The sequence below is a fragment of the Listeria aquatica FSL S10-1188 genome, from assembly GCF_000525795.1.
GTDB lineage: Bacteria > Bacillota > Bacilli > Lactobacillales > Listeriaceae > Listeria > Listeria aquatica.
On record NZ_AOCG01000001.1, the window covers coordinates 57,672 to 115,342 of the forward strand.

Genomic DNA, 57,671 nt, shown 5'->3' on the forward strand with positions numbered 1-57,671 from the left:
ATGAGAAAGTTTTCTTATGTAAGAGGTTTGCTGCTCACAATTTTAGTTATATTAAGCGTGGTTTTAAGCTATCTAATTTGGAAAGCACAACCTAATTATGAGTCTATTGATGTGAAAGAAGTCAAAAATACGGCGATCGATAAGCAAAAAACGGCTTCGCAAGTCTTTAAACCGATTCTTGCTCAAGTAAACCAAGGCGGTTTGCATTATCAAACTAATACAATGGAATTTGTGAACCAACTCGCTACACAAGGACGCAGTTTTACTTTTTCCGAAATTGTCTCCTCAGGTAAAAAAAGCAGTCAAGAATATGATCGCTTGATTCATCAAAATGGGACAGTGGAATTAGTTTATCCGAATAACATTCCGTTCGCGGTTTTCTCGCAGATTTATGAACTTACAGGAAAAGAGCTTGAGGCTGCTTCGTTTAACCGGATTGTTTTTGACACCAATACGACAGAGGCAGGGCTTTATACGGTTTACTTCACGAATGATCGGCTAGATACGGTTTATCAAAGCTCGCTTCCACAAAAAGATATTGCGATTGTGAGAAACTTGGTTGATAATGCCAATGAAGCAGATGGTCTTACGAAAGTGGACGAAGTAAGCACGAGCAAGCATACGCTTTTCCTTTCTAAAAAAGCGACAACGCTAAAGAGCAAGAAATACATTATCGATACGATGGACATCAGCTCGTTTACAAAAGCACTATTTCCTGATGCAAGTTCGGTTAAAAATGAGGATAATTCTTATACGGATGGTTCCAGCAAAATCGTGTTAGATACTGATAATAAAGTGCTTGAATATATCAATCCTGCACAGGAGAATGCGAATCCGGCTGTGCAAAGTGAAATGAAACGAGCGAGTATGATTCAGGATAGTTTTAACTTCATTAATGAGCACTCTGGTTGGACAGATGAGTATTATTTCACGGGTTATAATTTGGCGACAGGAAGTACTAAGTTTAGTATGTTCGTTGATAATCTTCAAGTCTTAAGTGACAATGGTATGTCAGAAATGATAGTGACTGAAGACAAGAGGCCGTTTATAAATATAGTCGACCATTTTTCAAGCTGGATTATACAATTCCGCGCGAAAGTGAAAATGTAACACTTCCTTCTTCTAATGACGTTTTTGAGAAGCTTCAAAGAGAAGGTATTGATATGGATGGCTTGCAAATGATTACACTGGGTTACAAGATGAACTGGTCAGAAGATAAAGGGTTAAAACGCATTGTTGAGCTAAAACCGACATGGATTTATAAATATCACGGGAAATGGATTGCCGCTGACATGAAGGAGAGTGATTAAAAATGGATTGGAGAAAAACAGAAATCATTTTTATTATCGCTTTCCTGCTACTTGATATTTTTCTTGGTGTAATGTTTTTGAACAAGCAGGCTACAAATGATCCAGATAAACTTGGAAATGATACGCTGCAAGACCATTTGAAGACAGATAATATCACTTATCCAGAGCTTTCTTCAAAGGAAGTGTACGGTGAAGTTTTTACGGCTGATAAAGTAACTATTAATGAAAAAGACGTTTCAAATTTAAAAAACCCAAACGATTTCACTTACTAATAATTCCACAGAAATTGTTTCAACGCTCCAAAACCCTGTAAAAACTAGCGGAAAAAAAGAAACGGAAGAATTTAAGAAATTTTTGGAGGAAGATGTCTATAAAGGCAGTTCCTATGAGTTTTGGAAATATGATGAGGGAAAGCAAGAATTAGTCTACAATCAAGTGGTTAAAGATGACATGGTGCTGTTTGATACGGCGGGGCAGCTCGTTTTTAAATTAAACAATGACAATGAAATCGTTTCTTACAGGCAAACGCTTCTTGGAAAGCAAGATGATTTGCAAGAAAAGAAAAAGGTGCTTTCTTCGGTGGATGCACTTGAAGCCGTTTATCAACATGGTGATCTCAAAACGGATAGTAAAATCAAACAAGTTGTGTTTGGCTATTATACGACAGTTCAGCTTTCAAGCGGGGATGTCTATTTCCCTATCTGGTGTTTTGAAGTTGAACATAAAGGTGTGACGAGTTATTTTCTTGTGAATGCGAAAGATGAGCAAGTCATTAATTTAGATGAGACGAAGCAACAAGTTTTAAGAATTTAAAAAGGGAAAACCGCTTTTCAAACTCGAAAAGCGGTTTTCTCTTTTAAATAAAGTAGGTTTGGGTTTTCTTTTTTCATGATTAAGGTTAAAATAGGAAGCGGATAGGAAATGTGCTCGGGAGGTAGAAAAATCATGATGAAAAGCCAAATTTTGACAGAAAAAGAGACCGAGCAAATTCGGTTTAGTATACTTGCGAGCGGCAGTACGGGGAATGCAACTCTAGTTGAAACAGTGGATCAGAAGATTTTGATTGACTGTGGCTTGAGTGGGAAAAAAATGGCAGAATTATTTAGCCAAGTAGGTCGTTCGATTGAAGATTTAGATGCTATTTTGATTACACATGAACATTCAGATCATATTAAGGGACTTGGTGTTTTAGCGCGAAAATATAAATTGCCAATCTATGCGAATCAAAAAACATGGCAAGCAATGAATGGCATGATTGGAGAAGTGGCGCTTGATCAGAAGTTTGAATTTGGTATGGAAACGGTCAAGAGCTTTGGTAGTTTACAAGTGGAATCCTTCGGGGTTTCCCATGATGCTGCTGAGCCCATGTTTTACATATTCCATAATGGGAATAAGAAGTTTGTAATGATTACGGATACAGGCTATGTGAGCGACCGGATGAAGGGTCATATTGCGAATGCTGATGCGTATTTGTTTGAAAGTAATCACGATGTTGAGATGCTCCGGATGGGGCGCTATCCTTGGAATGTGAAACGTCGGATTCTTGGAGATGAAGGCCATGTTTCAAATGAAGATGCTGGAATCGCAATGAGTGAAGTGATTGGCGACCGGACGAAACGGATTTATTTGGGACATTTAAGCAAAGATAATAACATGAAGGATCTTGCGCGAATGAGTGTTGGGCAAACATTGAGGCAAGAAGGTATTATTGTTGGAGAAACGCTTGATTTATTTGATACTGACCCGGAACAGCCGACAAATCTTTTTACCATTTAAAAAAAAGGCGACTTCTGGTCGCCTCTTTTTTTTAAATCAAAGAATTTTCATGGTATTTTTTAAAATTAATTTCATGAATTTTTCATATTTGTCATGTAGGATAGAATTATCAAGAGTTGAAACTGTGCAGGAAGGAATGAAATGGTTTGGAAGAAGAGAAAAAAGAATTTGAAAATGCAAATCACCCGCAAGAACCTTTGGATGGAAGTGAAAGAGAAGAGAAAGCTAATGAAGTAAGTGAGACAAGTCAGTCTGAATTTGTTTCACCTGAAGCGGAGCGCTCTTCGGAGTTTGAACAAAGTCGTCAAGCAACACCTGAAACAGGGAGCGTCTCTTATCAAAATGCAGAGCGAAGTAGCGAAAACGAGGCTAGTTCAAATGGTGAAAGTGGAACTCCCCCTATTCCCCCAATCCCGCCAACACGTTCAGGCGGAGGAAGTGGTGACGGAAACGAGCCACCTAAGAAACCGCGTGGTAAGGCACTTTTAGGTTATTTCTTAACGGGAATTTTAGGTGTGATTGTAGGTGCAATCATTGTTTTTTTTCACTGTTTCGGGGTTAGGCAACGATAATTCGAGTTCGACATCGAGTTCTTTAGGAAATACGAGCTCAACGAAGAACAACACGGTGGAAAAAGTTTCTTACAAAAACTCAACGGATATTACAAAGGCTGTGAGCAAAGTTCAAGATGCTGTCGTCAGTGTCTTGAATTACCAAGCATCGTCCAACTCGCTTGAAAGTGGGATTGGTGGCTTTGGAAGCGATGGAAGTAGCGGCGGAGATTCAAATGGTTCAGGGTCTTCATCTGAGGAAGAAGCTTCTTCTGGCTCTGGTGTGATTTACAAAAAGGCAAATGGTAAAGCCTATGTTGTAACAAACAACCATGTGGTTGATGGCGCAAATAAATTAGAAGTAACTTTTTCAAATGGGAAAAAATCGACAGCTAAATTAATCGGAACAGATGAATGGAATGATTTGGCTGTTCTTGAAATTTCGGATAAAAATGTAACGAGTGTTGCTAAATTTGGTGACTCTGATGCATTAACTGTTGGGGAAAATGTCATTGCGATTGGTAGCCCGCTTGGAACAGAGTTTTCTGGTTCTGTTACGCAAGGGATCGTTTCGGGATTAAACCGGACCGTGCCTGTTGATATTAATGGTGATGGACAGGAAGACTGGGAAGCAGAAGTTATTCAAACCGATGCAGCGATTAACCCAGGAAACAGCGGGGGAGCGCTCATCAATCTTGAAGGACAAGTCATTGGCATTAATTCGATGAAGATTTCGACGGAAAATGTAGAAGGGATCGGTTTTGCCCTTCCAAGTAATTCTGTGGAACCAATTATTTCGCAACTCGAAGAAAAAGGTGAAGTGACAAGACCAGCACTTGGTGTGACACTTCGCGATGTGGATACAATTCCTGATCAACAACAAAAGAGTGTGCTCAAGTTGCCAAGTAATATTAACTACGGGGCAATGGTTCAACAAGTCACTTCGAATTCAGCAGCTTCAAAAGCTGGACTTAAACAATATGATGTGATCGTAGATATTAATGGCCAAAAAATTACGAATACGGTTGAACTTCGAAAAGTGTTATATAATTCAAACCTCCAAATTGGTGATAAAGTAACGATCAAGTATTATCGGGATGGAAAGGCGAAGACGACTTCGTTAACGCTTGAAGAAGCAAAAACAACCCAACAATAAAACCTGAAAACAGCTCCTCAAAACGAGGAGCTGTTTTTTCGTGCAAAAGAAAATTTTTCTGTGGATAAAATGTGGATAGTAAAAATTAATCGACGTGTATCTTGCTAGGAACAGATATTCGGGCACAAAATGTAGATTGAGATTGTGGATATGTGGATGAATTCTGTGGATAAGGTGTGCGTAAACTGTGAAGAAGTGAAAATACTGAAAAATATGTCGGATAAAGGAGCGAGTTTAGACCTTTGAGGATGAAATGTGGATTTCAATAGGTCCTTCATCCTGATTGTGAATGGTCTAGTTGAAAACTAGCTTTTATCCACAATTTCATTGGGATTGGACTTTGAGAAAAAACTAAAAGTAAGTCTAAAACGGCTGTGCAAAGCGGTTTTTGTAGATGTGGAAGAATAGCTTCAACCTGTGGATAAGTTGTGGATAAAGAATTTGGATGGAAATAGATATGGGGGAGAACAAATTTTCTTACACTAAATATGGCTGACCCTGTGGATATGTGTATAAATTTTGTGGATAACCACTGTGGGTAAGTGGCAAATGGATGTGGAAAACAAAAGTGTACTCATTTATTTGGCAATTTGGGTATTTCTACCCTGAAAAACCATTTTTGATACGAATTTGTGGATTATGATATCCATTTTTATGCCAAATTAGTGTATGATAAGGGAAATAGGAATTTTGGGAGTGGAAAGATGCGAATTCAGATCATTTGTGTAGGAAAATTAAAGGAAAAGTATTTAGTCCAAGGGACCGCAGAATACCTAAAGCGACTTGGCTCGTACGCGAAGGTTATCATAGAAGAAGTTCCTGATGAAAAAGCTCCTGAGGTTTTGAGCGAGGCGGAAATGGTTCAGGTGAAAGAGCGCGAGGGCGAGCGGATTCTCGGGAAAATTTCGGCGGACACGCACGTGGTGGCGCTTGCGATTGATGGAAAAGAAAAGTCGAGTGAGCAATTTGCGGCAGGAATCGACGGATTGATGACTTATGGAAAAAGCAAAATCGCTTTCGTGATTGGAGGCTCTCTTGGCCTAAGTGATGCGGTTTTAACTCGCACGGACGAAAAAATCTCATTTGGCCGGATGACGCTACCTCACCAGTTGATGCGACTTGTGTTACTCGAGCAAGTGTACCGCGCGTTTCGGATTATGCGCGGAGAACCTTATCATAAGTAACATGAATTGATTTTTCACCTTGATATCCGGTAGTGAACGAAGGGAATAAAAATAAAAGCAAAGACCTAGGAATTTGCCAGAATTAATTGGCTATTCTTAGGTCTATCCTTTTGTAGATTTTTCACATATAATTAAAATTATTTTATAATAGCGTGATTCATCTGAAAAATTATAGCAAAATATTGATAATACCGATTAGAGTTTGTTTTATACCAGCAACTGCTAGACCAACCCAAGCGATAAAGCCTTGTAGAAGTCCCAATTTTTCACCTCCTCAAAAAGTGTATAAAATTTGTTTTATTACGCGTTTAGATCAGCAAATTGTTTTAGATACGCTAAAACGGTTTGTAGCATTTGTAACCAAAGCATCAACGCTCACCTCCTTACAAATACCAGTTTACAGTGTAACTGGAAGGGATACTGTAGAATAAAAATGAACAATGTTGGTTATTTTAATTCAAAATCCCCAAAAAAAATTATTGACTTTTAGCTTGTTTTATAATAGAAGCCCAAATCCCTTGAAATATAGTGTTTTAGCCAGATTTTAATAATAAAATCGGACTAAAATACAATTTTTGTACTGGTAAAAGAGACCTTTATAAAATCCACCAAAAAAGAGTAAAAGCGAGTATTTTTTATTTATCTCAGATACTTAGAAACAGCTTCGCTTTCTATACTGTATAATCCAGCAATGAACTAAAAATGGTGGAAATAGTAGGGAGTTTATGATGCCTCCATTCGGATGAGAACATTAAGGCTGAAATTTTTTTAAATGTATATGAGAAAAGATCCATGCTTTTATATAGCATGGATCTTTGATTAGGATTTCTGTTTTTCTAGTTGAATTAAAGCGTCTACAATGAATCTACGAAATTTTTGATAATCTAAATAATCTAAACTGTAAAGGCCCTCACGTGTTTCCTTTTTTGTAGCCATAAATGTCGTATAAGTTTCATCAAGTTGAAGGATTTGATAAGCTTCTTCTACGACTGAGTGAGCACCAGCTTTTTTCAATTTAGCTAAAAGTTCAAAGTCGATAATCCCCATTTCTAGCTGTTTCAGTCGTAAAGAAACTTCGATTTTTCCATTTTTAGAAGGATAGGTTAAGCTAAAATCTCCAGTTGGGAACCCTTTTGTTTCATAGCGGATATCTTGTCTTGGTTCAATGGTCCAAGCTGTGTAAGCCCATCTTAGAAACCCAGATAAATCAAATAATGAATTTAGGGTGCCTAAGATACGTGCTTCGAGCAAATGATTTTTAAATAGAGTATTTGGTTTGTCGGGAATGTTGCAAACATACCAAAGAATCCTCTTATCAGGATACTGTTTTGCTATTTCGGGATGCGACACTGTGCACGGGAAAGACATGGCCAGAACTTTAGTTTTTTCTACATATTCTTTAATGACATCGTCTTGATCAACAGCCATTTTAAGTTGAATATTAGGTTCAATGGAAAATAAAATATCTAATACTTCACGAAATTGTTTTGCTTTAACGGGGTCTGAAATTTTAGGTTCATCTGTTGCTAAATAAAGTTTCTCAAATTGTCCAGTTTTCTTGAAGTATTCAAAAATGAGTTGAAGATACTTGATATATTCTTCCCTGTTTCGAACATATAAATACGTTTGAGTGGCTTCATCATAATAACGTACTGAAATTCTTTCTGGATAATCAGTAATAGAAATACTTGGGAAACCATCCATTTCCCAAACGCCTAATAAACCATATAAGGAAATATCTGCATCGATATTATAATGGGCGCATAAATCGATATAGCGTTGCATCGTTGTAAAATCGCAAATAAATTCTCCGTTTTCCTGCTTGATTAAATGGAGCATTGAATATTCATAAAAACTTGTACCATCCTTTGAACCAATATGTGTTCCCCATCCACACCAAGGACAGTCACTCGCAACAATCATAACTGATTTTTGTCCAAGTTGAGCTAAGGAAGCAACTACTTCTTCTAAGCGGTTAAAATGGTCATCACTCCATAATGGAACTTGGTACTGTCTTGCAACATTGGAAGAGTGTTGCCATAAGTCGAGAAAAAGAGTGTAATCTTGCGGCTTAGGAAGGGCATATGGCAAGATTTCAATTGGAATAGACTTATTTTCAATGAGTACCTCATCTTGGAAAGCTGTTTTCACATAGATTTCTGCTGTAAGTGTCACTTCCTTTTTGGAAAATGTTTGTGGGATTTCAACATCTATCCAGAGAACACCAGGAAGATTTTCCGAAAATGTAATATACGGATCATTTGCCAAACGATCTGCCTGCAGCACTCTGTTATCATCCGGTAAATAAGTCTCTAGGTAGCCTGTTACTTTAAGTTCTTCACAAGAAAGTGCAACTCGATAAATTGGTAAGGTCAAGTCTGGAAGAAGCAAGCTTTCTCTTGAATGGGTGAGGACACCTCTTTCTTCCTGAAAAAAGAGTTGAACTGCTACTTTTTCATTTCTACAACCAAGTGCATGTGTGAGTGCTGGAGGAACTTGTTGATTTCCTTCTTTCGATTTGTAAGCATTATGCGTGAATGTGATTTTCACTTTCTTCCTCCTCTTTTTGGCTCGTTATTTTTTCGTTCGAGCTCTAACTCTTTTTTATCAGCAATCCGAACAAATGGAAGCCATATCAGCGTTACAAGTACTGTAATAATGATATAAATAAGTAAGTAACTTATCCCGCCTGAAAGAGCAAATTTTACAAAGCCAGGTGTTGTCCAGGGGATATTTTCAACAGTCGGGTTATAGTGAATGGGAAGAATAGTCGTGATAAGCCCCCATGAAACAAAACCAGAAATTAGAGGGCTTAAGACCATTGGGAAAAAGTAAAGCGGATTTAAAATGATTGGTAACCCGAACACAAGTGGTTCAGTGATATTAAACACTGTAGGAAGTGCCCCTAATTTGAACATTTCTCGATAACGCTTGGATTTGGAGGTCATTAAGCAAATAATAAGCCCCATCGTATTCCCAGCAGCACCGCATACGCTATAAATCATAAAAGCTGTCCCGTAAGGCAGTGGATCTCCAGATGTAAAAGCTTGGATATTTGTCGTTATCATCGTTAAAGTAACAGCCGAAAGCGGGCCTGAAAGAACCGCATTGTGAATGCCAAAAAACCATAGAAAACTTAGTAGGACTTGTATCATTATCATGGTAAGAGGGTTAGCCATAACGCTGTTGATTGGTGCGCTGATTACACTTGTGATGAAATTGAAAACATCATGGAATCCGGTAAAAGAAAAAGCAATTCTAACTGCACAAACAAGGGCGAAAATGATTGTTACGATAAAAGTTGGTGCTAATGAATCGGCAACCATTGGCGGGACGGATTCGGGTAACTTAATCGTGAATTTCCGTTTGGATAGCGAACTGTAAAGTTTTGTAATTAAAAGTGCTACAAGCATACCGATAAAAATTCCTTGTCCACCTAAATAATCAAATTTTACAGCTCCTATTTGATTAGAAACCCATTCTCCATTTTCTTTAACGAAGGTTGTGATAGTCTGCGGAATTAAGATGAAATAGGAAGCTAAAGAAATCAATCCGGCATTTTGAGAATTGCAACCTAAACGTTTAGCATAGGCAAAGGCGATGTTGTAGACTGCTAAGAGCGCCATGATACCAATGGAGGCATTGGCGACAGCACTCAGAGAATCAGCAATTTTTTATTTTTTGTAGCCAGTCAAGCCATCCTTGGATGGGGAAATTGGCTAAAATTAAAATAAAAGCTGAGCCAATTGTTGCTGGACTTGTACGAATAAATCCTTCTGTTAGGGCACCTAAAACGTTATTTTCTTGCATTTTAGATGATAGCGGTAACAATTTATTAGACAAAAAGCTTTCAAATCGATTCATAACGGTCTCCTTTTTTGTTTCTTGTCATAAATAAAGCGCTTTATTTATTTGCATTATATAATTTAAACTGATATTTTTATATAAAAAAAGAACACTTTTTATAAGGAAGGTGATCCGGTTTGAAAAATGAACCTTTATTATTAACGATTGATTCGCTGGCGAACGATCTTGGAATTTCATTTTCTGCCACTAAAGAAAATGAAGGAACACAAAAGCTAGCTACGAATACAATTTATTACTCAAGAAAAAATACGCATGTTTTTGCAGAATTCAAGTTGGATCTTAATGAGTTAAATGAAGTTTATTTACTAAAATTTGGACCTTTTCTGTTACCTGAAACGAATGTTTCATTTGAACATCTAAATGAATTAATTACTTCGTTCAAACATACAATCCAACATCTATTTTTCTTGCTTCATCGCAGGAAGGAAACAAAAATCTGTGAAGAGCATTTGTTTTTTTGAAAAAAAAGAACACGATTGAAGCCTATGTCATTCCAGAAGAAATCGGCGAATTTTATAAATTAGAACTGCTCTTTTTCTGTCATATTAAAGATAATAATCAAAAAGGTGCGCACATTGTTCTTACAAATATGACAAAGTACTTTTTTCAGGATTTTTCGTTGCAAGAACTAAAAGCTTATTATATTTCAATGGTTACGTTACTGGCGCGTGTTGAGATGGAACAAGGGCAACCTGTTCATCTAGTATTTGAAAAACAACGACATTATTTTGGTTTTTCTGATAGTATTTTTGACGTAAACTCAGCAGTGGATTTAATGTGGAAAGCCATACTTTCTTTTTTCCACTGTTTCCATGCATATCCAAAAAATAAATACTCAATGTTGGTCTCTTCTATGCTAAATTATATTGAAGAACACCTTCACGAGCCTATTACACTTAAAAAAATGAGTGTTTTTTTAGGGCAGCATGAAAAATATTTGGGTCGTAAATTTCTTAAAGAAACAAATTATACCGTGAAAAAAATATGTGTTGCTTAAAAAAATTCAAGAGGCAAAAAAAAGAATTGTTGTTTTCGAATCATACACTAGAAGAGACCGCTATGAATTTAGGATTTGCATCACAAAGTCATTTCACACAAACTTTCAAAGAATATACGGGATTGACCCCAAGAAAATACATAAATTCGAGGGCTTTTTATTTATATTAAGCTTGTAATAATGCTTATGGGATAAAAGCTTTTATTTAAGGCATAATCAGTTAGGGCACTTATTAGAATGAGCTTGAATTGGTCTGGATAAAGCTGCCCAATATGAATATATTTCACATTTTGTTCATTAAAGAACGGAAAGTATTTATTTTTATCATAAAAAGCACGTTCACAGAAGTGTTAACTTTATTATAAAATTATTTGTACAAAGGAGGGGGGACAAGGTTTTTTAGAGTTTCAAACATATTTGGCAGTTGAACAAGTTTTTAATGCTTGTATAAATAAAAATTCTATTTTTTTTGAAAATAGAATTCAAAAAAATTATTCTTTCTTTTCTGATAAAATGTTGTTGCTTAAAAGAGGTACTTTCTAGCTTCAGAAGAAAGTCTATCTTTGACAAATGATTTTTCATTGATGGTTTTATTTATATGTAGGCAAGAAACAGTCAACTTCAAAAATCATATTTGAAGCTGTAGAAGATGATTCTTTGCTCAAATTTGACACAGAAGTTAGATAAAGAAAAGTATTTACAGGTATTCTCTACTAATTGAAATGGAAACAACGGAAGATTTAAATCGCCTTGCATTTTTAGCAATCTTATCAGTTTTTAAATAACAAAAAGTATCTCTTTATATAAGTTGAGAAACATGTTGAGTAGGATAGGAGGTGAGGCGTGCAAATAAGTATGTAGAGAAGGATTATTGAGATGAAAAAACAATCCATAGAATAAGGATTCTTATACCAACAATAATAAAAAGAGGAGTGTACCTTTTTACAGTGGAAATTAAAAAAAGGAAATTATTAAAAAGAACGATGACTGGGTTTGTGGCATTTAATGTGTTAGCGACTACAGTCATTACTGGATTACCTATTCATAGCATGGCGGCTGAAGCAACCCAAAAACAAAATACGACTTCACAACCAGAAACTCAAGATAACAGTTCAAAAGCAGCAAGAAATATAAAAGCTGCAACTTCATTTTCAAATGTAAAGTTTAAATTAAATGTAGTAGATGTGAACACTGGAAAACCTGTAGAGGGCTATGTTGTTCGCTTTTTGAGAGACGGAACTAGTGGAACTATATACGAGTTTCCAGCAAGTGATGCAAATGGATTAACTGAGAGCAGCATAGCAGCAATAACGGACCTGTTAAATGAGGGGAAATCTATCTCTTTATATGTGAAATGGGGTCCTTCTGGTGAGAGTGTTACTCCAAATATCGTGACTATGGTTAACCCATCCGATGTAAAGAATAATGAGGTAACCGTGACAGTTCCCTTAGGAAGTCCTGTACAAAAAGCTGATTTAGGAAATCAACAATGGCTGATTGATATGGCCGAGTATTATACTGGGAAAACAGTGGGAACTACTATGTCATTTCCTGACTTAGCCAAAATTACAACTTTACAAAGCTATACAGGTTTTGAAATGAAGGACGCCACTCCAGTGCTCCCTGCTGGAATCAAATATTTTGCAGGCTTACAAAGATTGGATCTTAGTAAACTTGGTCTAACAGGAAACATCCCTACAGAAGTAAGTAGTTTAAGTAAGCTCACTTATTTAAATTTAAATGACAATTCTTGGATCGGAACGCTTCCAAGCTCTCTAGGAAACTTAACAAATTTGGAACAATTACGTATCGAAAATACACCTCTAACAGGGAGCATTCCAAAAGAGTTGGGCAATCTATCGAAGCTCACACAATTGAGATTAGCCAATAACCAATTATCTGGCAGTATTCCAGAAGAATTAGGCAATCTATCAAACTTAACGATGCTATTTGCTGCAATGAACAAATTGTCCGGCTCTATCCCAACAGAGTTGAGCCATCTAACAAAATTGACCAATATTCGGGTAGACCAAAACCAACTCGTTGGTCAACTTCCCGAATCCATCTTTGCCCTTAACGCGCTAACAGAAGCGAATTTTTCGGGTAATGAAATCACGCTCAATCAAGAAGGAAGTAAAGCTTTCGCAAATGGACTAGTTCCAAATTATAAAAATACTTTTGTCAATGAGCGCACACTTGTGGCAACAAATTCTCTAGTAGCCATTCCAGCTACAACGGTATTTCCATTTAAAGATTTTGGACTAAAGGCTGATATAAATGGCACAAAGAGTGATCTTTTTGCCGGACATATGTACCGCATTTATCGTAATAGTGATAATAAACAGGTCTATTATGGAATCTGGAACAATGCCTCGTCTTTTGAACAAACTACTGCAAAAGAAACATACCGTATCGTTTTGGATGATGCATTAGCTAATCCGAACAATGTGGCGCAAGTAACAGTCGGTGCAGCTAAAAATCAAATCGTGACTTTTGAAGATCTTGGAAAACAATATTGGTTGAAAGATTTAGCTGAACATTATACAGGGAAAATGGTTGATGAAAATATGACTTTCGGAGACTTAGAAAGCATCACAGCACTTCAAAGCTATCCAGGTTTTGAAGTGAAGGATGAAAATCCTATTCTTCCTGCTGGAATCAAATATTTTACAGGCTTACAAAAACTAGACCTTAGTAAATTGGGTTTAACAGGAAATATTCCTACAGAAGTAAGTCGTTTAAGTAAGCTCACTTATTTAAATTTAAATGACAATTCTTGGAGCGGAACGCTTCCAAGCTTCCTAGGAAACTTAACAAATTTGGAACAATTACGTATCGAGAATACGCCTCTAACAGGGAGTATTCCAAAAGAATTGGGGAATCTATCGAAGCTCACGCAATTGAGATTAGCTAACAATCAATTATCAGGCAGTATTCCAACGGAATTAGGCAATTTATCGAACCTAACGATGTTATTTGCCGCAATGAACCAATTATCTGGAACAGTCCCAACAGAATTAGGTAATCTAACCAAATTGACCAATATTCGGTTAGATCAAAACCAACTGGTTGGCCAACTTCCTGAATCCCTCTTTGCCCTTAACGCGTTAACAGAAGCGAATTTTTCGAGTAACGAAATCACGCTCAACCAAGAAGGAAACAAAGCTTTCGCAAATGGACTTACTCCTAATGTAGGGAAGACTTATGTAACAGGGCGACAATTAACAGCTGTGGATACTCTAACGCTAGAAGGAACAACGGTCCATCCCTTCCAAGATTTCAATCTACAAACGGATATAAGTGGAACAAAGAGTCCTCTATTTGATGGGCACACGTATCAAATTTACAGAACTACGGATAACAAATTGGTTTATTCTGGTCCGTGGGAGGAGAACGCTAGTTTTGAACAAGCAGGGACTTCTGAAGGGTACCGGGTTGTGCTAGATGGTGCTTCTGAAAATCCTCATAATGTGGCTACACTCACAGTGGCTCAAAAACAAGCCGTCAAAGGAAATATTCAAGTGGTTGTAAAAGATGAAGCAGGGCAGGTCGTTCCAGGTGTAACCGTGGGCTGGAAAGACCTTACAACGAACTTTACAGGAAATGGACATGTGACAGATGCGAATGGAGCTACGAATCAAACGGGCATGAGTTTTGAACATCAGTATCAATATGCCATCTCTTCTGTACCTGAAGGCTATGTGAGTACGGGGGGCACAGTCCAAGTCACACCAAGTGGTCAAGCAGGTGATACCTATGTCGTGAACCTAACGGTCTTACGCGATGTGACCATCCAACCTATGACAGAAATGGATAATACGGTGACAGGGACTGCAGCTGTAGGGGCGAAACTTCGCTACTTCGTAAATGGTCAAGCGGTCAATGTGGGGAATGCGAACGCTGACGGCACTTATAGTAAAGTCGTGGGTCTTTATCCTGCAGGAACCGTGATCGGGGTTCAAATGCAAAATCCGAAAACAGGAAAATATTTTGACTTGAAAACCATCACCGTTACCCCTGTTGAAACGAAATTAACGATCCAACCATTAACAACGGCTGATACAGCTGTAACCGGAACCGCACCGGCAGGTGTGAAACTTCGCTTCTTGATTGATGGCCAAGCAGTCAATGTCGGCTATGCGAATGCCGATGGCACTTACAGTAAAGTGATTGGGCAACAAAAAGCAGGAACGGTTGTTGGCGTTCAAATGTTTGATCCAACGATTGGCAACTATTCAGACGTAGTCAGCACAACGGTCGAACAAACAGCTGCTTCTGTTGAAGTAGCCGCAATGACGACAACGGATACAGCTATCAGCGGAACTGCCCCAGCTCATGCTAAACTACGGATTATTGTGAATGGTCAAGCAGTCAACGTTGCATATGCAGATGCTTCTGGTCAGTTTACCAAAGTGATTGGAAAGCAAGCCGAAGGAACTGTCGTGGGTGTTGAACGCTTTAATCCGACAACGGGCAGCTATGAAAAAGCCGTTACAACGACCGTGACGCTAGGAAATGCAGTCAGCGAACCCGCTAAGATAGATTTAAGTTCAGCCGCAAGCGGAAAAATTTCGGGGACGGTTCCAAATACGATTACACAAGTTCGCGTTTGGATCAATGGAGCACCTCAAACCATGGTAGGCGTGAAGGACGGCGCATTCACATGGACCTATTCCAAACTAAAAGCAGGAGATATTGTCAAGGTTGATTATAAAGATGCCACTGGACAATGGATAGCTGCAGAACAAACTGTAACGAATTAAATGAATAAGTTATAAAAACGATGAAAAAATTTCATCGATGCCGCCTCTTCTAACATTATAGGAAAGGCGGCTTTTTTATTGGGATATGATATAAAAATTCTATCGAAGTATTAAAAAAGGAGACTCACATGGGGAAAGTTTATTTTAGGCTATTTTAAATTACAAAAAGTAGTTGGAAGTTAAAAAGATAATAAAATAGAAAAATTTATATGGAAAATGTAAAATTACTTTTATAACAGGAATTTATTGGATTTAAGAGAGTAATTTTGGTGCGTAAACAAAAAACTAGACATAGAATTATACGATTCATGTCTAGTTCGGCAGGAAGATCTTGCAAGATATTAAGTTAAGTTGTTAAATGGTAATATGAGAATCTTTGTTGATTTTGCTAAGTGTTTTAGCTACCTCAACTCCAAGTGCATAGGCTAATAGAGGTGGTATGGCATCTCCAATTTGTTCATATTTATCCTGTTCAATATCACCATGGAATTTCACATACGGACCGCTAAATGTATACCAATCGGGAAAGGACTGGAGTCTAGCAGCTTCACGAGGAGTTAGTCCTCTATCTTCATATGGGTGAACCATCTCATCTAAAACATGTGAAGTGACTGTAAAGCTTGGCTTATTAGGATCTAGACGTCTGTTTCTGGCCGCATACATTTTTTTTGGGGAAATACTTTTCGATTAGATCTTTTTTTGTTTTCTCTAATCAATCTATCTGCTGCGTGCTTCATTCCTTCTCCCTTTTGAATTAGGCTCATACGCTTAATCATTGTTTCTCTATGGTTTACAGCTTTATGAAAAGTTATTTTCAATGGATCATATTTAACGCTTTCAGGAGCTTCAAATCCATTTTTTACTCCATGGAGTGTAGTTATAAAATCTATTTGTTTTTCTGTTAGGCTAGAATAATCAGGATGATAGTCTAGCTCATCATTACCTTCACCAGATTTAATTTTGGGCAAGTCTGCTAAAGCATCATTAACAGTGACAAAGTCAAATTTTTTCTTTGCTGCCGTGAGTTCTCTTAGGATAAGAGAATTTTGCTGCAAATTTATTATTTATTCCCACAAGAAAAATTCTTTCACGAGCTTGAGGAACACCGTATTCATGGGCTTTGAGAAGTACTGTTTCTTTATCTCTACTAGCTAAATGAAAGGAAGGAGAGTCACCACTAACATATTCAAATTCATCGCAGATATCTTGAAACATCTTTCCAGGTACTCCGTTATTTTTTTTTTGAAAAAAAGTCCTTTAACATTTTCGAAAACAAACATTTTGGAATCGATAGCTCTTGCAATTCTTGTAACATTAAGGAAAAGTGTATTTCTATCATCTTCCTCTGCCCTTTTTCCTGCTTGAGAGAAACTTTCGCAAGGAGCACCTCCAGTAACTACATCAACAGAATTTACAGAGAAGCGCTCTCTAAGGATTTTTTTTTATTAGTTCATTTGAAACTTTTCTAATGTCGCCGTGAATTAATAAAGTTTTATCACTTTTATCAAAAGTGAAATTTGTCTCTCTTTCTCTAAGGAGAAAGTCTTCTAAAACTAGAATTTCTGCTCCGTGAGATTTAGAATAAGTTTGGACAGTGTGATCGCTCCACTCAATGGCGATAAGTGGCTTTATTCCTGCCCAACCAAAACCAGTCGCTAGCCCACCAGGGCCACTAAACAAATCAATTGAAGTTAACATTAACATGGCTCCTTTAAATCTGTATAATTAAAGTATCTAATATTCAAGAAGGGATTGAAATAAATGTCAAATATTGACAATGGTAAAAAAAGTAAAAAAGGGAACGACGTAAAAAAAAGCTTTGGGAGAAATCTTGGATGCATTTAACAAGAAAAATCAATTTAAAAAAGTACCAAAAAAATTATTCACTCAACTATCCTAACACAGAAAACAGTTTTAAGTTTGATTTTTTAATAACCTTTAATGATGATAGTACATGGATTATCCATTGCACGTCAACTTATAGAACCGATAGAGCTCAGGGAATAGAGTATCGAGCTGAGCATTTAAAGATTTTAGATCCTACTATTGAATTGGCTTATTTAGTAATTCCAAATGGAATAGATGAGGACGAAAAAAAAAATTGGATATGAAGCATCTAGAAAAATTCGTTCTGGAAAAAGATTTAGCTCACTTGATAATGTATTAACATTCCGAGAACTTGAGCTTTTGATCGAATCAAAAATTTCATCAGTAGACTCCGTAGGCAAAAAAACTGCTGATAGAGGAATTAACTTAGAACAGAGACTTGTGAGAATATTTAATAGTGAAGATAATGTAAAACGTTGGAATAAAAAACAAGACAGTTCTATTGTTGGCGATAATTATGACTGGTTTCTTTTATCCTTAAAATCATTTGGAGTCAACCCATCCGAGAATATTAATAGCATGCTGGCAACAAAACATATTCCAAAGCTTCCATCAGGAGGAACTGCAAAAACAGATGTTTACCTTCAAATAAGAACTAATGAGCAAAGTTATCAAATAATGATTAGTTGCCAAAAATTCACACGCTAAAGAAGTATCCGTTCATGAATATTCCGCTGAAGATTTTATAAAGGTATTGAAAGTTAGTGATACAATGATGCAAGATGCTATTAGGGAATTTCAGAAATATGGTGGAATTAAGGCCTTTGCAAAAAAATTCTCCTGATTTGTATATTAAGTTCTCAGAAAATATCAGTAAGTACAATACTGCATTAATTGAATGGGCCTTTTTTGGAATTGGGGGCGAAGGAAATAAAGAACAGATTGCTAACTATATGCTTACATATAAGCCCCAATCTGATTCTTTTACAATTTTTAATAAATCAGAGTTTATCAAAATGCAGGAAAAGATTGAAAGTCAATTTAACACCCCATTTGCCTGGACATATCCATCAGGTAAGAAAAAAGAAAGGATCCAGCTGAAGGCAAAGATGATTTGATGTTTAACATTATAGCATTGAATAGTATATAAGGGCAAACATATATTCTTATTTTGTTTACTTTTAGTTATTTAATATATTAGAAAAGTTGTATTAAAGAATCTGAGACAAAAATAACAGCATGAAATTTGGCAATAACATCTATGGCAAGTAAACATACAATAGAATTAAAGGCAGAAATCTAGGAAAGATTAAGGGATCCTAGTTTTCTGCCTGGTGAGATTTTTAATTTCCTTCCACAAGATCCCGGCGCTTATACCCGATATATCCTAGTACTAGAAGCACAACTCCGATTGCTGTAACTGTTAAGAAAGTCGGTAAATCGAAGGACTCGCCTGGAAGTTGTGGGAACCAAAATTGGACAGCGGTTTTTGAGAACCAGTCTGGAAGGTCCAGAATTCCGCCAAAGTAATTCAACATGAACGAGTAGCCTAGATAGATGTAAACAAATTTCCCAAGTTTAGGGAGCCAGCCTAGGAATAAGCCGGCGAGGCCAATGAAAAATAAAATGGCAGGGAAAAAGTTGAAGCCGGCGCCAAGGAAATCCCCGAAGTCCATTTTGGAACTGCTACCCATCGAAGAAAGTGCCGCCCCGCCTAAGCTTCCTGCGCTAAGAAATAGTGCCAGTACGCCTGCTATGGTTGCTAGAATCACGCTTGTCCAGTAAAGTTTTCCGCGAGTCACTTTTGTCGAAAAGAGTTGGCTGAAGCGTCCGCGTGTTTCTTCTGTGAAAAGACGGTTCATAATTGCGATCGGTAAAATCGCAGATAGGGAAACGAGAACGATCATGATCGTCCCTGTGAACGATTCCTCAAGCGAGATGTGTGAACTGCTAAACATCTGTTTCATTAATGCGTTACCTTCTAAAAAGGATTGCATGTCGCCGTAAATGGAACCGTATGCCGCTCCCATCACGATAAAAGCGATCAGCCAGCCAATCGTAATGCCTTTGTTTAGTTTGGTGAGTAAGCCGCGAACAGATAGTAGGCCGCGCCGCGCTTCTCCGTGTCCTTCGTGCTGTGGAATGTAGCCGTCTCCCATGTCGCGCCCGCTTTCTAAAATGAACGAAAGAAGAGTGACTACGATCACGAAAAGTAAGAGGTAAAGGATCGGTAACCAGTTATTTTCTGTGAAAGGGTAGGTGAGATACGTCCAACCCATGGGATTAAATGCGGATAAATCCACATTAGCCGTGTCAGTCGCTGCCCGCAAGATGTAAAGTAAACCTAAGAATCCAAGAGATGCCCCTGTCGTGCCTGATGATGCGGGCATAATTTGTGCGAAAAAGAGCGCGATCGCGGCGCCAAGAAGTCCCGCACCAGCTACAGAAAAGCCGAATAAGAAGGAGCCTTCTGCTGTAATTGTATCTGCACCAAAGCTTGTCATGATGATGCCGATGACTGTGCCAAGGAGCAAGTTGATTAAAAAGGTTTCTTTCATAACGGCGAGTGAATTCGCTTGGCGTCCAACGCTAAATGAGCGGACGAGTTCTGTTAAGCCAAGGTCTTCTTCTTTACGTGTGTGGCTTACGACGTGCAAAATGGAGATGACTGCTGCAAATAAACCGCAGAAAAGTAGCATTTCATTGGCATACATTGCACCTAAGGTATAATCCCCAGCTCTTGTGATAGGGGTTGGTCCGACCATCGAGATCATCGCCGGATTTTGCATCGTTTCGTACATGCCGATTAGTCCCGTCCCTTTGCTGATTTCTTCAAATGCGGGAACGTAAGCACCAGAAAAGAGTCCGAGTCCTCCGACCCAAAAAATGATTTTCTTCCAATCTCGTTTTAAATATTGGATGAACAGGAGCATCCAACGTGAAAATTTCTCATTCATTCTAATTTCCCTCCTCCGTGTCGCCTAAGCTTCGTAATGCCGCATGAATAAGTCTTCAAGCGTTGGCGGAACGGATTCGAATTTCATTACGCCGAGTTTAGCTGCGGTTGCTAGGATTTCATTCATTGCGGTATGGTCTGCAGAAAATGTCGCCTCATCGTCTTTTTGAACGAAATCATGAACGCCATCCAAGTTTTTAAATGTCGCTACGTCTTCTTTAGTTTGAACGGTAATCGTAGAGCGTGTTAAGTGACGAAGTTCAGTGAGCGTTCCAGTTTCTACGACTTTTCCTTGGCGAATAATGGCAATTTTATCCGCGAGGCGTTCCACTTCACTTAAAATGTGTGAAGATAGAATGATCGCTTTTCCTGCTTGCTTGATTTTTTCAACTTCATCTTGGAAAATGGCTTCCATTAGTGGGTCAAGCCCAGATGTCGGTTCGTCAAAAATGTAAAGGTCAGAGTCAACGGAAAGCGCCGCAATTAAACCGACTTTTTGCCGATTTCCTTTTGAATAGTTTTTGGCTTTTTTCCTTTGGATCGAGTTCGAATTTTTGAATAAGAGCATCACGCTTGGCTTTATTGCCGTTTCCATGCAGTTTCATGAATAAGTCGATGATTTCTCCGCCGGTTAAGCTGCCCCAAAGAGCGACGTCTCCTGGAACATAGGAGATACGTTTGTGGATTTCAAGACTGTCTTTCCAAACGTCTTTGCCGAAAATCTCAGCTTGGCCTCCGTCGCTATGAATAATACCAAGCAAGGTGCGGATCGTAGTGGACTTTCCGGCGCCGTTTGGACCGATAAAACCGAGGACTTCTCCTTGGTTTACGGTGAATGAAACATCAGATAATGCGTGGAATTTGCCGAATTTCTTTTGCAAATGTTCGACTTTTACAATTTCTGCCATGATTTTTTGATACTCCTTTTTTTAAGTTTGATGATAAAATAGAATGAGATTACTTTCTTAGGTTTAAAATTACCCGTATTTTCTATTTTATAAACTGAAATTCTGATTTCAGGACAATAATATTCCATTTTGCAGCACTTGTCAATCAAAATTTTTATAAATTTTACGACTGTTTTCTGCTTGATAGTTTATTAAATGGATTATATAATAGGAAGAGAAAATAATATAAACTGAAAAGTTGATAATAGTTTATTATATAAATGAGAGGTTGAAGAGCGATGAACGGATTTGAAAAACGCAGCGAAGAAAAAAGAAAGCAAATTTTAACCGCTACTTTTGATTTAATGAATTCTCCTCAGGGCGTTGAAAGTGTGACTATTGATGAAATTGTCAAGCAATCAGGCGTTAGCAAGGCAACGATTTTTAAGTATTTTGGTAGCAAGGATAATTTGATTCATCAGGTGTTTATTGAGTTTATGACGAATATGGCGGATTCAGCTAAAGCGATTATGGCAGAAAATCGGCCGTTTGAAGAAACGCTGATTGCCATGAGTCAAAATAAGATTCGTTATCTAGAACAAATTGAACATCAGTTTTATATGGATTTAATGGGTTATTATACGCAAAAGGAAGACCGTGATTTATCGCTCTTGATGGAAACTTACACAAAAGAAAGTTTTAGCATTATGCTTGATTTATTTCACCGCGGTCGTAAAGAAGGAAAAGTGGATTTAAGGTATTCGGATGAATTTTTAATGCTATTTTTTGAGGCGCTTGTCGAAGGGATTTCGAATCCGAAAATCTATGATAAAATTTTGCCATATACAGAAGAATGGACAGAAATTATTGTTAAAGGAATTGCCCCAAGCAAGAAATAGGAGGTTTTGCGTGTATGAATGAAAAAATATATGAGTATGACTCAGAAATTTTTGAAGCGGAAGTTGGAAAAGGTGGCGCATATACAGTGTTTCCATATGATGTGCGCGAGGAATTCGGAAAAGGTCGCATAAAAGTTAAGGCAAGCTTTGACGGGGAGCCTTATGAAGGTAGTATTGTTAATATGGGTGTTAAAAATGCGGATGGTTCGGTTTGTTATATTTTGGGTATCCGAAAAGATATCCGCACGAAAATCGGGAAAACGATTGGTGATACGGTTCATATAATGGTGCAGGAACGAATTTAAGAAGGGAAGTCTTTTTGATGGAATATAAAACTTTGAATAATGGGTTAAAGGTGCCGGTGCTCGGGTTTGGAGTATTTCAAATTACGGATCAAGGTGAAGCGGAACAGGCGGTTTTACATGCGCTTCAAACGGGTTACCGGTTGATTGATACGGCTGCTGTATATTTGAATGAAGAAGCGGTTGGCCGAGCGATTCAAAAAAGTGGCATTCCAAGAAGTGAAATTACTTTGACAACGAAGCTATGGATTACGGATGCAAGTTATGATGGGGCGATGCGAGCTTTTGAGCGTTCGACGAAAAAGCTCGGGACGGATTATTTGGATATCTTTTTAATTCATCAACCGTATAATGATTATTACGGGGCATGGCGGGCTTTAACGGAACTATACAAGGCAGAGAAGATAAAGGCAATTGGAGTTTCTAACTTTTCTACAGGGCGGCTTACGGATTTGATTTTAAATCATGAAGTGAAACCGGTACTTGACCAAATTGAACTCCATCCGTATCGCCAACAAGCATTGCAACGCGATACGGCGGCTCATTTTGATGTTTCGATCGAAGCTTGGAGTCCGTTTAATCAAGGGAAAGATGGCATTTTTGAGGATGCTGTTTTGACGGAGATTGCGAAGAAACACGGAAAGACGGTTCCGCAAGTGATTTTGAGATGGCAAACGCAGATTGGGAATATGGCGATTCCAAAATCAACGCATTTAGAGCGGATCAAAGAAAACTTTGCGATTTTTGATTTTAAACTTACAGAGGAAGAATTGCAGCAAATTGCAAGTTTAGATCGTGCGCCAAATAGTGCGGGGCCACGTGAAAATTATCAACTTGTAGAACGGCTAAATGGAATTACTTTGGAATAAAGAGATAAAAGCTACCAGTAGAAGGCTATTGGTAGCTTTTTTATTTTAGTTAAGTATAAGTTTACAAGGAAAGAAACGCGTGGATAAGCATTGTACGGAAGCAAAGGAAAAATGGATAAAGTTAATGGAAGAGATTTTCAAGAAGGGCGAGGTCAGCTTAGGAAAGGTTAGGGCGCTAGCGCTTTTTAGCGTTTAAATTCTTGCGAAAGTTGGTTATGGGGTTATTAATGGAGGCGTTTTTTATTATAATTAGAAATGTAAAATAATATAAGTTATGGCGTGTGTGCTTGGGGAACAAACCACTTCTTGAGTGATTGTCCGTCTCTGTGGACATAGATTGACGTGTAAACGCATACAAAACTCTTATAATAATAACTGTGAGGTGGTTGAAATGATTTTTAGTACAAACGAGAGCAACTTATTAAATGTATTAAATTATGAAACATTTACTTCAGCCGGTGAGTTAGCAAGTCAACTTTTCGTTTCAAACAAGACCATTTATCGATTAGTGAAAAAAATCAATGACATTGTGCAAGTTGATTATCAAAAACCGCTTATCTTATCGGAAGCGGGCAAAGGCTACATTTTGAATCCAGAATTCATCAATATCAATATTCAACAGTCGGTCGACTATAAAGAGGAAAATCAGTTAAATGATTTACTGCTATCGTTAATGTATAAACACCCCAACAAAAAAAAGTCGCGAAGCTTTTAAGTTTGAATATGTAAGTGAAAGTACGGCAGAGCGTCTTATGAAAAAATTGGAAGAGCGACTGCTTTGCTATCGCATTAACCTTCACATGAATCAGGATCATGTTTGGATCGAGGGGAAGGAACAAGATATTCGAAAGGCGATTCATGAAATTATTTTGGAAACACACAATTTGAATGCGCTTGGGGAAATTGGAATCGAACTTGATGAATTCGATAAGTATTTTCTTGATAAGCAGTTGGCGCTTCTTGAGGAAACCATTGGCGAAACAATCAATTATCCTTACGACATCACGCTTTATACGCATATTTATATGTTGCTCAAACGTTATCGTGAGGGGGATGTTGCTTATCTCAAAAGGCAAGAACCGCTGGAATTCGATGAGTTGCAGCTGCTTGATACCAATAGAAGGCTAGCTAATGTGGCTAGGCAAATCAAAGGGAATATTGAAAGTTATTTGAATCTCGAATTAAGTGAAATGGAAGAATTCTTTATTTTCCAAAATCTATATTCGATTAATATCCAAGAAAGAGAAAGCAGTAATGTAGACAAAAGTTTAGCAGAATTAATCTCCAATCAGTTGATAACTAGTTTTTTCAATATCTCGGATAAGTCACTCTTACCAAGTTGTCGCTCACTGTATGAGGATATTTACCAGCACACGCTCCCGATGCTTAGCCGACTAAGAAGCGGCATCACGGTAGAAAATAATTTGCTGGAAGAGGAGAAAGTGGAATACCGAGATACTTTTTATAATCTCAAGGCCATTATTTCGGAAATCAACAAGGAGCTGACTTTTGAAACAAAGATTAATGAGGAGGAGATTGGGTATCTCACGCTTTACTTTGAAAAATATAAGTTAAGCAAGAACAAAGCCAAAAATGTGCTGTTAGTTTGTTCAACAGGGATTGGAACATCGGAACTGCTAAAGATTCGCTTAGAAAAGAATGTCCAAAATATCAATATTGTGGCTACGATGAGTCAAAGGCAGATGAAAAATAATAAGGCGTTTCTGGATGAAAACATTGATTTGATTCTTTCGACTTTGCGAGTCCCACTAAATTCAGTAAATCTTCCAGTTTTAACAATAAGTCCATTATTGACAAGCCAAGATATACAGAAAATTAATTACATGATAAAGGAGACTTAATTATGGAAAAGGTTGTATTAGAAGAAGTCATTCATAAAGAGTTGATTTTAATTAACTCAAAGGCGGGAAATAAGGACGAGATTTTGAGGGAGCTTATTCATTTGCTTCATGAAAATCACTATATTGCAGATGAAGCGGCTTTTTTAGAGGATGTATATCTGCGGGAAACGGAAGGGGAAACGGGAATTGGTCAAGGAATCGCTATCCCGCACGGGAAGTCTGCTTCAGTTGAGACGACAACGATTGCGGTGGCTACGCTAGAAAAACCGATCAAGTGGGAAACGCTCGACGGTGAGGATGTTGAAGTGATCATTTTGTTCGCAGTCAAAGATTCGGATATCAACACGACACATGTGTTACTCCTTCAACAAGTGGCAACACTGCTAGCGGATGAAGACTTTTTAGATGATTTAAAGGGAGTTACGTCAGTGGATGAAATGTATCAACTGATTACTAATAAATAAAATACAAAAGGAAAGTAGGAGAGGAAATTATGTTAGTATCTGGAAAAGAAATTATGGCGGTAGCAAAAGAAAGAAAATTCGCGGTTCCGGCGTTTAATGCGGGATCTGGTCAACTTTTAAATGCGGTGATGGAGGCATGTGAAGAAGCTAAGTCGCCAGTTATGATCGCGATTCACCCTGATGAATTAAGCTTTTTGACGGATAGCTTTGTAGATCAAGTGAAGTTCTTAGCGAATCATACTAAAATCCCGGTTTGTATCCATTTAGATCACGGGGCAAGCTATGAACAAGTGATTCATGCGATTCAACTTGGATTTACATCGGTTATGATCGACGCTTCCCACTTGCCTTATGAAGAAAATGTTGAGATTTCGAAAAAAGTAGTGGCTGCAGCGCATCCGGTGGGGGTTTCTGTTGAAGCAGAACTTGGAACGATTGGCGATACGGGGAATACGGTTGAAGGCGGCGTAAGTGAAGTCATTTATACCGATCCGAAAGTGGCTCAAGACTTTATTGATAAAACAGGCGTTGATAGTTTGGCGGTTGCGATTGGAACGGCGCATGGTATTTATCCAAAAGACGTTGATCCTAAACTACGTCTCGATATTTTGGAAGAAATTGAAAAAGCAACGGATATCCCGCTTGTTTTACACGGAGGTTCAAGCAACCCAGACGAAGAAATTGCCAAAGCTGTAACGATGGGGGTAAACAAAATTAATATTTCAAGTGACATCAAGATTGTTTTTGCGAATAAGCTGCGCGAAATTTTAAATGGGGGTAACTCAGAAATTCGCGAACCAAACGTTCTTTTCCCGAAATGTATGGAAGAAACGAAAAAAGTCGCACTTGAAAAGATTAAATTGTTTAATTCGATCGATCAAGCCAAACATTATTTTAACTAGAAGGGGAGGTAGGACTGATGAAAATTGTTGGTATTGCAGCCTGCACGGCAGGTATTGCGCATACTTATATTGCGAAGGAAAAACTTTCTAAAGCGGCGGAAGATAGAGGACACGAAATTCATATCGAAACGCAAGGGCTTGCCGGGACGCAAGATGCGCTCACACAGCAAGATATTGATGCCGCGGATATTGTGATCATCGCAGCGGACATCAAAGTGAACGGTCGTGAACGATTTAAGGACAAAAAAGTTGTAGAAGTGCCAACAAGTTTAGTGGTTAAATCGCCAACTAAATTGGTTGAAAAAGTAGAACAGGTTTAAAAACAAAAAAATAAGCAAGGTGCGTTACGGAAACCAATGTGCCTTGCTTTTAGGAGGTAAAACAATGAAAGCGCTTAAAAATATCGGTTTTAAAAAAGCATCTGATGACAGCCATTTCGTTCTTTCTGCCGATCATAGTGGCTTCTGGTTTCTTGCTTGCAATTGGGAACATGACAGGTGGAGCAAATATTGAAAGCTTCAAGGATGGCTTTTCCTTCTCTGATGCCTTAACAACGATGGGAGGATACGGGCTCGGCTTACTGCCAATGATCGTTTCGACGGCGATTGCGTATTCGATTGCGGATAAGCCAGGTATTGCGCCTGGACTAATCGTTGGGATGGTAGCAAATGGAATTGGTACAGGCTTCCTTGGTGGCTTAGTGGGCGGTTATATTTCAGGTGTTATTGTGGTTTTATTAGTCACTTATATTAAAGTTCCAAGCTGGATGGAAGGTTTGATGCCGACGCTTGTGATTCCATTTATCAGTACGCTTCTGGCTGGAATCGTGATGTATTATGTCGTCGGAACGCCAATTACTTGGTTTACCGAAATGCTGACTAATTACTTAGGCAACTTGAATACATCTTCACTCTTTGTATATGGAGCGATCATCGGTGTGCTCGCTTCGATTGACTACGGCGGGGCGATTAATAAAGTGGTGTTTGCCTTTGTTTTCGCGCTCTTTTCTGAAGGGATTTATGAACCGATAACGGTGTTGATCCTCGCTTCAATGGTAACGCCATTCGGACTTACGATTGCTTATTTCTTAGGTAAAGTGGTTCGTAAAAACATCTTCAACAAACAAGAAGTGGAAACTTTGAAAACGGCCTTTCCGATGGGGATCTGTCAAATTACAGAAGGGTGTTTCCCGATTGTTTTAAATGACTTGTTGCGTTGTGTGATAGCTACTGGGATCGGCGGAGCCGTTGGGGGAGGTTTAAGCATGCTTTGGGGAGCAGATAGCCACATTCCGGCATCTGGGATGTTCGCTGTTCCAACGATGACAAATCCATGGGCATTCCTTGCTGCACTCACGATTGGTTCGCTTGTAACAGCCGTTTCCATTCTGGTTCTTAAAAAGCGAGTCGATCCGAATGCAGAAATTATTGTTGAAGAAAAAGAGGAAGAAGAAATTTCTTGGGACGATCTTAAAATTAATTAATAGCTAGGAGTGGAAGTACATGGATTATCAAGCGCGAATAAAGCAAGCTTTTCTAGATTCTGGGATTGCGTTCACGGATGAAGAGCTAAAAAGCATTGACTACGCAGACTTTGGATTAAACCGGTTGGAAACAGAAGGATTGAATTTAATTGTTTATGTCAATAACGATACTTACTGTGCGAAGGAAATGGCGCTTTTACCGGGGCAGACTTGTCCAGAACATCGGCATCCAAGACGAGGTGTGAACCAGGAAATTGAAGGGAAACGTGAAACTTTCCGCTGCCGCAAAGGAAAAGTCTATCTGTATGTGGAAGGCGAGGAAAATACGAAAAGCATCAAAAGCCAAATTCCGGAAGGACAAGAAGCCTATTATACGGTTAGACACGAAATTGAGCTGAATCCGGGTGAGCAATTTACGATTGAGCCAAACACACTTCACTGGTTTCAAGCTGGCGAAGAAGGGGCGATCATTTCTGAATTTTCAACGCCAAGTGATGATCCAAGCGATATTTTTACCAATCCAAATGTAAAACGTGTGACGGAATAAAGAGTTGGCAGACTTGGACTTATCTCGAGTTCAAGTCTGTTTTTCTGGAGGGAAGCATGAAAACTTACCAAATTGAAAATGATGAAGTTCGGATAGAGTTTATAGCACGAGGCGGTTGTTTAACGAAAATGATCAATAAAAAAACGGATACCAATTATTTAATCCATTATGCAGATTTGGATGAATACCAAACGAATCCTTACTTTCTGGGAGCGACGATTGGTCGAAATGCCGGACGGACTTCTCCGCCTTTTTATACAAATGCGGCGGGAGAAAAAGTGGAGCTTGATTGTAATGAGGGGAAGCTCCATTTGCATGGCGGACAAAATGGCCTGCACTTTCAAGAATGGAAAGTAGAAAGGCTTCACGGTTCTGCCTATGAACTTAACTTTGTGGATACCGCATCACCGTATGAAAATATGCAATTTCGGCTCGTTTATAGGCTAGAGAAAAATCGGTTTCGTATCGAGATGTACGGCAAAGCGAATGTACCAACCATCTGCAATTTAACCAATCATGCTTTTTTTAATTTGAATACAGATAAAACAACTATTGAGACGCACCAACTGAAAACGGCAGAGGCGCGTTTGCAGCTTATTGATTCTGAGTTTGTTCCAACGAAAGGTTATGTCGATTTCGGGGATGGGGAGCCTAGCTATGCGCCGTTTAACTTTAATTCTCGTGCGGAAGTGGGGAAAGCCTTTCAACTTGGAACAGAGCTATCCGAGATTTGCGCAGGAGGAATCGATTTGGCGTATTGCTTTAAAGAGCCGGACGATATTGAAATGGCTAAAATTGAACTAACAGATGATACGGAAACGAATCAACTTGTAATTCGTTCGAACCAAGAAGCTTGTGTGATTTATACAGCCAATAAAATCACAGCACCGACTCCTATAAACAGCGGGCGTCACATGACCAAGTATCAAGGGATCACTTTTGAAATGCAGCGTAAACCCAATTATGTTCACGAAGCGATGGAGTATTTAACAGACGATTATTATACATTCACAGAGTATGAAATTCTTTAAAAAGGAGTGAGTGATTTGGCGTGTTATATCGGGGTAGATCTAGGAACTAGTTCAATCAAAATGATTGCAGCAAGAGGAGATGGGACAATTTTAGCTACGACAACGAGCCCATTTAGTATTCTTTCAGAAGAGCCTCTTTACAGCGAGGAAAACCCGCAGGACTGGCTACAAGCATTTGATGATGCTTTTAGTCAGTTGTTGCTTGAAGTGCCACAACTTGCGAGTGATCTAGAAGCCATTTCGTTTTCTGGTCAGATGCATAGTTTAGTGTTGCTAGATGATGAAGGGAAGCCACTTCGAAATGCGATTTTATGGAATGATACGCGAACGGTTGCGGAAGTGGGATTTTTAAATGAGACTTATTTGGAGCATTTGCTAGAAGTTGAAAAAAATAGAGCGCTAGAAGGCTTCACCTTGCCTAAACTATTATGGGTCAAGCGTAACGAGAGAGAATTGTTTGAGCGAACATGGAAATTCATGATGCCAAAGGATTATCTTGTTTATTATTTAACTGGGGAGGTTTTTACTGACCGTTCGGATGCCTCTGGAACCATTTTGTACGATGTGAAGCGGCATACTTGGGATCTTTCTTTACTTGAAGAGCTGGGAATTGATGCAAAGAAATGTCCGAGGATTGCTGAATCTCTGGATACGGTGGGGCAATTAAAGCCCGCACTTAAAAAAGAAATTTAATCTTGAAAGTGATGTTCGGATTATCATGGGTGGGGCAGACAATGCTTGCGGAGCGTTAGGCAATATTAGTCATCCAGAATCACAAGGATTGATTTCAGTTGGCACATCGGGCGTCGTGCTTGCCTATTCAAAGCGGGCAGAGAGAGTCACTGGAAAGTATCATTATTTTAATTCCGCTATTTCTGGATGGGACTACAAAATGGGTGTAACTTTATCTGCGGGTTATTCCCTTGAATGGTTTAGAAAGGTTTTTGCACCCGAGGAAGACTTTGAAGAATTAACAAGCGAGCTTGCGCAAGTTCCGATTGGGGCAAATGGTGTTGTGTTCAATCCGTATTTATTCGGTGAACGCAGCCCGTATTTCAATCCCTATTTGAGTGCTTCAATAACGGGCGTGAGAGCGAATCATACGCGTCAGGATATTGTTCGGGCGATTCTTGAGGGGGTGGCATTTTCACTTAAAAATGTCTATCAAGAGATGGAACTTAGCGAGTCGATCCAGACGTTTCGGATTACGGGTGGTGTTGTTAAAAATCCGTTGTGGCTTCAAATGTTTGCGGATATTTTTGAAACGAAAATGGAGGTGCTCACGCTTGATGAAGGGCCAGCGTTTGGAGCTCTGATGTGCGCAATTCAAGGTGCAGAGGGCAGGGACGCGTCAGAGATCTTGGCGAAATTTAATCCTCTAAGAAAGGTCCTTATGCCGGTTGAAGAAAACATTGTGTGCTACAGGGAAGCTTATCAACGTTTTTTAGAACAAAGTGAGCTGCAAAATCAATGGAGTAAGAAAAGGAAATGAAAAGTCAGTTGGGTGCGCATGTGAGTATGAATGCACTCAACTGTTTTTTTTGCACACTTTTTTTATTTTTTTGTATAAAAAAGTATAGAATAGTAAATAAAAATGTCGAAAAATTGTCACATTAAATCGTCAATAGATGTGGTAAACTAATGACGTAAATAATTAACAAAAAAGGAGAAAACAGATGAAAAGAAAAGCTTATCGAAATTCACCAGCATTCGTATTGTTGGCGTGGGGAGCCTTTTTTGGCGTTTCTAGCATTGATGATTATTGGGCTTATTACGTTAAAAGAACCACTAATGGTTAAAGGATATTATTTTATGGCATCCATTGGCCTAGTTTCTTCAGCGTTCACAGTAGCCAAAGTGGTACGTGATAATCAAGAAGATGAAGAACGATACAACCAGATGTTTCGCGCTGTTGATATGGAACGCGATCAAACTAGCCAAGAATAGTCGAGTTTATTTAAAAGAAAGAGCATTACTGCATGTTGATACTACTATTTGTTTTAGCAATTCTTTATACGATTTGCACGGCTATCCTACATACACTTATTAAGAAAAAGAATTTTGGAATGAGTCATAGTGCTTTTTCCGCTATTCAAGGAATTTGTATGGGTGCAAGTGTAGTTATTCTACTAAAAAGGAAGAACGCTTGTCTAATTGAATTAAATGAAAAGCAATCTGTGAGTTTGGATGACTTGCAGATTGTTTTTATTTTGAGCAAAGTAAGTTTTTTTATAAATAAAAAGTGAATAAAAGGGTATAAGTTGAAAATAAAGTGAAATTTTTTTATTATAATGAAAAAGGAGACAACCAATGTTTGGACAAAGTGAAAACTTAACGAGGTTTCTTTTGCCGGTAATAGAGTGGCTTGTTTTAATTCTCAACTTGATCTCGATTCTTATTTTAGTGATTGGGGTCGCGCATGTTGTCTGGTTTTTGCTAAGTAAACTTGTTCAACCAGGGAAAAAACAAGATATTGTAAGGACGAATAATTCAGTTAAGAACAAATTGGGAAGTTATGTGCTACTCAGTTTGGAAGTGCTTATTGCTGCTGATATTATTGAAACCATTGTTAAGCCAACGTTTAAGGATATTATGATGCTTGGTCTGATCGTTGTTATTCGAACGGTTATTTCCTATTTTTTGACAAAAGAAATTAAAGAATCTGAGGACAACTAAGGAGAGAATTGTATGACAGAAAAACGCAAAATTTTAGTAGCAGTAGATGGTTCTGAGAAATCCTATCATGCTTTTTCGGAGGCGCTCGAATACGGGGAGAAAGCAGAAATCACTCTGCTTGCTGTGGTAGATCAATCATTACCGAATGATCAAGAATTTTATTTATCACCAGAATACCAAATTTTACCAGAAACGGATGAATTTGAAACGATAGCTGAAACCTACTTGAACCAGCTTGTGGCAAGTACAGATGTGAAAAGACCTGTTAAAAAAGTAACCGCAGAAGGCGACGCAAGTAAACAAATTGTCGAGTATGCAGAGAAGCATGCGATCGACTTGATTATTTTAGGTAGAACAGGTAAAAATGCTGTAGAGCGAATGTTGCTTGGATCGACATCAGCTTACGTTACGAAACATGCTCCTTGTAGCGTGTTGATTGTAAATTAAATAATTGCTTTTGTAGCGATATGCCGAGGGAAATACTGTCCAAAGAGGTGAGATACAAAAATTTTATGGTGCATTAGCTGCTGTCAAAGCAGATAGAGGTGTTTTCATTACAACGTCTAGATTTTCTAAAGGTGCTATAGAATTTTCGAAGTCACAAGGAATTGTTTTGATTGATGGAATTGAACTTACAGATTTTATGCTAAAGTATAATGTTGGCGTTGAGGTCGCAAAAAAGTATACCGTTTACCGGATAGATAATGATTATTTTGAATTTGAAGAGTAGAAAAGAGATAGAAACAAAATAAAAAATGAAGATAACCATTTAAAAGTAAAAGAACAGAAATCGTTTAATGGCGTCATTTGAAAAAATGATATGCTTGACGATTCTGTTCTTTTTATTTTATAGTTAGCCTCTTTTTAAATACATTCGCGGATAAAATATTCCAAAAGGCGCAAGTCGTCCGTTAATTCTGGATGGAAAGCAGCCACAAGAACATTTTCTTGTCGCGCCGCAACGATTTTTTCATCGATTCTTGCAAGAACCTCAGGCTTTTTTCCAAGCTGTTCGAGATATGGTGCGCGGATAAAAACTGCTTGGAAGGGTCCACCTGAAATGCCTTCAATCGCAAGCGGTGCTTCGAAACTTTCTTTCTGTCGCCCGAAGCCATTCCGAATCACCTTGGCGTCGATCAAACTGAGGCTTTCTTCCCCGCTATCTGTTTCTCGCGCTGCAAGCACCATCCCGGCACAAGTTCCGAGAATCCCTTTTCCTGCTTGATGGAAAGTGCGAAGTGGTTCAAATAGTCCGAAACGCTTCATGAGCCGCCGCATCGTTGTGCTCTCACCGCCAGGCAAGATCAAGCCATCAAGTGCTTCAAGTTGTTCGGGACGCTTCACGGAGACGGGTGTAGCACCTAACTTTTGGATGGCTACTAGGTGTTCGCTTACAGCACCTTGTAAGGCTAATACGCCGATTTTTTTCGCATTCAATGTTAGATCCCCCGATCTTGCATGCGCTCTTCCGGCGGTAAGTGGGTGATTTCGATGCCTTTCATGGCAGTTCCAAGTTCTTTTGATAGTTCGCCGATCAATTTGTAGTCTTCATAATACGTGGTTGCTTGCACGATTGCGTTTGCAAATTTGGCCGGGTTGTCAGATTTGAAAATTCCGGAACCGACAAAGACGCCATCTGCGCCAAGTTCCATCATTAAAGCGGCATCGGCTGGAGTCGCTACACCGCCTGCTGCAAAATTGACAACGGGTAACTTGCCGCGCGTTTTCACTTCTTTGATTAGTTCGTAGGGAGCCCCTAAGTTTCTTGCCGCAACCATCAGTTCATCATCACTCATGCCTGAAATTTGGCTGATTTGACTTTTTACTTTCCGCATGTGGCGCACGGCTTCAACGATATTTCCGGTTCCTGGCTCGCCTTTTGTCCGGAGCATCGCCGCACCTTCTCCAATTCGGCGCAAGGCTTCGCCAAGATCACGGCAGCCGCAAACAAAGGGAACGGTGAAATCGCTTTTCAGCAAATGATATTCGTCATCGGCAGGGGTTAAGACTTCGCTTTCGTCGATATAATCTACGCCCATTGCTTCAAGCACGCGCGCTTCTGTGATGTGCCCAATCCGTGCTTTGGCCATGACGGGAATGGAAACGGCGTTCATGACTTCTTCAACGATTCTTGGATCGGCCATTCGAGCCACACCGCCAGCTGCACGAATGTCAGATGGCACACGTTCTAGCGCCATCACGGCTACAGCTCCAGCTTCTTCCGCGATTTTGGCTTGCTCGGCATTTATGACGTCCATGATGACGCCGCCTTTTTGCATTTGCGCCATGCCGCGTTTTACTTTTTCAGTTCCTGTTGCTTTTTCCATTTAGATACCCTCCATTTCAAAATTGCGCTCTTACCTTTCCTATGATAAGCTAAGGGCAATTAAGCGCAAACGGCCAATTGGATGTGAATTGACCCATCCAATTTTGAGTGGGAGGGAAGCTGTATGATTTGGCGACTTGAGAAGCAAATGGATTTACCTCTTTATCAGCAGATTATCCGCTTGGTTGAGAAGCATATTGAAAAAGGGGAGCTTCTCCCGGGTGAGAAGCTTCCGCCTGAGCGGAAGCTTGCGGAGTATTTGGATGTGAATCGTTCGACTGTTGTGCGGGCGCTAGATGAGCTTGCGGCAAGTGGGAAAGTGATTCGGACGCAAGGAAGCGGGACACGGATTAATGAAGCAAAATGGGGGCTGTTTGATTCAGCCAAAACGAACTGGCGCCATTATGTGGACAGCGGGGCATTTAATACGGCAAATCCTTATTTGGATGCGATTCAGGCGCTGAAAATGGCGCACCCGGAGAAGGTGATCGATCTTGCGACAGGGGAGCTTCCAATCGAGTTGACACCGCAGATCGAGACCCCAAGTCTTTCATGGCAGTCTTTTCTTGCGGAAGAATTAAATAATCAAAGTCTGGGCTACTTGCCGCTTCGTGAGGCGATTGGGCAGCGAATGTTTCGTACGACTGGTTTGAGGCGGGAAACAAACCAACTCCTTGTCACTTCTGGCGCTCAACAGGCGATTTTTCTGATCACGCAATGCTTACTTAGGCCAGGGGATGCGGTCGCAATTGAAGCGCCTTCTTACTTTTATTCGCTGCCTTTGTTTCAGTCTGCAGGGCTTCGGATTTTTGCCTTGCCAATGGATGAGGCGGGGGCAAAGCCCGATGAACTCGAACAGCTTTACCGCAAGCACCGGATTAAGATGGTCTTCACGAACCCGACTTTCCAAAATCCGACGGGGAATTTGATGACGGAATCAAGGCGGCGAGCGCTCGTTTCGCTTTGCGCGAAACTCCAAATCCCCATCGTTGAAGATGATCCATTTGGTGAACTTCACTTCGAAACCAATCAAAGCATTACGCCACTGAAAAAATTGGATGAAGAAAATGTGCTTTACATTGGTTCATTTTCTAAGATTCTCGGCTCAACGACGCGAATTGGTTGGCTGGATGGACCAGCGGCTGTTGTAAACCGGCTGGCGGAAGCACGGCAGGAGATGGACTTCGGTTTGAGTATCTTTCCTCAAGTTCTTGCGCGTTTTGTACTCGAATCGAGTTCTTTTGAACGACACTTGGCTTTTTTACGCGCGGAACTGAAAAAGCGACGTGATTTGCTAGTCGAGGCGCTTGAAGCCTATCTTCCTGACGAATTGCAGTATAAGCTTCCGCTCGGTGGCTTTCATTTGTGGATAGAGCTTCCTCGGCTTAATCAAACAACCGCTCGCGATTTCAATCGTTTTCTAGATCAAAAATTGCTCGTGATGCCAGGTTTTGTATTCGGACAAAAAGGAAGCGTCATGCGGCTTACCTTTGCGCGTGTGACGGAAACAAGTGCAAAAGAAGCAGCGAAGCGGTTTGCAGAGATTCTTGAAGCGAAAAGCTAGAAACGGCGAGTGGGTATTATTCGATTTGTGTCCCGAAAACGCTTGTCGAGTGAGCACTTTTCAATGTAATTTACCCTTTTTGTGTTATTATAAATAAGTAGCTAACTTTTTAAAAGTGAATAAAACAAGAGAAGAAGGGACGACAAGATGGCGAACAAAGTCGTAAAAAAGCAAATCCATACTATTCCAGTGTTAGAGGTTGTACGTGACGAACTGGCGGGGGAAAGGCTACCGCTTGTTATTTTCTATCACGGCTGGCAAATTAATAAAGAGCTTGTCTTAACGCAGGGAAGAAAGCTTGCAGCAAAAGGATTTCGGGTTTGCCTGCCAGATGCGCCGAATCACGGCGAACGCAAGCAAACGCTATCGCCGATCCCATCCGTTACCTTTTGGAATAGTATCCAAGGAAATCTATTTGAATTTGAAACGCTTTGTGAGCATTACGAAAAAGAAGGTCTTACAAACGGCCGGGTCTATGTTGGCGGGCTTTCGATGGGTGGCATCACGACGTGCGCTTTGCTGACACATTATCCTGAAATCAAGGCCGCAGTTTGCTTAATGGGCGAACCGGCAATCGTTGACTACTGCAATCGCGGCATTGAACGCGCACGCGCTTTTAACGTTGATTTCCCACAAAGCTACGTTGATTTAATGAGTTGGCAAGAAAAATTTGATTTAAGCTTGCGTCCAGAACTTTTAGCGGGGCGCCCGATTTATTTCTGGCACGGGACGGAGGATCCTAAAATCCCGATTGACTCAGTGAAGCGTTTCGTTGCAGTGAATCAGGGTAAAGAATACGGCAAGAATATCGTGTTTGAAATCGGGGAAGGTAAAAAACATCTTGTGCATACTGATACAATGGATGCGGCAGCAAACTTTTTGGCGGCACAAAAGTAAGGCAAGAACCCGCAGGTCAGGCTTCGAACCATTTTTGCGGCATGGAAAAAGGTATAAAACAACAGGAGGCTAGAATAAAATGAAGAAAATTGGATTTTTTGTAGGAAGTTTAAGAAAAGATTCGTATAGTAAAAAAGTAGCGGAGTCCTTTGCGAGATTGCTCCCAGATGGCTATCAAGCTGTCTTTATAGAATTAGGCGAGCTTCCGCTTTATAATCAAGATTATGATGATTTTGGACCGGTTCCAGAAAGTTATGAAAAGTTTCGCGGGGAAGTGAAGCAGCTAGATGGAGTAGTTTTTGTAACGCCAGAATATAATCGTTCAGTTCCAGCAGTCTTGAAAAATGCGCTAGATGTTGGTTCAAGACCATTTGGTAAGAGCGTTTGGGATAAGTTACCGGGGCTTGTCGTAACCGTTTCTCCGGGAGCTATTGGCGGATTTGGAGCCAACCATCATCTGCGTCAATCGCTTGTGTTTTTAAACGTCCCTACTTTACAACAACCAGAAGCTTATGTGGGTCACATTGCGGATTCCATTGCTGAAGATGGCACGATTGTTCCGGGAACAGAACAATTTTTCCAAACGATCTTGGATAGCTACCTCGCATTCCTTGAGAAATTAACTAAATAATGAATGTGTACAAACTGCGAGCCTTTTGCTCGCAGTTTTTTTTATATCTATCAAGATGGAAAATCCAATTTTCCACTGATATAATAGTAAATAGAATGAAATATGATTTTTTAACCACAATTAGACATATATTAGGGGGATATATATGGATTCTGTCAGCAATGCATCTGTTATCAAACGCATCAATTATTCGGTAAAATCTGTGAATGACTTAGCTGCTCAATTGGAGGAGGATAATTCCACAGAAAAAGAATTAATAATTGATTACCCAACAGTATATATCATTAATAATCAACAAATGAAAGAGCAAATGGTATATGTAGGCGAAACAACGGATATTAATCGTAGAACAAAGGAACATTTGGATAGGGATATAAAGCGAGCTTCAGATGAAAAGTGGAAGACAATGCGAGACTCAGAAATGTACATAGTGGGTCATCCTTATTTCAATAAGTCCTTAACATTAGATATAGAAAATAAGTTAATGTCTTATATGCTCGGAGTAAAAGATATTTCAAAAGTTCTTAACAAACGTAGAAATGTCCAAAAAAAAATATTTTACCTCTGAAGCTTTTGATAGTGTTTTTAAGGATATTTGGGAAGAATTAGGAAAAGAAAATAGTGAGCTTTTTCCGGTAGAACCTGTTATTCGGGATTCAGCTTTGTTTAAAATTTCTCCATTCCATAAGCTATCGAATGAACAATATGAAGCGAAAGAATTAATTATGCAAAAAGTTGAACGGGCTTTGCTAAAGGATATGAATAAGCAAGTCATTTTTGTTGCTGGTGAAGCAGGTACGGGGAAAACAGTTTTAGTGAGTAATTTATTTTATGATTTATCAACCTTATCCAAACAGAGCATGGAAGAACCAATTTTTAAAGGAACTAATAATTTTTTATTAGTCAATCATAATGAACAATTAACTGCTTATAACCAAATTGCTTCCAAACTAGGACTAGTAGATAAAGATAATGAAGTTGTTAGCAAGCCTACCCGATTTATTCGTGAACATGATCCGTCTGATCCTGTTGATGTTGTGTTAGTTGATGAAGGGCATTTATTATGGACTCAAGGTAAACAAGCCTATCAAGGAAATAATCAATTGTTAGATATCATTGAACGTGCAAAAGTGACTATTGTTGTTTTTGATAGGAATCAAATTTTACGGGCTGAACAATACTGGGAAGAGGATAAATTAAAACTTATTGAGGATAAGGCAAAGCAAGATGGAAACTATATAAAACTTCAAAATCAGTTTAGGATAAATGCCAGTGATGACATGATTAAGTGGATTCGAACCATTATTGATGAGCAAGTTATTACAGAGCTCCCAAAAGAAACCGGAGAATATGATTTGAAAATCTTCCATACTCCTAGAGCAATGCATTCAAGTATTCAAAATAAAATGAAGAGTTATGGTCTTTCTCGAATGCTAGCAACATTTGACTGGAAATATGTTCAAAATAAAAAACCCGAAAATGAAGACTTTTGGTGTGTAAAGATTGGTGATTGGTCTTTGCCTTGGAATCTAGAACTCCCTAGAAAAAAAGGGGAAAAGACAAAGAATCTTGCATGGGCTGAACAACCTCATACAATTGATGAGGTTGGATCAACTTTTACAATTCAAGGATTTGATTTAAACTATGCAGGTGTTATCATTGGCCCTTCTGTCAAATATCGTAATGGGAAAATTATCTTTGATAAAAGTGCTAGTAAAAATACAAAGGCAACACAAAATAGAACATTGAGTAATGGAACAAAAATGAATTTTTCAGAGGACTTTTTGCGAAATGAATTGAATGTATTATTAACTAGAGGGATTAATGGGCTATATATTTATGCAGTAGATAAAGAATTGCAAAATGCACTCATGACTGTATATAAAAATTATCAAAAACAGAAAGAAGTGAAGCAAGTTGAATGAACTTGAAAATTTAACAGCAAAAATCAATCAATTTAGGGAAGAGCGCAACTGGCGACAATTTCATAAAGCTAAGGATCTGGCGATTTCTGTTAGCATCGAAGCGGCGGAACTGCTTGAAGATTTTCAGTGGAAAACAAGCGATGAGGCCATCCAGAAAAACAGCGAAAATATCAAAGAAGAAATTGCCGATGTGTTGATTTATAGCATTATGCTGGCAGATGATCTTGGGCTTGATATTGAGCAAATTATCGAAGAAAAACTTGAGAAAAATGCGATCAAATATCCAGTTGGGAAAAGCCGTAATACGAAAGCGAAATATACAGAACTTTGAGAGGAGAATCCAAATGACGAATGCGGAGGACATGAAGGAAAGCTATCAAGCAACCACGTTTAAGCTTGCAGGAAGCGGTGCGCGGAATGTTGGTGTGCTAAAAGAAGCACTTCAAAATGTAGACGGGCAACTCGCAAGCGATATGTACGGTAGCGGGGAAGTGATTGAGAAGTTTGAACAGAAAATGGCGCGAATTTTGGGGGAAAGAAGCGGCGGTCTTTTTTCCAAGTGGTACAATGGCGCAGCAAATTGCCTTACGTATTTGGTCAGATCAACGCAACAGTCTGCCAGCCGCATATCATCCGCTTGCGCACCTTGAGATCCATGAACAAGATGGCTTAAAGAAAATCCACGGAATGGAGCCAGTTCTTCTGGGCGAAGCTGATCGGTTGATGCGCTTTTCGGATGTTGAAAAACTGGGGAATTCGGTTTCTTCTATTTTGATTGAGTTACCGCAGCGAGAATTAGGCGGGGAATTGCCAGATTTTGCTGAATTAGAAGCAATTTCGGATCACTCTAAGCAAAACGGCATTTTTCCTGCATCTGGATGGTGCTCGACTGTTCGAAGTCTTGCCTTACTACGGGAAAACTGCCGATCAAGTATGTGCGCTTTTCGATAGCGTTTATGTTTCCTTCTATAAAGGAATTGGTGGCGTCGCAGGAGCCATCCTCGCCGGGAAAGCAGCATTCACCGAGGAAGCTAAACTTTGGAAGCGGCGTTATGGCGGAGACTTGATCAGTTTGTATCCTTATATTCTTGCGGCTGATTATTATTTGGAAAAGCGCTTGCCTAAAATGGCTGAATATTTCGAAGCAAGTAAAGCGCTTGCCAAGCAATTTAATGCGCTACAAGATGTTAAAACTCGGCCGGAAGTTCCTGTTTCGAATATGTTTCATGTGCACGTTAGCCGGGAAACGGAAGAGATGCAAGCGATTTTTACCGCGGTGCAGGAAAAAACGGATGTTGGAATTGTCGCAAATTTGCGGGACGGGACTTCTGCGGGTTCTTGCCAGTTTGAGTTGTCACTTGGGGATTCGATCCAAGACATTTCGCGCGAGAAATTAGAGGAAGTGTTTCAAGAACTCGATCAGGCTTTGCGAAAATGAGATTTTCTTTGGTATAATGCAGAAAAAATAGGGGGTGCTGAATGATGGCTGAACAGCGTGTGTTTTCCATGAGCTTTGCGAGCATTTACAAGCTTTATATTCAAAAAGCTGAACGAAAAGGTCGCGAAAAAGCAGAGGTGGATGAAATTATTCGCTGGTTGACGGGATATCATCAGGAAGAGCTAGAAAAACAAGTCGCGAGTGAAATTGATTTTCGAACGTTTTTCGCAGAAGCGCCACAACTAAACCCAAATGCAGAACTCATTACGGGGGTCGTTTGTGGGGTGCGCGTTGAAGAAATCGAAGATCCACTGATGCAGAAAATTCGCTATTTGGATAAGCTAATTGATGAGCTGGCGAAAGGGAAGAAAATGGATAAAATATTACGAAAAGCCTTGTAAAAAAGAAGCTCGTTGTGACTAACAACGAGCTTCTTTGAATGGCTATAGGTTTTAATGCTTTAAAATGAATTTTTTCACTTCTTCCCAAATAAGAAAAAGGTCATTCATTGACGAAAAAGCAATGAATGCCCTTTTTTGCGCTCGATCAAGCGTTTAATTCTTTCTCCATTTTTAGGCGTTGAACTTTCATAGTTGCAGTGCGTGGGATGTCATCATAAGCCATTAAGATTGGCTCGTTCAGTTGCGGCAAGTCGCTTAAGGCCCCGTACCAAGCTTCCCAGTCCATTTCTCGCCCGCTTGCAACAGAGATGATCGGCTGCGGCGTGCCATTTTTCCCACGGATAATGACCACTTCATTCAAGAAACTTAGGGTGTCGAGGAGTTTGTCCTCAATGGCTAAGGTGCTTTCGATGTTTTCGACTAGATCGACTTGGCGGTCAAGCAAAAGCAAAGCGCCGGCTTCATTTTTCATACCGTAATCGCCGCTATCCCAGAACGGGCCGTATACATTTTCATTGAAGCGAGCATCTTCTTTGTAATAGGTAAGGGCACGCCCTTTAGAGAGCATCTGAATGTTTCCTGGCGTGCCGTTTGGAACAACTTCGCCATCTTCTGAAACGATCCGAACGTCCGTCAAATTTTTCATGCCATATCCCATATTTCTTGCGTCGATTTTTTGTATGCTTTGTTTGGTGTGGAATCTTAGTATCATCGGACCGCACTCGCTTTGTCCGTAAACTTGCATAAATACGGGGCGATGTTCTTTTGAGCAATTTAGAAAAACGGCCATCGTTTCTTTGTTGATTGCATCAAATGTCGAGTGGAAATAGCGAATGCTTGCAAAGGTCTCTGGTTTTTCACGCGCTAGGTTCACCCATTGCACGAAATTATTTGGATGTGTTTCGACGATGTAAGGCTGATAAGTGGTCATAATGTGTTCGATGTTGGCTTCGTCGGGCTGGGCGATTGGAAACAGTGGGAATCCTTGAGACATCAAGGATGAGATGCCGATGTTAAAACGCGAATGAACGGGCGAAATGTGAAAAGCAGCCAGTTTCTTTTCGCGAATCAAGCTGAGTACATTGCGTTGCCACTGCGTCCGGAAGCCCATTGAATTCGTACTGTGTGCAATCAGCTTTGGAATTCCTGTCGTGCCTGAGGTATGTGTCATATAGGAAATTTCATCAAGAGCTAATTTTTCTTGGGAAACAGGCGTCGTTTCGCTTGCTGCGCCAAGTTCTTCTGCACGAATCAATTTTTCTTCTGGGATGTTTTCCATTTGATGAGCTTTTTCGGCCGTTTCTTCATCGAATAAAATGTAAGGGAAGTCGAGTCGTTCAGCCAGAACATTCATGGTCTCAACTGGAAGATGGTAAGAGATCATTGCGGGAACGGCTCCGAGATAAGACGCAGCTACAGCGAGCAAGTAAGTATCAAATTTCGGCGATTTGTAAATGATGATCTTATCTTGTTTTTGGATGCCTCGTTCTTTGAGTAAGCTTGCTTTCTGGATGATCGCTTGGGCGCATTTCATGTAAGTGGTTTCAAGTTTGAGTTCGGGAAAAGCAGCAAGCGGTTCATCGAAGTAAATGGGAACTTCTGGGAAACGCTCGGCGGATGCTTGGAAATTGGAATACAAATTTAATGGTTCATATGGATTTCGCATAAAAAAACTCCTTTTTTATTCGTTCGTTATTATTATAACATGTTCAATATTTCACTTGTATAAAAATTTGGTTTTTGAAGCTAAAATTGATAAGGTGAAGGTATCTAAAGGAAAAAGGAGCGATTTTAATGCGCACAAAAGTAAGCTTATTAATTCGTAAACCGGTAAGTGAGGTCTTTCAAGCTTTCATCATTCCGGAAATCACCACTAGGTTTTGGTTCTCGAAAAGCTCGGGGAAGCTCGTTCAAGGTGAAAAGGTGACTTGGGAATGGGAGATGTACGGGGTGACGGATGGAGTGGTTGTTGAGGAAATTGTCCCGAACGAGCGGATTCGCATTCAAGCGCAAAATTTGCGGGAAACCATTTTTCGCTTCGAGCCATTTTCTGATACGGAAACAATCGTCGAAATTGAGAATGGAGAGTTTGAAACGGTAGAGGAAATCATTGATACAACAGAAGGTTATACGCTTGTTTTGAGCGGACTTAAAGCTGTTCTTGAGCACGACCTCGACCTGCATTTGATCGAGGATAAACACCCCCATGACCGCATTTAGTCGACAACATGAAAAATTCAGGCTACTCTTTTTAAAATAGAGCGGCCTGAATTTTTTTATACGGACGAAGTGAGTTATTTCATTTTATTTTTATACGCTTTGATAGAAAGCAAGTAAAACAAAACAGCGATGCCCACTAGCCAAATGAAGGATGCTAAAATGGCGCCTGAATCGGGGTTTCCTGCAAATAAGGAACGGATTGCATTAGCGATTTGTGTCATCGGTTGATGATCGGCGAAAACCTGTAACACTTTCCCCATGCCAGCTGTTGGAACAAAAGCTGAGCTTACGAACATTAAGCCAAGCAAAATGTAGCTAAAAACGCTCGCGCCTTCATAGGATTTGGATACAAGTCCGGCCAGAACGGCAATCCATGTGAAAGCAAAGACAGCTAAGATGACCAGTAGCAATGCGAGGAGCCATTCAGCCAAATTCGCATCGGGACGGAAACCCATCAAAAGAGAAATCAGCATGACGGCCGCAACGGAAAACAAATTCAAGAGAAGGGTCGCGATGACATGCCCGCTTAGGATTGAAGACTTGGCAATGGGCATGGAGTGAAAGCGTTCAAAGATGCCTTTTGTAATGTCTGTATTGACGCGAACAGCGGTATAAGAAATACCCATCCCGATCGTCATTAGGAGGACGCCGGGAACGATGAAGTTCACATAATCGGCTTTTGGCATCGTCATGGCGCTCCCAAAGATGTAAACAAAGGCAAGCATCATCATGATGGGCATGAGGATGGTAGTAATGATCGTATCAATACTTCGCAGTGAGTGTTTGATGACCCGACCACTCATGGTCCAGGTGTCGCTAAAAAAAGTAATGGCGCATAGTTATTCTCCTTTCTTTCCGGTCACAGCAAGAAAAATTTCTTCAAGTGACGGTTGTTTTTCGACGTATTCGATTTTTTTTCGCCGGTAAAATGTTTTTTAATTCATCTAAAGTGCCTTGAACAATGATTTTGCCTTCATGAAGAATGGCAATTTGATCGGCTAGTGCTTCAGCTTCTTCCAGATATTGGGTAGTAAGAAAGATGGTGATGCCAGAAGCTGCCATTTTTCTGATCGTATCCCACAGTGCAAGACGCGCTTCTGGATCGAGTCCAACTGATGGTTCATCCAAAAAGACGAGTTCTGGGGAGCCTAGCATGGTCATAGCAAGGTCTAATCGGCGCTTCATACCACCAGAATAAGTGGATAAAGGCTTCCCACCAGCTTCCTCTAAGTCAAATTGTTTTAAGCTAGTTTCGGTGATAGCTTTCCGGTCGGGTAAATGCCGGAGTTTTGCAACGAGTTCCAAATTTTCTCGTCCAGTTAAAATCTCGTCAACTGCAATATTTTGCCCCGTTAAACTGATTTTTTCGCGTACTTGTTCGGGCGATTTAGCCACATCGATTCCACAAACCTCTGCTTTTCCTTCATCTGCTTGAATAAGTGTGGTCAATATTTTGATAGCTGTTGTTTTTCCGGCACCATTTGAACCAAGTAAGGCGAAGACGCTACCACGTTGAACTTGGAAATTGACGCCGTTTAAAACAGTGTGGTCTTTGTAGGCTTTTTTTAGCCCTTCAACAGAAACAGCAAGTGAAGTCATTTTATTTTCCTCCTAACTTTTTCATAATACTTTCATTTAGTGTCTTGCGTAAATCATCGGTATAAGTTCGGCAGTTGGCTAAAAGATCATCGCAAAATGCGGCTACATTCGTTCCTGTGATTTCTAAAACAGCTTTTCCTTCTGCTGAGCCAGCTTCAAATAAATCAATCAAATCATATTGAACTTTTAACATGTCATATCCGCTACCCTTGGCAAAATTCCACATGTAATGTTGGATTTTGTCGTAAACGAATTGGTAATCTTCTGGGAGCTCCTTCACACGAGCCATCATTTCCCGGTATTCTTTTTTATCGCCCACCATTTTCTTGAGTAAATTCCACATTGATATTCCTCCTCAATAATTTTAATTTTTATATGTAGTATTACTTAGTAGTAGGGGAAAGAAAAAAGTTTAAATGAAAATAATTAAACTTTCCTTTCACTATTTAGTATTGCTTATTACTGGTACATCGTAACACCGAATAGTGAAGTTGTCAATAGAAAAAGGAAAATAATTTTCACATTATTTTCCTTTTAGGATGCATTTTGTTTTGGTAATCTAAAAACAAGCAGTAAGCAAACAAAGAGTAGAAGCAAGTTCACGTAGATGCTCATCTGCAAGCTAAACGAATATTTTTCTGCGATATTACTTAGCGAGGTCCCACTTAACGTGCGGAAATAAATCGAGCCGACGATCGCGATGCCAAATGAAGAGCCAACGCGCTGAGCTGTGTTGAAGATGCCGCTTGCACCACCACGATCATTTCCAGAAACGGTAGCCAGTGTGAAGCTGTTTAGTGGCGAGATGATGACACCACTACCAAGCCCGGCAAGAAAAAGGGGAAAAACGGTGAGCCAAGGCGAAAAGGCACCGCTCTTCAAATGAAAAATCAAAGATGTGGCAGCCAGTCCGACCATCACGAGAATGAAGCCAATCATTAGTAGTTTCCTGCCCAGTTTTTGCATAAAGCGATTGCTATTTGCGGCTGCAAGCATGCTTCCAAGTGCGAAGGGACTAACGGCGAGGCCAGAAACTATAGCGGAGCGGCCAAAACCAGATTGCCACGTTAGTGAGAACACGAAAAAGATGCTCGTGAAAGCCGCGAAATAAACGAGTGAAAGAATCATGCCCGAAACGAAGGCTTTATTTTTCAAGAGCGTTGGTGAAATGAGTGGCTGTTTGCCTTGTTTTGCGGCATGAACGCTGTAAAGGTATAGACTGATTAAAATCGGGAGTGAAATCAGCATGAAAAGAATATCTTGCCACTTAAATCCTTGTGAACCATTTGAAATGACAGGATATAGCAAGAAAAGAAGTCCTGCTGTAAGTAAAAGGACGCTCAGGAAATCAAATGAAACTTTTTTACTTGTTTGATCTCGTTTGGGTAGGAAAAGAGCAGCGAGAATCAAAGTCGCTAAGACGAAAGGAACATTGATGAAGAAAACAAAACGCCAGCCATTTTCTGAACCAAATAGTTGGATCAACAAGCCACCAGTGAAAGGCCCAATTGCAGTGGCAACTCCAATCACAGAACCAAGGATTCCGAAAGCCTGACCAAGCTTATTTCCTTTAAAAATGTCCATGATCATCGCATTGATTTGTGGGAAAAATAACCCAGCAGAAAGTCCTTGAATGATGCGTGACACAATCAAACTAGTTTCTGTTTGAGCGAAGCCAGCTGTAATGCTCATCAGTAAAAAAAGGGAAATACCGATCATATACAGATTTTTGCGGCCGAACTTATCACCCAGTCGACCAGCGAGGATTAAAATCAAGCCAAAGGCAAGCGCGTAGCCAGAAACGACCCATTCGATCGAAGCGCTTGAGGCATTTAGAGCTTTTGTAATGTCAGGCAAAGCGACATTAACGACGGTCGTATCAAGGAGTGAAATAAAAGCGCCGAGCATTATTGAAACGAGTGCGAGCTTCTCGGTGCGATGGTTATTTGTCATGGAAATCACCTCTAATGCCTAAATAGTAAGCTTAAAAAAAGAGTAGGTCAAGCAAGAACTGCGGATTTCGCTTGTTCATTTATCTGGCTTTCTCGAACTCTATTTGTTTTTTTGGTAATCGGCATGGATTACGTTAAAAAAGAGGCATCCAAAATCATTTTATGATTTTGGATGCCTCTTCAGCGATTATGAAAAATCAACCTACTAATTTTTCATGGAACATTCTTTGGCAAAGTTCCATTTTTTGTTCTTCATTTAAATCTTTTGTATTCAAGCAGTAGCCACTGATACGAAGGATAACAGGGATACCAGCTTTGATTTTTTCAACAACTTCTTCGTGGTTTAGCACGTTTAAGTTGATATGTTGTCCACCTTTTTCAAAGTAGCCATCTAAGATCCCAACAAGATTTGCGTGTTGTTCTTCAAATGTTTTACCAAACATTTTTGGTGCTCCTTGGATAGTTAACGAGATACCATCGTTTGCATAGTGGAACGGGATCTTCGTAAGACTTGCAAGGTTATCAAGGAAGCCACCTTTAGCTTTGTTCGATGGGTTAGCACCTGGCTAAAGAATTCAGGTTCTTCAATCATTTTGCCGTTTTCATCAAAGACTGGGCCACGGTGAACTGGAGAGTTCCCACATTGTTTCGAGTAAGCCACGTTAGAAGTGATTGTAAGAATCGAAACTGTTGCTTCACTGTCTTTATAAAGTTTGTGTGAATCTAATTTTTCTTTGAACATTTTAAGAACCATAACAGCAATTTCATCCGCACGGTCATCGTTTTCACCATAACGTGGGAAGTCGCCTTCTACTTCATAGTCATAAACAAAGCCATCTTCATCACGAATCGTTTTAACTTTCGCGTATTTAATCGCACTTAAGCTATCTACAACATTCGCAAATCCGCAAATCCCAAATCCCATGTTTGCTGTAACTTTTGTTGGTAAGAAAGCCATTTGCATACTTTCATAGTTGTATTTATCAGTCATAAAGTGAATGATGTTCATCGCATCCACATAAGTGTCTGTGAGCCAGTCCATAGAAATATCAAATTTCGAAAGCACTTCATCGTATTCAAGATATTCAGAAGTAATCGGTTCAACTACATCAAAGACGCGTTCTTCTTTGTGAAGGTCATCTCTTCCACCGTTGATTGCTCCAAGTAAGCATTTAAGCACGTTAACACGAGCACCGAAGTATTGAAGGTTGTGTGTTTCGCCTTTATCTTTGTCTGCTTCAGGGTTTAGTGGGCTTACGCAACAAGAGATACACTGCATATCGCCGTAGCCTTCTTCTTGCATCAATTTGTCATTTTCGTATTGAATGGATGAATGTTTGACACTCATCTTCATGCAGTAATTTTTGAATGTTTCAGGAAGACGCGCATCCCAAAGTACAGTCAGGTTTGGTTCAGCAGAGTTGCCAAGATTATCTAGGCAATGCAAGAAACGGAAATCCGTTTTAGTTACACGGTGACGACCATCAGCACCCATACCAGCCATTGAAGTTGTAACGAAAGTTGGGTTAGAAGCATAAAGTTCGTTGTATCCGTTTGTACGTGCAAAACGAACCATACGAAGTTTAAGTGTAAGTTGTTCAATCAATTCTTGTGCATCAAGTTCAGTAATGATACCACGTTCTAAATCACGTTGAATATAGATATCCAAGAAAATCGGAATACGACCGAATGAGCTTGCAGCACCATTCGCTTGTTTGATAGAAGCGAGGTAACCCATGTAAGTCCACTGAACAGCTTCATGCGCATTTTCAGCAGGGCGACCAAGTTCAAGTCCATATTCATTACCAAGTGTGATCAAGTCTTTTAATGCTTTAATTTGCATGTAGACTTCTTCACGCAAGCGAATATTTTCATCAGAAGTTACTGGAATTTGTTTCAAATCGTTTTGTTTTTCAGCAATTAAACGATCGACACCATAAAGAGCTGGTTTTTGATAAAGACCGATGATTCTACCGCGAGAATAAGCATCTGGCAAACCGCTTACAATATGAGAGTGACGAGCGCGTTTAATATCATTTGTATATGCGCGGAAGATACCGTCGTTTGCAGTTGGACGATTGTTTACAAAAAAGTCATGTGTTGCTTGATCCACTTCATAACCATTTTCAATTAAACATTGTTCAGCTGTACGAAGGCCACCATTTGGCATGAAAGCAAGTTTGAAAGGTTTATCTGTTTGTAAACCAACAACGACTTCCAAATCCTTATCTACATAGCCAGAAGTGTGAGAAGCGACGTTTGATACGATTTTGTTATCCATATCAAGTACGCCACCTTTGGCATCCATTTCAGCAACTAAATCATTGATCTTGTCGTTTAAAGCAGTAGTGCGAGGTGTACTATCTTCTAAAAAGGTTTCATCCCCATCATAAGGCGTGTAGTTGTCTTGAACAAATTGGCCGACATTGACAGTTTCTTGCCAAGCTGTACCATTAAATCCTTCCCATGCTTTAGTCATAGTGTTTTTCCTCCTAAGTTTCCTAATTTGTTTGTTAAATTTTTAACGTGATAAAATGAACAATAATAGATTTCACTAAAATCATAACCTATTGTGAAAGCGAAAACAATATGAAAAAACGAAAAAAAAATAAAATCTTTTATATAACGAAGAAACAGTTTTCAGGGTGTAGTAATACAGTTTTTGGGTTATTGGGAAGTAGAAATGAAAAAAAAGTCAAAATTGGGCTCAAAATAATAGGTTCGTCAAAAAAATTGTGGAAAAAAAACTATAATTTACGTAACTAAGTAACATTGAGCGGACACATATTTCTTTTAAACTGAAAGGTGTAATAGATGTTTATTAAAAGGAGGAAGAAAGATGAAAACAGCCAGATTAACAGCTGTTGGAGTTCTAAGTGCTGCAGCGCTATTTAGTTTCGTAGGAACAGCAGATGCGGCAGGAACTCCACAAACGGCCGCAACGTATTCTTCAAAAGGAGATGTATCATTCACGCTCGATAACAGTAGCGTGCCACCACTTGATCCGACGAATCCAGATAAGGATAAACCTATTCAGGATAATCCTAAAGATCCAGTGGATCCGGGAACAACAGGTCCTCTAACGATTGACCGTGTCTCGAATATCCATTTTGGTGAACAAAAAATTTCAGCTGAAGACGAAACCTATTATGCAAAACCAACTGAGATTATTTTGAATGACGGAACGAGTACTAGTGCTCCAAACTATGTCCAATTGACGGATAAACGAGGAACAGCTGTAGGATGGAAATTGCAAGTGACACAAGAAGACCAGTTCAAGACGCAGGATCAAAAAGCGCTTGAGGGTGCACAAGTTACTTTCGCGAATGGTCTTACAAAGACAGAAGCGACCAATAAAGCTAGTGCGCCTACAACACAAACCCCAGTTGTTTTTGATAAGTTTGGACAAGCAAAAACGATTATGACTGCAACTAAAGGTTCAGGAATGGGTACATGGTTTGAAAATTTTGGAGATGATTCGAACATGGATAAAAGTATCTCACTTTTCGTTCCAGGTGTCTCAGCTAAAGATCAAACAGGATATTCTGCAACCTTTACATGGACACTTCTCGATTCACCAGCTTGATAATTTTTAGAAATTAACCGTTAAATCAAGTGTGCTTTATGAGGGCGCTTGGTTTATCGGTTAGTTTTATTTGGAGGCAATTTTCACTTTCCTAAAAAGGAAAGCACAATTTAAAAGGAAGCATGTTTTTTATTTCACAAGCAAAGCTTTTTTTGCTAAAATCAACTTTAGAAAGATAAAATCAAGAAATTGTCAAAAAATGGACACATTTTGAGAGCAAAGTTCGCAGTATTGTCAATTTTTTATGAAACACTTTATGATAAAATAAAGTTAATGTTACATGACACCTGTTAATTGTGGTTCGTATTTGCTTCACCAGGCATCTGTACGACTTGCACATTAACAGACGTCACTATCCCATTAAGGCCAGTTGCTCCCATCAAAGCTTCTGGTCTTTTTTTTATGGCAAAAAATAGCGGAGACTTGTCGTGTGCGAAATAATGCAAAATGGCAAAAGCTAGAATTAAAAAATGAAAGCCTTTTTATATGATGAATAAGAGCTTTTTAAGATGGGTTTCTAGCAAACACACGTAAAAATAAATACGGAAATTCGTTTTTTGAGGAAAGTTGTAAAAATTTTGTCACATATTAGGCAATATTTTACCTTTTAGGATAAAGAGGAAGTAAAAAAAACTCGATATAATGAGAACATAGGTTGAAAAAGTCATTGTCAATAAGTTTATGTATTTATTATGAAGTTCTAAAGGAGGAAATAGGGTGTATATATCAAAGAAAAACGTTTTATCTTTTTCTGGAAATAAGGAAATTAATGAAACAGGATTATTTTTAGTTGTAGATGGACACATTATGCAGGAATCAAATGGAACGCTCATCAAAGTTTTGAAACAAGATAGCGTATTTCATATCGACCCTGTAAAAAAATCTTTCTTTCAGTATTTTTCTCACGGCAAGTGTTTCTTGCTTGAAATAGAAGATGAAAAATATCTAGCAGAAATTACGGAGAAAAATATCCATCGCTTAGCTGGAGCGCTTGAACGGTATCGTCTTCCAGCAAGACAACGTGTTGAGGCATTAATTTATCAAATTGCTTTAGATGTTGGGGTTGAAAGTGAAGATGAAATTTATATTCCAGTATCTTGTAATCAATCAGAACTGGCGCGCTATAGTAATGTGAGCCGTGAATATTTTGTTAAAATCAAGAATGATTTATTGATGGAGAACATGATTTCCGTTCGAAGCCGCAATTGGGTCTTACTTGAAAAAAGCAACTGGGAAATGCGTCCAAATTGCACGCCGCTTGAAAAGTCCACTGAGGTGGAAGTTTAATTTTAAAAACCAGCTTTTAATCTGTTTAAAAGCTGATTTTTTGTTGTTCTTTTTTTCTCGAATTGTTATTGACAGCTTAAAAACAAAATGAGATTATAGAAAGACTTCGCGTAAAGAAAGTGGGGAATATTGTGCAAATCAAAAGTTATGAAGAAAAGTATTGTGATCAGTTGACAAAGCTGATTTTAGGGGTCCAACAAGATGAATTCGGCGTAGCCATTACGCTAGATGATCAGCCAGATTTAATGGACATTCCAGGTCATTATTTTGATGGGAAAGGGCACTTCTGGGTGGCTCTCCAAGATGATGTAGTGATCGGAACGATAGCTGTTTTGTTTTTGGAGAATGGTCATGCGGCGATTCGTAAACTTTTTACGGATGCGAATTTTCGGGGGAAAGAATATCAAACGGGGCAAAAATTATTGGATGCTCTTGAAGCGTTTTGTGCGGAAAATGGGAAAAATGCCATTTATCTGGGCACGACCGATAAATTTAAAGCTGCGCACCGATTTTATGAGAAAAATGGCTACGAAGAAATCAATAAAACAGATTTACCAGAGGACTTCCATATTCTTGCGGTAGATTCGAAGTTTTATCGGAAAAATGTGAATTAATTAGTGGAGATTGTAAAAGAGGGAACCCTTTATTTACAATCTCTTTTTAAAAGGAATTATTATTGTTTGTGAATTTTTTTACAATTTCATTGATTTAAGCTATACTGGTTTTTGCAAGGGGGAAAAAGAAGGAAAGGGAGAGTCCATTGTACGAACGAAAAGAATTATATGATTTTTTTATGGAACGGACAAGCGAGCTTACAGAAGACTGGTATAACAAGATGGATCACAATCATTTGCACGGGGTTTACGCATCAAATGATAAGGAAGTTATTGGCAGGCTTAAACAGCAAAATTATCAGTTTCATTTATTGTTTTGTCGTTTGTTTCTTGAAAAAGACGAAGATTTTGGAGCGCTTTTTGAAAATTGGTTGGAAGAACTTGCAAGCGATATCGAACATCTTTTGACGCCGATATATGAAATCATTGAACAATTTTTTCGTGTGGAAGACCAGTATTTGGAGTTGATCGAAAAGTTTTATGCAGAAAATGTGGCAGGTGCTGGAAGTGAAGAAGTCAACTACTGGAGCCGAGAAATTACGAAACGGCTTGGGGAAATTGTCATTCGTTTTGTTCGAGAAAATGCTTTGCAGACTGAATTAAAGCTAAATGCACACAGAGAAACGATTTTGAAATTGAGCTGTCCGGTTATCCCGCTGATGAAGCATTCCGCTTTGCTTCCAGTGATTGGAGATATTGATGAAACACGTGCAAAAGTGATTTTGGAACACACGCTTGATGAATGTGCAAAGAAAAAATCGATCATTTATTTATTGACTTGTCCGGGGTTGCTACCGTTGACAAAATAGCTGTAGAAGAATTGGAGCAACTAATAGATGCGCTTAAACTGGTCGGGGTGGTTTGTACGCTTTCTGGTGTCAGGCCCAAAGTAGCTCGAGCTGTTGTGGAGTACGGATTTGAGCTTGAAACCATTCAGGTGGAAAGTGTGCTTAGTACGGCGATTGAAGCTAAATTTGCTGCTATATAATGAGTGGAAAAATAGGAAATAAGTGATTAGGATCTCGAAAAGGTGATTTTTTGAGGAACGCCAAGCTTTTTCCTGTTTTTCTGCTCTTTTTTGTTTGGAAACTTTGTGATATGCTTGTTCAGGTGGACTTAACGAGTCGGAAGGAAGGAAAGAACGTGACAAAATTTTTACCACGTGATTTGTGGATTGTGATTGTGGGCATGGTGCTTTTATATACCGGCTTATCATTTATTTGGCCGTTTAATATGGTTTACATGACAGGCGAACTTGGAATGTCTGGAACAGATGCTTCGCTTGTCCTTTTGGTGAACTCTTTTGTAGGGATTATTTCAAGTATTATTGGCGGCTTGATTTTTGACCGCTTTTCAGGCTATATTTCGCTTTGGATTGGAACCATCATTTTAGTCCTCGCCACACTTAGCTTGAGCCTGTTTCACGGCTATCCAACTTTCATTTGGAATTTGTGGTTGGTCGGATTTGCGATGGGAATGGTTTTCTCGGGATTATATGCAGCGGCAGGCCTTACGCATCCAACTGGAGGACGAACAGGGTTTAATGCGATTTATGTTGCGCAAAATATTGGCGTTGCGGTGGGTCCTTTTTTAGCAGGCTTGCTTAGTGGATTTGGAATGGGGAAAGTTTACTTAGGGGCCTTTCTTTTTGCGGTTTTTTATGCGCTTTTCTTTTTCATATTCTTTCGTAAAATTGATTGGAAATCGGACCATATTGGAAGCGAAACGAAACACCGTAAACGTGGGATGAAACGAGCACGCCCTACTTTAATTGGTCTTTTTTCGATGATTCTTTTGCTCGCAACTTATTTATTTTGTCAGTTACCACACGTGCAGTGGCAATCCAACCTATCGACTTATATGACAAGCGATGTTGGAATTTCAACAGCGGAATATGGCAAGTTATGGAGCTTAAATGGTGCGTTGATCGTTTTAGGTCAATTTGTGTTGATTCCAATTGTAGCACGCTTTAAGCGACACTTGCACGCGCAGATTTTTATCGGCATTTTGCTGTTTGCGCTCTCGTTTATTATTGCCATGAATGCAACTGTTTATAGCGGCTTTGTACTTGGGATGATTTTTCTAACACTTGGGGAGATGTTTGCTTGGCCGGCGATTCCAACAATTGCTTATGCGCTTGCGCCGAAGGGAAGTGCAGGACTATACCAGGGACTTGTAAACGGGATGGCGACAGCTGCACGAATGCTCGCCCCATTTTTAGGAGCAGTTGTTGTAGAAAAATTCGGTGGGATTACAGCCCTTTTTGTGGGCATCTTTATTTTGCTTGGACTGGCTGTTTTGTCAACGATTCTACAAAGGAATTTGCAGCTTCGAGATGAACGAAGTCGAGCTTTGAAAGGGGAAGAGCTAAGTGAAAATTTATGAGAATGCCCGGTTTTATACGATGCAGCAAGAAGGTGATTTTGTTCAAAATGTCCTCGTTCAAAATGGTGTCATCCAAGGGCTTGATGTGGATCCGGATGAGTATCTGGATGCAAAACGAATAGATTTAGAAGGGAAGACTGTTTTTCCGGGTTTTGTGGATTCACATATTCACTTGCTATGGTACGGGCAGGCGCTTGCCCGATTGAATTTAAGTGAAACAACATCCAAGCGGGAAGCGTTAGGACTCATTCGGCGTCGGGTTGCTGAACTGGAAGACGCTGCTTGGCTTTTTGTTGAAGGCTATGATGAAAATAAGTGGAGCGATGAGGCGACAATCATCACACGATGGGATCTAGATGAGGTGAGCCAAAACCACCCGATTCTTGTGCGACGAATTGATTATCATAGTGTGAGTGTGAATTCGGCGCTGATTGATGTTGCTCAACTTGTGCCACAGGAAGTGCAGGGTGGCGAGATGGTGCTTGATGAATCGGGTGTGTTTACGGGGATTTTGAGAGATAATGCAACTTATCTTGCGACGGATCGCTTCCCGGTTCCGACAAATGAGGAGATTAGTGCATGGTTGAAGCTTGCGGTGCGGGATTTATGGCAAAAGGGCGTGACTGGCGCGCACTCGGAAGATTTACATTATTTTAATGGGTTTATGGGGACGCTACAAGCTTTTCGGGATACGTTGTCGGAAGATTTTCCGTTTCGTGCCCAACTTTTGATTCACAATGCCGAGTTTGATGTGTTTGAGCGATCAAACGAGCGGTTTATGGATGGCGATTCCTTCGTTGAGCTCGACAGTATGAAGATTTTTTATGATGGCACGGTTGGATCGAGGACAGCTTATATGTCGGCAGGCTATAAGAATAGTCCAGATGAGCACGGCTTGAAGATTCAAACGGACGAAGAGTTTGAAAGTCTCGTAAAGCGTGCACGCAAAGTGGGTCTACCAGTTGCTATTCATATTTTGGGTGATGCGGCTTTTCGTGATGTCATTCGGATGCTCAAAAAGTATCCTCCAAAGGCAGGTCAGCACGACCGAATGATTCATACGCCGTGGTTAACAGATGAGTTAATTGAAGAGGCGAAAGGGATGCCACTTTTATTTGATATTCAGCCACAATTTCTTTCAAGTGATTTACCCTGGGCGCTTGATGTGCTAGGCGAAAACTATCCCAAGCGTGCTTTTGCTTGGAAAACGCTGCTTGAAAGTGGTTTTAGTTTAGCTGGGGGAAGTGATGCACCAATTGAAATTCCGAACCCGCTTTATGGTATTCACGCCGCGGTGATGCGAACTGCTAACAGCGATTTGACAGGAACACGTTATTTTGAAGCAGAAGCACTAAGTGTATACGAAGCCATTTCACTCTATACAACAGGAAGCGCGAGTGCTAGCTATAAACCGAACTCAAGAGGCAAGATAGCGCCCGGTTTTGCGGCGGATTTTACGGTGCTTGAAACAGATCCTTTTAAAACCAAAAAGGAAAATTTGCGTTTGATTAAAGTTGCGAAGACGATTGTAGACGACCAGATAGTCTATTCAAACTCATCGCTTCTTTAAAAGAAATAACCTACCAAACTGATTTAGGTTTATGGTAGGTTTTTTTCGTCTGGATTTAAGATCATGCCCTAATTTTTCTTGATTATGTTATAATGTATCCAATCCTTTTTGAAATTGCTTAGGAGAGATTGCTTTTTAAGGAGATGACGGGATAGGAAAGAGGAGCGTCTTAAAAAGATTTATACACAAGGAAAGTTAAATGTCGAGGAGGAACTTTTATGATTGAATATATTAAACAAGCTGATGAGAGCCACCAAGCGCATTTACAAGCGATGTATAAACTGATTAAACAGGTTTTCCCTGAGGCAGAAGAAAAAATGGCTTACGGAATGCCGGCATTTCATGAAAAAGTAAATGCCGTTTATTTCGGTGATAATAAAAAGCATCTTGGTTTTTATCCAACGCCTTCTGTTATTGAAGCTTTTGCTGAAAGACTAGATGGATATAAGTTTTCAAAAGGTGCGGTTCAGTTTCCTTACAACAAGGAACTTCCCAAAGAACTTATTTATGATATGTTGCAATACCGGAAGTCAGAGCTTGCACAAAAATAAGCCCAATGATGTACTTTAGTGAGTTCGAAAAATGCAAGATTTTGAGAATAGGAAAGTATGCTAAAAATATCAAAAGAGACTGGGCGGTCAGTTCAAATTAACAAATTTGTTAAACAGGCTAGCGAGGAGCTACATATAAAAGAAAAAGAGCTGTAAGGAGACAGCTCTCAAGCATCGCGTAAGTTGGTAACTAATTTAGTCGGATAACCTACCAAGCCTGATGGCTCATGGTAGGTTATTTTTATGGTCATTGCTGGCCGTAAATAAGCAAAAAAAGTGTTCCAAAAGATGCTAGAAAAATTGAAATGGGCTTAAAAAAGTACTTCAACAAGTGGACTAATATGTGCTATTCATATAAAAATCAATGGTTTTTTTCTAATTCCTTTTTCTAATGAGAAATGTGGACGCCAATTTGT

At 39.5% G+C, this 57,671-nt stretch carries 58 protein-coding genes and 11 pseudogenes (2 of these 69 cut by a window edge); 50 read left to right on the forward strand and 19 right to left on the reverse strand.

The genetic code is table 11. The annotated features are described in order from the left end of the window. A pseudogene (gene walK / locus MAQA_RS00305) lies at nt 1-4 on the forward strand (cell wall metabolism sensor histidine kinase WalK) (it extends 1,788 nt beyond the left edge of the window). Next, nucleotides 1-1,310 (forward strand): annotated as a pseudogene (locus MAQA_RS00310) (YycH family regulatory protein). The pseudogenes walK and MAQA_RS00310 overlap by 4 nt, the downstream one beginning before the upstream one ends. Nucleotides 1,311-1,312: 2 nt before the next feature. Next, nucleotides 1,313-2,123, forward strand: a pseudogene (locus MAQA_RS00315) (two-component system regulatory protein YycI). Nucleotides 2,124-2,255: 132 nt separating this feature from the next. Beyond that, nucleotides 2,256-3,086, forward strand: a complete 831-nt coding sequence (locus tag MAQA_RS00320) for an MBL fold metallo-hydrolase (RefSeq protein WP_036070214.1) — start codon at nt 2,256-2,258, stop codon at nt 3,084-3,086. A gap of 413 nt (nt 3,087-3,499) precedes the next feature. After that, nucleotides 3,500-3,813: pseudogene (locus tag MAQA_RS16480) on the forward strand (serine protease); the annotation flags it as partial. A gap of 77 nt (nt 3,814-3,890) precedes the next feature. Further along, nucleotides 3,891-4,793: pseudogene (locus MAQA_RS16485) on the forward strand (S1C family serine protease); the annotation flags it as partial. 704 nt (nt 4,794-5,497) lie between these two features. Further along, on the forward strand, nt 5,498-5,977 hold the full coding sequence (rlmH, locus tag MAQA_RS00330; RefSeq protein ID WP_036070217.1) for a 23S rRNA (pseudouridine(1915)-N(3))-methyltransferase RlmH: 480 nt from the start codon (nt 5,498-5,500) through the stop codon (nt 5,975-5,977). 819 nt (nt 5,978-6,796) lie between these two features. Here rlmH and MAQA_RS00335 read toward each other — a convergent pair. From MAQA_RS00335 to MAQA_RS14725, 3 genes are read right to left on the reverse strand one after another with little or no spacing between them, the layout of a single operon-like run. Beyond that, the gene (locus MAQA_RS00335) at nt 6,797-8,527 is read right to left on the reverse strand and encodes a DUF4091 domain-containing protein (RefSeq protein ID WP_036070221.1); all 1,731 of its coding nucleotides are present in this window, start codon (nt 8,525-8,527) and stop codon (nt 6,797-6,799) included. Continuing rightward, a complete protein-coding gene (locus MAQA_RS00340; RefSeq protein ID WP_206537485.1) occupies nt 8,524-9,603 on the reverse strand; it encodes a PTS sugar transporter subunit IIC in 1,080 nt (359 codons plus the stop codon). The genes MAQA_RS00335 and MAQA_RS00340 overlap by 4 nt, the downstream gene beginning before the upstream one ends. Nucleotides 9,604-9,640: 37 nt before the next feature. After that, nucleotides 9,641-9,841, reverse strand: a complete 201-nt coding sequence (locus MAQA_RS14725) for a hypothetical protein (protein WP_206537486.1) — start codon at nt 9,839-9,841, stop codon at nt 9,641-9,643. Nucleotides 9,842-9,960: 119 nt separating this feature from the next. On the opposite strand from MAQA_RS14725, the gene MAQA_RS00345 reads away from it, so the two are divergent. The 4 genes from MAQA_RS00345 (at nt 9,961) to MAQA_RS00355 (ending at nt 15,604) form a co-directional block, all read left to right on the forward strand. Continuing rightward, nucleotides 9,961-10,305, forward strand: a complete 345-nt coding sequence (locus MAQA_RS00345) for a hypothetical protein (protein WP_036070224.1) — start codon at nt 9,961-9,963, stop codon at nt 10,303-10,305. Next, entirely contained in the window at nt 10,302-10,841 is a 540-nt protein-coding gene (locus tag MAQA_RS00350) for a helix-turn-helix domain-containing protein (protein WP_036070226.1), read from the forward strand. The genes MAQA_RS00345 and MAQA_RS00350 overlap by 4 nt, the downstream gene beginning before the upstream one ends. Then, nucleotides 10,829-11,011: a helix-turn-helix domain-containing protein gene (locus MAQA_RS16490; RefSeq protein WP_077913509.1), complete on the forward strand. Its 183-nt coding sequence runs from the start codon at nt 10,829-10,831 to the stop codon at nt 11,009-11,011. The genes MAQA_RS00350 and MAQA_RS16490 overlap by 13 nt, the downstream gene beginning before the upstream one ends. Nucleotides 11,012-11,788: 777 nt before the next feature. Beyond that, nucleotides 11,789-15,604: a leucine-rich repeat domain-containing protein gene (locus tag MAQA_RS00355; protein ID WP_036070228.1), complete on the forward strand. Its 3,816-nt coding sequence runs from the start codon at nt 11,789-11,791 to the stop codon at nt 15,602-15,604. Between the two features lie 354 nt (nt 15,605-15,958). Here MAQA_RS00355 and MAQA_RS14730 read toward each other — a convergent pair whose 3' ends face one another. The 5 genes from MAQA_RS14730 to MAQA_RS14750 are packed head-to-tail and all read right to left on the reverse strand — an operon-like array spanning nt 15,959 to nt 17,302. Continuing rightward, nucleotides 15,959-16,267, reverse strand: coding sequence for a DNA cytosine methyltransferase (locus MAQA_RS14730; RefSeq protein ID WP_206537487.1), 309 nt, complete (start codon nt 16,265-16,267; stop codon nt 15,959-15,961). Then, nucleotides 16,240-16,659 (reverse strand): hypothetical protein, encoded by a 420-nt coding sequence (locus tag MAQA_RS14735; RefSeq protein ID WP_206537488.1) that lies wholly within the window; start codon nt 16,657-16,659, stop codon nt 16,240-16,242. Before MAQA_RS14735 ends, MAQA_RS14730 begins: the two co-directional genes overlap by 28 nt. Further along, nucleotides 16,604-16,819: a DNA cytosine methyltransferase gene (locus MAQA_RS15935; RefSeq protein ID WP_206537489.1), complete on the reverse strand. Its 216-nt coding sequence runs from the start codon at nt 16,817-16,819 to the stop codon at nt 16,604-16,606. The genes MAQA_RS14735 and MAQA_RS15935 overlap by 56 nt, the downstream gene beginning before the upstream one ends. Next, nucleotides 16,756-17,040 (reverse strand): DNA cytosine methyltransferase, encoded by a 285-nt coding sequence (locus MAQA_RS16495; RefSeq protein ID WP_206537498.1) that lies wholly within the window; start codon nt 17,038-17,040, stop codon nt 16,756-16,758. Before MAQA_RS16495 ends, MAQA_RS15935 begins: the two co-directional genes overlap by 64 nt. Beyond that, nucleotides 17,033-17,302, reverse strand: a complete 270-nt coding sequence (locus MAQA_RS14750; protein ID WP_206537490.1) for a DNA cytosine methyltransferase — start codon at nt 17,300-17,302, stop codon at nt 17,033-17,035. Before MAQA_RS14750 ends, MAQA_RS16495 begins: the two co-directional genes overlap by 8 nt. Before the next feature lie 137 nt (nt 17,303-17,439). Between MAQA_RS14750 and MAQA_RS00365 the strand changes: the two genes are divergently transcribed. From MAQA_RS00365 to MAQA_RS15945, 4 genes and pseudogenes are all read left to right on the forward strand, one after another. After that, nucleotides 17,440-17,715 (forward strand): hypothetical protein, encoded by a 276-nt coding sequence (locus MAQA_RS00365; protein WP_036070229.1) that lies wholly within the window; start codon nt 17,440-17,442, stop codon nt 17,713-17,715. Next, entirely contained in the window at nt 17,687-18,139 is a 453-nt protein-coding gene (locus MAQA_RS15940; protein WP_036070231.1) for an MspI family type II restriction endonuclease, read from the forward strand. Before MAQA_RS00365 ends, MAQA_RS15940 begins: the two co-directional genes overlap by 29 nt. 28 nt (nt 18,140-18,167) lie before the next feature. Next, nucleotides 18,168-18,275, forward strand: a pseudogene (locus MAQA_RS16730) (hypothetical protein); the annotation flags it as partial. After that, entirely contained in the window at nt 18,238-18,549 is a 312-nt protein-coding gene (locus tag MAQA_RS15945) for an MspI family type II restriction endonuclease (protein WP_036070234.1), read from the forward strand. The pseudogene MAQA_RS16730 and the gene MAQA_RS15945, both read left to right, overlap by 38 nt. A 225-nt stretch (nt 18,550-18,774) precedes the next feature. Here the strand turns inward: MAQA_RS15945 and MAQA_RS00380 are convergent, their stop codons facing one another. Then, nucleotides 18,775-20,388 (reverse strand): ABC transporter permease, encoded by a 1,614-nt coding sequence (locus MAQA_RS00380; RefSeq protein WP_036070236.1) that lies wholly within the window; start codon nt 20,386-20,388, stop codon nt 18,775-18,777. A gap of 24 nt (nt 20,389-20,412) precedes the next feature. Continuing rightward, nucleotides 20,413-21,295, reverse strand: a pseudogene (locus MAQA_RS00385) (ABC transporter ATP-binding protein). Nucleotides 21,296-21,573: 278 nt separating this feature from the next. Between MAQA_RS00385 and MAQA_RS00390 the strand changes: the two are divergent. The 18 genes and pseudogenes from MAQA_RS00390 to MAQA_RS15950 form a co-directional block, all read left to right on the forward strand. Beyond that, the gene (locus MAQA_RS00390) at nt 21,574-22,173 is read left to right on the forward strand and encodes a TetR/AcrR family transcriptional regulator (RefSeq protein WP_036070239.1); all 600 of its coding nucleotides are present in this window, start codon (nt 21,574-21,576) and stop codon (nt 22,171-22,173) included. Between the two features lie 14 nt (nt 22,174-22,187). Further along, entirely contained in the window at nt 22,188-22,478 is a 291-nt protein-coding gene (locus MAQA_RS00395) for a DUF1905 domain-containing protein (RefSeq protein ID WP_036070242.1), read from the forward strand. Nucleotides 22,479-22,495: 17 nt separating this feature from the next. Further along, nucleotides 22,496-23,344 carry an aldo/keto reductase gene (locus tag MAQA_RS00400; protein ID WP_036070377.1) on the forward strand — a complete coding sequence of 283 codons (849 nt, stop codon included), beginning with the start codon at nt 22,496-22,498 and terminating at the stop codon, nt 23,342-23,344. A gap of 391 nt (nt 23,345-23,735) precedes the next feature. Next, complete coding sequence (locus MAQA_RS14755) at nt 23,736-24,059, forward strand: HTH domain-containing protein (protein ID WP_206537491.1); 324 nt, start codon at nt 23,736-23,738, stop codon at nt 24,057-24,059. Between the two features lie 37 nt (nt 24,060-24,096). Continuing rightward, nucleotides 24,097-25,206, forward strand: coding sequence for a BglG family transcription antiterminator (locus MAQA_RS00405; protein ID WP_206537492.1), 1,110 nt, complete (start codon nt 24,097-24,099; stop codon nt 25,204-25,206). A 2-nt stretch (nt 25,207-25,208) separates the two neighbouring features. Then, on the forward strand, nt 25,209-25,670 hold the full coding sequence (locus MAQA_RS00410) for a PTS sugar transporter subunit IIA (protein WP_036070243.1): 462 nt from the start codon (nt 25,209-25,211) through the stop codon (nt 25,668-25,670). 29 nt (nt 25,671-25,699) lie between these two features. Then, nucleotides 25,700-26,572 carry a ketose-bisphosphate aldolase gene (locus tag MAQA_RS00415; protein ID WP_036070245.1) on the forward strand — a complete coding sequence of 291 codons (873 nt, stop codon included), beginning with the start codon at nt 25,700-25,702 and terminating at the stop codon, nt 26,570-26,572. Nucleotides 26,573-26,589: 17 nt separating this feature from the next. Continuing rightward, nucleotides 26,590-26,892 carry a PTS fructose transporter subunit IIB gene (locus tag MAQA_RS00420; protein WP_036070246.1) on the forward strand — a complete coding sequence of 101 codons (303 nt, stop codon included), beginning with the start codon at nt 26,590-26,592 and terminating at the stop codon, nt 26,890-26,892. A gap of 104 nt (nt 26,893-26,996) precedes the next feature. Beyond that, a complete protein-coding gene (locus MAQA_RS00425; RefSeq protein ID WP_052008374.1) occupies nt 26,997-28,055 on the forward strand; it encodes a PTS fructose transporter subunit IIC in 1,059 nt (352 codons plus the stop codon). 19 nt (nt 28,056-28,074) lie between these two features. Continuing rightward, entirely contained in the window at nt 28,075-28,602 is a 528-nt protein-coding gene (locus MAQA_RS00430; RefSeq protein WP_036070250.1) for a D-lyxose/D-mannose family sugar isomerase, read from the forward strand. 56 nt (nt 28,603-28,658) lie between these two features. Further along, complete coding sequence (locus MAQA_RS00435; RefSeq protein WP_036070258.1) at nt 28,659-29,633, forward strand: aldose epimerase family protein; 975 nt, start codon at nt 28,659-28,661, stop codon at nt 29,631-29,633. A 15-nt stretch (nt 29,634-29,648) separates the two neighbouring features. After that, nucleotides 29,649-30,326 carry an FGGY family carbohydrate kinase gene (locus tag MAQA_RS14760; protein WP_206537493.1) on the forward strand — a complete coding sequence of 226 codons (678 nt, stop codon included), beginning with the start codon at nt 29,649-29,651 and terminating at the stop codon, nt 30,324-30,326. 25 nt (nt 30,327-30,351) lie between these two features. After that, nucleotides 30,352-31,125 carry an FGGY-family carbohydrate kinase gene (locus MAQA_RS14765; protein WP_206537494.1) on the forward strand — a complete coding sequence of 258 codons (774 nt, stop codon included), beginning with the start codon at nt 30,352-30,354 and terminating at the stop codon, nt 31,123-31,125. A gap of 245 nt (nt 31,126-31,370) precedes the next feature. After that, on the forward strand, nt 31,371-31,580 hold the full coding sequence (locus MAQA_RS00445; protein WP_241462993.1) for a YiaA/YiaB family inner membrane protein: 210 nt from the start codon (nt 31,371-31,373) through the stop codon (nt 31,578-31,580). 32 nt (nt 31,581-31,612) lie between these two features. Further along, nucleotides 31,613-31,879, forward strand: coding sequence for a hypothetical protein (locus tag MAQA_RS00450; RefSeq protein ID WP_036070260.1), 267 nt, complete (start codon nt 31,613-31,615; stop codon nt 31,877-31,879). 64 nt (nt 31,880-31,943) lie between these two features. Beyond that, the gene (locus MAQA_RS00455) at nt 31,944-32,309 is read left to right on the forward strand and encodes a DUF1622 domain-containing protein (protein ID WP_052008375.1); all 366 of its coding nucleotides are present in this window, start codon (nt 31,944-31,946) and stop codon (nt 32,307-32,309) included. Nucleotides 32,310-32,321: 12 nt separating this feature from the next. Next, the gene (locus MAQA_RS00460) at nt 32,322-32,756 is read left to right on the forward strand and encodes a universal stress protein (RefSeq protein WP_036070265.1); all 435 of its coding nucleotides are present in this window, start codon (nt 32,322-32,324) and stop codon (nt 32,754-32,756) included. Nucleotides 32,757-32,796: 40 nt separating this feature from the next. Continuing rightward, nucleotides 32,797-33,039, forward strand: a pseudogene (locus MAQA_RS15950) (restriction endonuclease); the annotation flags it as partial. 134 nt (nt 33,040-33,173) lie between these two features. Here MAQA_RS15950 and pdxT read toward each other — a convergent pair. Together pdxT and pdxS are read right to left on the reverse strand one after the other, a co-directional pair. Next, a complete protein-coding gene (gene pdxT / locus MAQA_RS00470) occupies nt 33,174-33,746 on the reverse strand; it encodes a pyridoxal 5'-phosphate synthase glutaminase subunit PdxT (RefSeq protein ID WP_036070267.1) in 573 nt (190 codons plus the stop codon). Between the two features lie 2 nt (nt 33,747-33,748). Then, nucleotides 33,749-34,636 (reverse strand): pyridoxal 5'-phosphate synthase lyase subunit PdxS, encoded by an 888-nt coding sequence (gene pdxS / locus MAQA_RS00475; RefSeq protein WP_036070270.1) that lies wholly within the window; start codon nt 34,634-34,636, stop codon nt 33,749-33,751. 126 nt (nt 34,637-34,762) lie between these two features. Here pdxS and MAQA_RS00480 point away from each other — a divergent pair, with 126 nt between their 5' ends. The 8 genes and pseudogenes from MAQA_RS00480 to MAQA_RS00510 all read left to right on the forward strand — a co-directional run bounded on the left by MAQA_RS00480 (nt 34,763) and on the right by MAQA_RS00510 (nt 41,491). Continuing rightward, nucleotides 34,763-36,199 (forward strand): aminotransferase-like domain-containing protein, encoded by a 1,437-nt coding sequence (locus tag MAQA_RS00480; RefSeq protein WP_036070385.1) that lies wholly within the window; start codon nt 34,763-34,765, stop codon nt 36,197-36,199. Nucleotides 36,200-36,346: 147 nt separating this feature from the next. Next, complete coding sequence (locus MAQA_RS00485; RefSeq protein ID WP_036070272.1) at nt 36,347-37,096, forward strand: alpha/beta fold hydrolase; 750 nt, start codon at nt 36,347-36,349, stop codon at nt 37,094-37,096. A 79-nt stretch (nt 37,097-37,175) separates the two neighbouring features. Beyond that, complete coding sequence (locus MAQA_RS00490) at nt 37,176-37,727, forward strand: NADPH-dependent FMN reductase (protein ID WP_036070274.1); 552 nt, start codon at nt 37,176-37,178, stop codon at nt 37,725-37,727. Between the two features lie 145 nt (nt 37,728-37,872). Next, nucleotides 37,873-38,295: a GIY-YIG nuclease family protein gene (locus MAQA_RS15000; RefSeq protein ID WP_241462994.1), complete on the forward strand. Its 423-nt coding sequence runs from the start codon at nt 37,873-37,875 to the stop codon at nt 38,293-38,295. Further along, nucleotides 38,267-39,652, forward strand: a complete 1,386-nt coding sequence (locus tag MAQA_RS00495) for a DUF2075 domain-containing protein (protein WP_241462995.1) — start codon at nt 38,267-38,269, stop codon at nt 39,650-39,652. The genes MAQA_RS15000 and MAQA_RS00495 overlap by 29 nt, the downstream gene beginning before the upstream one ends. Next, nucleotides 39,645-39,983 carry a nucleotide pyrophosphohydrolase gene (locus tag MAQA_RS00500; RefSeq protein ID WP_036070277.1) on the forward strand — a complete coding sequence of 113 codons (339 nt, stop codon included), beginning with the start codon at nt 39,645-39,647 and terminating at the stop codon, nt 39,981-39,983. The genes MAQA_RS00495 and MAQA_RS00500 overlap by 8 nt, the downstream gene beginning before the upstream one ends. A gap of 13 nt (nt 39,984-39,996) precedes the next feature. Further along, a pseudogene (locus MAQA_RS00505) lies at nt 39,997-41,090 on the forward strand (threonine aldolase family protein). 44 nt (nt 41,091-41,134) lie between these two features. Next, entirely contained in the window at nt 41,135-41,491 is a 357-nt protein-coding gene (locus tag MAQA_RS00510; protein ID WP_036070280.1) for a DUF2200 domain-containing protein, read from the forward strand. A 145-nt stretch (nt 41,492-41,636) separates the two neighbouring features. Here the strand turns inward: MAQA_RS00510 and MAQA_RS00515 are convergent, their stop codons facing one another. Beyond that, nucleotides 41,637-43,157 (reverse strand): AMP-binding protein, encoded by a 1,521-nt coding sequence (locus MAQA_RS00515; RefSeq protein ID WP_036070282.1) that lies wholly within the window; start codon nt 43,155-43,157, stop codon nt 41,637-41,639. Between the two features lie 128 nt (nt 43,158-43,285). On the opposite strand from MAQA_RS00515, the gene MAQA_RS00520 reads away from it, so the two are divergent. Next, nucleotides 43,286-43,711, forward strand: a complete 426-nt coding sequence (locus MAQA_RS00520; protein WP_036070284.1) for an SRPBCC domain-containing protein — start codon at nt 43,286-43,288, stop codon at nt 43,709-43,711. A 74-nt stretch (nt 43,712-43,785) separates the two neighbouring features. Here the strand turns inward: MAQA_RS00520 and MAQA_RS00525 are convergent, their stop codons facing one another. The 5 genes and pseudogenes from MAQA_RS00525 to pflB all read right to left on the reverse strand — a co-directional run bounded on the left by MAQA_RS00525 (nt 43,786) and on the right by pflB (nt 49,741). Further along, the gene (locus tag MAQA_RS00525; protein WP_036070287.1) at nt 43,786-44,514 is read right to left on the reverse strand and encodes an ABC transporter permease; all 729 of its coding nucleotides are present in this window, start codon (nt 44,512-44,514) and stop codon (nt 43,786-43,788) included. 36 nt (nt 44,515-44,550) lie between these two features. Continuing rightward, a pseudogene (locus tag MAQA_RS00530) lies at nt 44,551-45,310 on the reverse strand (ABC transporter ATP-binding protein). A gap of 1 nt (nt 45,311) precedes the next feature. Next, entirely contained in the window at nt 45,312-45,653 is a 342-nt protein-coding gene (locus MAQA_RS00535; protein WP_036070291.1) for a DUF1048 domain-containing protein, read from the reverse strand. Between the two features lie 191 nt (nt 45,654-45,844). After that, nucleotides 45,845-47,263, reverse strand: a complete 1,419-nt coding sequence (locus tag MAQA_RS00540; RefSeq protein ID WP_036070294.1) for an MFS transporter — start codon at nt 47,261-47,263, stop codon at nt 45,845-45,847. Nucleotides 47,264-47,459: 196 nt separating this feature from the next. Next, nucleotides 47,460-49,741 (reverse strand): annotated as a pseudogene (gene pflB, locus MAQA_RS00545) (formate C-acetyltransferase). 360 nt (nt 49,742-50,101) lie between these two features. Here pflB and MAQA_RS00550 point away from each other — a divergent pair. From MAQA_RS00550 to MAQA_RS00580, 8 genes are all read left to right on the forward strand, one after another. Continuing rightward, on the forward strand, nt 50,102-50,848 hold the full coding sequence (locus MAQA_RS00550; protein WP_036070296.1) for a WxL domain-containing protein: 747 nt from the start codon (nt 50,102-50,104) through the stop codon (nt 50,846-50,848). A 717-nt stretch (nt 50,849-51,565) separates the two neighbouring features. Continuing rightward, complete coding sequence (locus MAQA_RS00555) at nt 51,566-52,135, forward strand: cyclic nucleotide-binding domain-containing protein (protein WP_052008376.1); 570 nt, start codon at nt 51,566-51,568, stop codon at nt 52,133-52,135. Between the two features lie 131 nt (nt 52,136-52,266). Beyond that, nucleotides 52,267-52,749: a GNAT family N-acetyltransferase gene (locus MAQA_RS00560; RefSeq protein ID WP_036070298.1), complete on the forward strand. Its 483-nt coding sequence runs from the start codon at nt 52,267-52,269 to the stop codon at nt 52,747-52,749. Between the two features lie 146 nt (nt 52,750-52,895). Next, nucleotides 52,896-53,558, forward strand: coding sequence for an STAS domain-containing protein (locus MAQA_RS00565; protein WP_052008377.1), 663 nt, complete (start codon nt 52,896-52,898; stop codon nt 53,556-53,558). Further along, nucleotides 53,492-53,737, forward strand: a complete 246-nt coding sequence (locus MAQA_RS14035; RefSeq protein WP_077913511.1) for an STAS domain-containing protein — start codon at nt 53,492-53,494, stop codon at nt 53,735-53,737. The genes MAQA_RS00565 and MAQA_RS14035 overlap by 67 nt, the downstream gene beginning before the upstream one ends. Before the next feature lie 155 nt (nt 53,738-53,892). Then, the gene (locus MAQA_RS00570) at nt 53,893-55,134 is read left to right on the forward strand and encodes an MDR family MFS transporter (protein WP_036070389.1); all 1,242 of its coding nucleotides are present in this window, start codon (nt 53,893-53,895) and stop codon (nt 55,132-55,134) included. Further along, on the forward strand, nt 55,121-56,704 hold the full coding sequence (locus MAQA_RS00575) for an amidohydrolase (protein ID WP_036070301.1): 1,584 nt from the start codon (nt 55,121-55,123) through the stop codon (nt 56,702-56,704). Before MAQA_RS00570 ends, MAQA_RS00575 begins: the two co-directional genes overlap by 14 nt. 218 nt (nt 56,705-56,922) lie before the next feature. After that, a complete protein-coding gene (locus tag MAQA_RS00580; RefSeq protein WP_036070304.1) occupies nt 56,923-57,255 on the forward strand; it encodes an iron chaperone in 333 nt (110 codons plus the stop codon). A gap of 350 nt (nt 57,256-57,605) precedes the next feature. Here the strand turns inward: MAQA_RS00580 and MAQA_RS00585 are convergent, their stop codons facing one another. Continuing rightward, nucleotides 57,606-57,671 carry the 3' portion of a dTDP-glucose 4,6-dehydratase gene (locus MAQA_RS00585; protein WP_052008378.1) on the reverse strand. Its footprint extends 897 nt past the window's final position, so the window shows 66 of its 963 coding nt (coding positions 898-963); its start codon lies beyond the right edge, outside the window — the gene reads right to left on this strand; it ends in the stop codon at nt 57,606-57,608.

Bases quoted from the DNA above. Each gene is read 5' to 3' on its own strand.
- MAQA_RS00320 (WP_036070214.1), top strand. From the start codon at position 2,256: ATGATGAAAAGCCAAATTTTGACAGAAAAAGAGACCGAGCAAATTCGG.
- rlmH (WP_036070217.1), top strand. From the start codon at position 5,498: ATGCGAATTCAGATCATTTGTGTAGGAAAATTAAAGGAAAAGTATTTA.
- MAQA_RS00340 (WP_206537485.1), bottom strand. From the start codon at position 9,603: ATGGCGCTCTTAGCAGTCTACAACATCGCCTTTGCCTATGCTAAACGT.
- MAQA_RS14725 (WP_206537486.1), bottom strand. From the start codon at position 9,841: ATGAATCGATTTGAAAGCTTTTTGTCTAATAAATTGTTACCGCTATCA.
- MAQA_RS16490 (WP_077913509.1), top strand. From the start codon at position 10,829: ATGTGTTGCTTAAAAAAATTCAAGAGGCAAAAAAAAGAATTGTTGTTT.
- MAQA_RS14730 (WP_206537487.1), bottom strand. From the start codon at position 16,267: ATGTATGCGGCCAGAAACAGACGTCTAGATCCTAATAAGCCAAGCTTT.
- MAQA_RS15935 (WP_206537489.1), bottom strand. From the start codon at position 16,819: ATGTTTCAAGATATCTGCGATGAATTTGAATATGTTAGTGGTGACTCT.
- MAQA_RS14750 (WP_206537490.1), bottom strand. From the start codon at position 17,302: ATGTTAACTTCAATTGATTTGTTTAGTGGCCCTGGTGGGCTAGCGACT.
- MAQA_RS00365 (WP_036070229.1), top strand. From the start codon at position 17,440: ATGCATTTAACAAGAAAAATCAATTTAAAAAAGTACCAAAAAAATTAT.
- MAQA_RS15940 (WP_036070231.1), top strand. From the start codon at position 17,687: ATGAGGACGAAAAAAAAAATTGGATATGAAGCATCTAGAAAAATTCGT.
- MAQA_RS15945 (WP_036070234.1), top strand. From the start codon at position 18,238: ATGGTGGAATTAAGGCCTTTGCAAAAAAATTCTCCTGATTTGTATATT.
- MAQA_RS00380 (WP_036070236.1), bottom strand. From the start codon at position 20,388: ATGAATGAGAAATTTTCACGTTGGATGCTCCTGTTCATCCAATATTTA.
- MAQA_RS00390 (WP_036070239.1), top strand. From the start codon at position 21,574: ATGAACGGATTTGAAAAACGCAGCGAAGAAAAAAGAAAGCAAATTTTA.
- MAQA_RS00395 (WP_036070242.1), top strand. From the start codon at position 22,188: ATGAATGAAAAAATATATGAGTATGACTCAGAAATTTTTGAAGCGGAA.
- MAQA_RS00400 (WP_036070377.1), top strand. From the start codon at position 22,496: ATGGAATATAAAACTTTGAATAATGGGTTAAAGGTGCCGGTGCTCGGG.
- MAQA_RS14755 (WP_206537491.1), top strand. From the start codon at position 23,736: ATGATTTTTAGTACAAACGAGAGCAACTTATTAAATGTATTAAATTAT.
- MAQA_RS00405 (WP_206537492.1), top strand. From the start codon at position 24,097: ATGAAAAAATTGGAAGAGCGACTGCTTTGCTATCGCATTAACCTTCAC.
- MAQA_RS00410 (WP_036070243.1), top strand. From the start codon at position 25,209: ATGGAAAAGGTTGTATTAGAAGAAGTCATTCATAAAGAGTTGATTTTA.
- MAQA_RS00415 (WP_036070245.1), top strand. From the start codon at position 25,700: ATGTTAGTATCTGGAAAAGAAATTATGGCGGTAGCAAAAGAAAGAAAA.
- MAQA_RS00420 (WP_036070246.1), top strand. From the start codon at position 26,590: ATGAAAATTGTTGGTATTGCAGCCTGCACGGCAGGTATTGCGCATACT.
- MAQA_RS00425 (WP_052008374.1), top strand. From the start codon at position 26,997: ATGACAGCCATTTCGTTCTTTCTGCCGATCATAGTGGCTTCTGGTTTC.
- MAQA_RS00430 (WP_036070250.1), top strand. From the start codon at position 28,075: ATGGATTATCAAGCGCGAATAAAGCAAGCTTTTCTAGATTCTGGGATT.
- MAQA_RS00435 (WP_036070258.1), top strand. From the start codon at position 28,659: ATGAAAACTTACCAAATTGAAAATGATGAAGTTCGGATAGAGTTTATA.
- MAQA_RS14765 (WP_206537494.1), top strand. From the start codon at position 30,352: ATGGGTGGGGCAGACAATGCTTGCGGAGCGTTAGGCAATATTAGTCAT.
- MAQA_RS00450 (WP_036070260.1), top strand. From the start codon at position 31,613: ATGTTGATACTACTATTTGTTTTAGCAATTCTTTATACGATTTGCACG.
- MAQA_RS00455 (WP_052008375.1), top strand. From the start codon at position 31,944: ATGTTTGGACAAAGTGAAAACTTAACGAGGTTTCTTTTGCCGGTAATA.
- MAQA_RS00460 (WP_036070265.1), top strand. From the start codon at position 32,322: ATGACAGAAAAACGCAAAATTTTAGTAGCAGTAGATGGTTCTGAGAAA.
- pdxS (WP_036070270.1), bottom strand. From the start codon at position 34,636: ATGGAAAAAGCAACAGGAACTGAAAAAGTAAAACGCGGCATGGCGCAA.
- MAQA_RS00485 (WP_036070272.1), top strand. From the start codon at position 36,347: ATGGCGAACAAAGTCGTAAAAAAGCAAATCCATACTATTCCAGTGTTA.
- MAQA_RS00490 (WP_036070274.1), top strand. From the start codon at position 37,176: ATGAAGAAAATTGGATTTTTTGTAGGAAGTTTAAGAAAAGATTCGTAT.
- MAQA_RS15000 (WP_241462994.1), top strand. From the start codon at position 37,873: ATGGATTCTGTCAGCAATGCATCTGTTATCAAACGCATCAATTATTCG.
- MAQA_RS00495 (WP_241462995.1), top strand. From the start codon at position 38,267: ATGTCCAAAAAAAAATATTTTACCTCTGAAGCTTTTGATAGTGTTTTT.
- MAQA_RS00510 (WP_036070280.1), top strand. From the start codon at position 41,135: ATGGCTGAACAGCGTGTGTTTTCCATGAGCTTTGCGAGCATTTACAAG.
- MAQA_RS00515 (WP_036070282.1), bottom strand. From the start codon at position 43,157: ATGCGAAATCCATATGAACCATTAAATTTGTATTCCAATTTCCAAGCA.
- MAQA_RS00520 (WP_036070284.1), top strand. From the start codon at position 43,286: ATGCGCACAAAAGTAAGCTTATTAATTCGTAAACCGGTAAGTGAGGTC.
- MAQA_RS00525 (WP_036070287.1), bottom strand. From the start codon at position 44,514: ATGAGTGGTCGGGTCATCAAACACTCACTGCGAAGTATTGATACGATC.
- MAQA_RS00535 (WP_036070291.1), bottom strand. From the start codon at position 45,653: ATGTGGAATTTACTCAAGAAAATGGTGGGCGATAAAAAAGAATACCGG.
- MAQA_RS00540 (WP_036070294.1), bottom strand. From the start codon at position 47,263: ATGACAAATAACCATCGCACCGAGAAGCTCGCACTCGTTTCAATAATG.
- MAQA_RS00550 (WP_036070296.1), top strand. From the start codon at position 50,102: ATGAAAACAGCCAGATTAACAGCTGTTGGAGTTCTAAGTGCTGCAGCG.
- MAQA_RS14035 (WP_077913511.1), top strand. From the start codon at position 53,492: ATGTGCAAAGAAAAAATCGATCATTTATTTATTGACTTGTCCGGGGTT.
- MAQA_RS00580 (WP_036070304.1), top strand. From the start codon at position 56,923: ATGATTGAATATATTAAACAAGCTGATGAGAGCCACCAAGCGCATTTA.